This window comes from Janibacter sp. UYMM211 (assembly GCF_040547045.1).
Taxonomy (GTDB): Bacteria; Actinomycetota; Actinomycetes; order Actinomycetales; family Dermatophilaceae; genus Marihabitans; species Marihabitans melonis.
The window spans coordinates 222,253-278,215 of the sequence record NZ_JBEPOY010000004.1 but is presented as its reverse complement, the minus strand read 5'-3'; the positions used below and the strand labels follow the sequence as shown (position 1 = coordinate 278,215).

The window sequence follows — 55,963 nt, the reverse complement described above, 5'->3', positions numbered from 1 at the left end:
GCGAGCTCATCAGCCCGATCAAGCCCTTCGAGTCGATGGCGATGGGCAAGGCGATGATCTCGAGCTCGGTCGCGGCGCTCGCCGAGATCGTCAAGGCCGACGAGCGCGGTCTCGTCTTCGACAAGGGCGACGCCGGCTCGCTGGCCACCCAGATCCGCCGCTACCTCGACGACCCCGAGCTGCGCGAGCGGATGGGCCGCCAGGCCCGCGAGTGGGTCCTCGCCGAGCGCGACTGGAGCGACGTCACCCAGATCGTCGACCGCGAGTACCACCGCTTGCTGGGCTGATCTCGCCGCTGGCTGGAAGAAGGACCGTCACCTCGAGGTGACGATCCTTCGTCGATCCCGGGGATCTTGGCGCCGGTGGTCGCCGAGGCGCACCCCGCACCCCTCGGACATGACGAAGGGGGAGCCTCTCGGCTCCCCCTTCGCCCTGCTCGACCCCCGCTCAGCCCTTGGCGGAGCCGGTGGGGGCGGGGATGTCGTCGACGGTGATGTCGGCGACGGGGGTGGAGGTGACCTTCGCCGCGGAGAGCTGACGCCAGATGATCGGCGTCATCGTCCGGGCGTAGGTCGCGGTGACGTGCGAGCCCTGGCGGTAGACGAGCGTGCCGGCGACGGCCGGCGGGCACTGCGTGACGCCCTCGGGGCAGATCCACTCGTCGACGGGCACGAAGGTCGCGCCGAGCTCGTCGGCGGCCTGGCCCAGGCTCGCGTCGGTGTCCTCGCGCGGGAAGCCGCACGACGCGTAGTCGCCGTCACCGGCCTCGGCCACGCAGTTGTAGACCTCGGAGCCGGGGTGGATGTTGTCCGAGAGGACGACGACCTTCGCACCGCCGTCCTGGAGCGTCTTCAGCGGGGCGGCCAGGTCGGCGGCCTTCGCGTCGTCCGTGCCGGCCGAGCTGACGACGACGTCCGGCGTGCGGTCGCCCTCGCCCATCGCCGTCACGGCGTTGTCGGTGAACTCCGCGCACTCGTCCTTGATGCTCGCGCCCTCGCCGAAGGCGCACGCGGACTTGAGGTACAGGTCCAGACGCATGCCCTCGCGCTTGGCGATCTCGTCGAAGACCGGGAACCACTGGCCCATCTTCGAGTCGCCGACGAGCGCCATGACCTTGTCCGAGCCCGTGTCGCCGTACGTGCACGAGGTCTTGACGGCGGTGTCGCCGGCGAGCACCTGGCAGTCGTCGTCGTAGTACGACGGGACGTCCTTCGTCGCGACGGCGGGGTTGGGCGTGAGCTCGCCCGAGGTGGTGAAGACCGACTCCGGGTCGGAGCGGACCTCCCACGTCGAGGCGGAGGTGTCGGCGACGAGCGCGGTCGCGCCCTCGACGTCCTTCGTCGTCCCGAGGTCGGGCACCGTGCGCATGACGGCGAAGCCCGCGAGCACGCAGACCGTCATGAGCACGCCGCCCATGGTCAGCGCCTTGCGCGGCTGGGCCGAGATGCCCTTGTTGAAGCGGATCGGGTCCTCGACGAGCTTCTTCGTGACCCACGCGAGGACGACGGAGAGCAGGCCGAGCGCGATCTTGTGCCGGATGCGGATGTCGGGCCACCGGGCCGCCGCGATGGTGATGAGCGGCCAGTGCCACAGGTACACCGAGTACGACAGGCCGCCGAGCCAGGTCATCGGCTTAAGGCTGAGCAGCCGCGCCGGGATCGTCGTCTGGCTGGCGCAGCCGGCCGCGATGATCAGCGCGGTGCCCACGGTCGGCACCAGCGCCGCCGAGCCGGGCCACGGGGTGCCCTTGGAGAAGACGAGCGCCGCGTAGGCGATCATCAGCAGCCCGACGGTGGCCATGACCGTCGCGACCGTGTGCGACAGCGTGCGCCGCAGGCGGTCGACGGCGAAGGCGGTGAGGGCGCCGATGGCGAGCTCCCACACGCGGGTCGTCGTGTAGAAGTACGCCGTCGCGGGGTCGGCCGCGGTGTGCACGACCGAGTACGCGAGCGACGCGGCGGCGACGACGGCGAGGACGCCGAAGAGCATCCGCATCGGGCGCACGCCGAGACGCCGGGCCACGACGAGCCCGACGAGGATGATGAGCGGCCAGAAGACGTAGTACTGCTCCTCGACCGACAGCGACCAGTAGTGCTGCAGCGGCGAGACGTCGGCGCCCTCGTTGAGGTAGTCGACCGCCCGGAAGGCCAGCCCCCAGTTGATGACGTAGAGGGTCGCCGTGATGACGTCGGTGCCGAGGTCGCCCCGGCCGGCCGGCGGCATGAGCAGGTACCCGGCGACCGCGGTGAAGAGGAGCACCACGCTCGCGGCCGGCAGCAGCCGCCGCGCCCGGCGGGCGTAGAAGTCGACGATCGAGATGCTCCCGCTGCGCCCCGCCTCGCGCAGCAGCAGCGAGGTGATGAGGAAGCCGGAGATGACGAAGAAGATGTCGACCCCGGCGAAGCCGCCGTCGACCCACGGCACGCCCATGTGGAAGAGCAGCACCGTGCCGACCGCGACGGCCCGCAGGCCCTCGATGTCTCCGCGCAGGTGGGGCTTCTTCGCCGGCTTGGCCTCCGAGGGGCCCTCGCTCGCGGCAGCGGGGGCGGCGACGCCGGGGGCCCCGCTCACGACCGGGTCACTCCGAGGGACCCGGCGAGCACGTCGGCGATGCGCTCGCCGGCGTGGCCGTCCCACAGCGGCGGCGTCGGCCACTGCGTGAGCTTGCCGGCCGCGAGGATCTCGCGGACGCGCTCGGCGAGGGTGTCGCGGGTGACGAGCTGGTTGGTGCCGTGGGTGATCGTCACCGGGCGCTCGGTGTTGGGGCGAAGGGTGAGGCACGGGACGCCGAGGATGGTCGTCTCCTCCTGCACACCGCCCGAGTCGGTGACGACGCCGACCGAGCCGCGCACGAGCCCCATGAACTCGAGGTAACCGAGCGGGTCGACGACGCGCATGCCCGGGTGGTCGAGGAAGCCGGCCTCCTCGAGGCGGGCGCGGCCGCGCGGGTGCAGCGGGATGACGACCTGGGCCTGGTCGGCCACGGCGTGCATCGCGGCGACGAGCGCGCGCACGTCGTCCGGGTCGTCGACGTTGCCCGGGCGGTGGAGGGTCGCGACGAGGTAGTCGCCCTCGATGCCCAGATCGGCGCGCACCGCCTCGGCGTCGAAGCGGTCGCGGTGCGTGAGCAGCGTGTCGATCATCGGGTTGCCGACGAAGTGGATCTTCTCCGGCGCCGTGCCCTCGTTGCCGAGGTGCGCGATCGCGTCGGTGCTCGTCGTGAGCAGCAGGTCGGAGAGCTTGTCGGTGACGAGGCGGTTGATCTCCTCGGGCATCGTCATGTCGAAGGAGCGCAGCCCGGCCTCGACGTGGGCGAAGGTGATGCCCATCTTCGAGGCGACGAGCGCGGCTGCCACCGTGGAGTTGACGTCGCCGTAGACGACGACGAGGTCGGGGCGGCGCTGCGTGAAGAGCTCCTCGAGGGCCTCCATGACCTTGGCCGTCTGCGCGCCGTGCGCACCGGAGCCGACGCCGAGGTTGACGTCCGGCTTCGGGATGCCGAGCTGACGGAAGAAGACGTCGGACATCTTGTCGTCGTAGTGCTGACCCGTGTGGACCAGGAGCTGCTCGACGGGGTAGGCGGAGAGCGCCTTGAGGACCGGAGCGGCCTTGGGGAAGTTGGGGCGCGCGCCGGTGACGTGCACGACAAGCGGAGCCATGAGAGCCCTTCTGCCTCGGTGATGATGACGCTCCAGTTTGTCACGGCGCCCACCGTGGGCCGTTCAGGTCGCGGTCGTGCCCAGCTCCGGGCGACGCAGCAGGCCGAGCCACTGCTCGCGCGCGCTCACGAGGAAGTGCCCGGCGTCGGCCGCCCACGTGTGCCCCTCGGCCGAGCCCTCGGGCCGGCGGTGGCGCACGTAGACGTAACCGAGGTCGTGGGGGCGGTAGACCCGCCCGCCGGCCGAGCGCACGCTGCGGATGAGGGCGCTGTCGACGGCCCGCGGCACGTCGGACCACCCGCCCACCTCGGCGAGGTCGGCCCGGGAGAGCAGGATCGTGCCCCCGGCGACGCGGTGCACGTAGGACTCCGGCGTCCCGAAGACCCGCCGGACGGTGACGTCGAGGTCCTCGAGGTGGACGATCGTCGTGCTCTTGCCGACGAGCATCGCGCCGGAGACGCGATGGGCGAGGACGAGGTCGAGGACGTGGTCGGGCCCGTAGTGGTCGTCGTCGTCGAGCTTCGTCACGAGCTCGCCCTCGGCGGCGTCGCAGCCGACCTGCAGCGCCCGCCCGAGGCTCGCCTCGGCGGGCGCGGCGACGACCCGCACCTGCCGTCCGGGCACGTCGACCAGGGGGAGGGCGTCGGGGTCGCCGCCGTGGACGACGACGACGACGTCGAGCGGCCCGTAGGTCTGGGCGGCGAGCATCGCGGCCACCCGGCCCAGCAGCTGAGGGCGCCGGGTGGCCACGACGGCGGTGACGGTCGGCAGGTCCGCGGGCAGGGCGGCGGCGAGGACGCCCCGTCGTTGCCCGACGGAGGCGAGGTCGTGGGCGAGGTCTCCGGGTGCACCGGCCACCCCGCGCAGCGCGACGGGCACGGCCCCGCCGAGCGCGTCGGGGAGGTCGGCCAGGACGAGGGTCCCGCGGGCCACGGCCCGCCGGACGAAGGGGGCGACCACCGTCTCGACGTCGGCGGCGGCCACCCGCCCCCCCGGGTCGTCGCACGCCCGGACCTCCAGACGGTGGACGTCGTCGAGGTCACCCACCCGGGACGCGAGCGCGGCGAGGCCGTCGGCCCAGCGTCCGCGGCGCGGGCGGCGAAGGGGGCGGCGCAGCACCCAGCCCTCGCGCGAGAGCCCGAGGCGGGCGCGGCGCTCCACGCCGGCCCCGGGGACCCGCCCGACGGGCGTGTCCCCGGGCTCGAGCACCGGGTCACTCATCGGCGCTCGACCGTCAGCGACTGCGTCGGCAGCTCGCTGTGCGCGACGACGGTGGGGAAGAGACGGGCGAGATCACCGGCGAGGTCCTCGACCTCGTACATGTCGGTGGGGTTCTCGACCGCCTCGACCGACAGCTCGCGGTCCTGCTGGTCGTGGAGCAGGCGCAGGTAGGCGACCTCGCGGGAGTCGACGGCCACGGGCATCTCGCGGTGCGCGCGCACGTGGCTGACGAGCGGGGGGAAGGTCGGGCTGCCGGACCGGTCGACCGTGCCGACGAAGGTCTGCCCCATCGAGGCCATCGTGCGGTTGGTCAGCCCGAAGCGGTGCAGCCGACCGTCCTCGTACTCGGCCGTCAGGCCCTTGCCGAAGGAGACCGACCACCCGTCGTGGGCGGCCGTCACGAGCGGGACCAGCCGGTCGAGGAAGGTCGTCGCGAGCAGGTCGTCGTCGTCGACGCGCAGCCAGGCCACCGGGCCGGGCCCGGCGTCGCGGGCGCGCAGGTCGTCGCGGATCGCCCCGACCCGGTCCTGCCAGCGGTGCGAGGGCACGGGCAGCAGCACGGGGTAGGTCGCCGCGGCGTCGAGCAGGGCGTCGCGCCACCGCGCCGGCATCTCGGCGCTGTACTGCACGACATGGCGGTACCCGTACGCGTCGTGGAAGCCCTGGTAGATCGGCGTCGCCCACTCGAGGAAGACCTGCTGGCGCGGGCCCATCCGCTCGGCCGACCACAGCCGCTCCCGGTAGGCCTGCTCGTCCTCGCCCGTCGAGGACAGCTGCCACTCCAGGCTCCCGGGGACGAAGACGCTGTAGCGCGTCGCACCGTAGATCGGGGGCACCCGGTCGGTCACCGGGAGCGCCGCACGGGCCTCCTCGAGCTGCTCCTCGAGCTCGGCGATGCGCGCGGCCCGGGCCTTCGAGCGCGCCGCGTGGTACTGCGCCTTCTTCTGCGTCGACGCGAGCTCGTCGCTCATCGCTGCACCCTCCCCTGCGCACCGGGACCCGCGCCCGGCTCGGCGGCAGCGAGGCTACCGTGCACGCCCCCGGCCGGTGCGGTGCCGCCGCTACCCTGCGCCGTATGAGCCGGACGAGCACGTCGTCGCTGCGCGTGGTCTCCGGGCCGCAGGACGCCGCACCCCTGAGGGCTGCCGCCACGGACCCGGACGTCGCCGCGGTGCTCGTGCACGACGGCGTCGACCTCGCCGACGGTGCGGCGCAGCGCCTGCTCGCCGAGCTCTCCCGACCGGGCCGCCGCGTCGTGCGGGTCGCGTGCGCACCGGCGCGCTGCGTCGCCCTCGACCGCGAGCTGCTCGCCGCCGCGCTCGTCGCCGTCCCCGTCGAGCAGCTCCTCGCGGCCGACGACGACCTCGACGCCCGTCTCGCGCAGGTGCTGGGCCTCGACCCCGACGCCCCGGTCACCGACGTCGCCGACCTCACGACCGGCGCCTGGCGGCACTGGGTCGACGGAGAGGCGGTCGGCGTGCGGGCCCATGGTGCGGCGACGCCGCAGTGGCAGGCGGCGGTGCGCCGGGCGCACTCCCCCGCGCGCCGGGCGAGGACCCGCGCCCGGCAGGTGCTCGGCGGCGTGCGCCGAGGTCTCTCCCGGCGCCGGGACCGGCGCTCTCAGGAGCGGTAGACCCAGCGGGCGACCCGGGCGCGCGCCCGCCGGTACTGCGGCGAGGACCCCGCGACGAGGTGCTCGACGGGCTCGTCGCCGAGCCGGTCGGGCAGGTCCTGGGTGAGGTGGAGCGTCGGCGCGTCGCGGCGCTGACGCGCCCCGTCGACGCTCACCGGGGTGCGCAGGTCGGGCAGCGCCGAGCGCCAGCGCGGCGGGCCGAGGCCCTCGCCGTCGCCGAGCCCGGCCGGGGCGGGAGCGCCGGCCGCCAGCGCGCCGAGCGCCTGCGCGGCCTCGGCCGCGCCGGTCGGGGCCGGCAGGGCGGCGCACGCCGCGGCGAGGTCCTCACGGGTGGCCGCCCGCAGGAGGCGGGTCACTCCCCCTTCGAGCGCGGTCGGGTCGTCCGTGCGGGCGACGAGGGCCGCACCGAGGTCCGCGGCCCCCTCGGCGCGACCGAGCTGGTCGTCGGCGCCGAGCGCCAGACCCGGTACGAGGAGTGTCGGCACCCGGGCGCCGAGGAGCTCGTGGACGGAGTTGTAGCCGGCCGCGCTCACCGCGGCGTCGAAGGCCGCGAGCGAGCGGGCGAGGGGGTAGGTGTCGCGCAGGAGCACGACGTCGGCCTCGTCGCCCAGGCCGTGGCGGGCCAGCGCCGGGCTCGTCACGGCGACCTGCCAGTCCGGCTGCTCGCGCCGCACGGTCGCCAGGGCCGCCCGGACCGGTGAGGCGACGTCCTCCAGCGCCCCGGTGCCGGGGGTGAGGAGCAGCGCGGGGCGGTCCGGGTCGAGCCCGAGGGCCTCGCGCGCCTGCGCGCGGTCGTGCAGGTGCAGCGCCGACGCGATCGAGATGGGGGCGATCCGCTGGGCGTCGTCGCGCTCACGGGTGAGCCCTCGGTCGCGGGCCGCCGCGACGTCACCGGGCTCGAGGACGTGGTCGAAGACCGAGGCGTGCGTCAGCCAGTCGGCGCCGACCCCGGCGCGCCACATCCCGCGCCGCATCCACACGAAGGGGGTCCCCGGCAGGGCCTCCCGCGCCTCGCGCAGCCCGCGGTACGGCACGACCCCGTCGAAGAGGACGAGGCGCGCCCCGGTCTCGGCGACGAGCGCCCGCAGCCGGTCCCGGAAGTACGGCTCCCACTGGTAGGGCGGGTAGCGTCGCCGCAGCGCAGCGGCCGGGCCCCGTCGGGGCAACCACCCGCTGCGCCGGCTCGGGCAGTACTCCGTGCGCAGGCCGGCGAGCTCGGGCAGGGCGCCCCGGGCCACGGCCGACGCGACCGTCGGCAGGGCGCCGGACAGGGACATGAGGACCGGGTCGAGGTCGGCGGGAGCGCTGGCCGCGACGGCGAGCTGCCGGGTGAGGTGCCCCATGCCCACGCCGTTGCTCGTGACGAGCAGGACGGGCAGGGGGTGCGGCATGGCGGTCATGCTAGACGCGGGGTGCGGGGCGGGAGCGGGCTGGCGGGTATGCTCGACGCGCCCCTGGCGCCGCCGGGGGCGCACCTGCACGTCCCGGCACCGGTCGGGTCCGCACTGACGAAGGAAACGACTGTGGCATTCGACGTCGCGATCATCGGGCTGGGCTATGTCGGCCTGCCCCTGGCGCAGGAGGCCTCGCGTGTCGGCCTCAAGGTCCTCGGCTTCGACGTCAACCAGGGCGTGGTCGACGCCCTGAACGCCGGGACGTCCCACGTCGACGACCTCACCGACGACCACATCTCCGAGATGATCGGCGCGGGCTTCGAGGCCACGACCGACGCGAGCAAGCTCGGCGAGGTCAAGACCCTCGTCATCTGCGTGCCCACCCCCCTCGCCGAGGACGGCGGCCCCGACCTCGGCCCCGTCAACGCCGCTGTCGCGACGATCGCCGAGCACCTCACCGCGGGCCAGACGGTCATCCTCGAGTCGACGACCTACCCGGGCACGACCGACGAGGTCGTCCGCCCCGTCCTCGAGGCCAAGGGCCTGACCGCCGGCACCGACTTCCACCTCGCCTTCTCGCCCGAGCGCATCGACCCGGGCAACGAGACCTTCGGCGCGAAGAACACCCCGAAGGTCGTCGGCGGCCACACCCCCGCCTGCGGCGACGCCGCCGAGGCCTTCTACGGCCAGTTCGTCGACACCGTCGTGCGTGCGAAGGGCACCCGCGAGGCCGAGACTGCCAAGCTGCTCGAGAACACCTACCGCCACATCAACATCGCCCTGGTCAACGAGATGGCGCGCTTCTGCCACGACCTCGGCATCGACCTGTGGGACGTCATCGACGCGGCGAAGACCAAGCCCTTCGGCTTCCAGGCCTTCTACCCCGGCCCGGGCGTCGGCGGTCACTGCATCCCGATCGACCCGAACTACCTCTCCTACAACGTCCGCGCGAAGCTGGGGTACCCCTTCCGCTTCGTCGAGCTGGCCCAGGAGATCAACTCGACGATGCCGGCCTACGTCGTGCAGCGTGCGCAGAACATCCTCAACGAGGACAGCAAGTCGCTGCGCGGCTCCTCGGTCCTGCTCCTCGGCGTGACCTACAAGCCCGACATCGCCGACCAGCGCGAGTCGCCCGCCGTGCCCCTGGCCCAGCAGCTCGTCGCGAAGGGCGCCACCGTGCGCTACCACGACGACAAGGTCGAGCAGTGGCGCGCGGTGCCGGACGCCGAGCGGGTCACCGACCTCGACGCGGCCGTCGGCGACGCCGACCTGACGATCCTCGTGCAGAACCACAAGGGCTACGACGTCGACGCCCTCGCGGCCAAGGCCAAGCGCTTCTTCGACACGCGCGGTGTCGCCACCGACGGCGAGCGGGTCGAGCGGCTGTGACGACGGGCCCGTCCCGGGCCCCCATCACCCCGGTGCCGAGCCTGAGCAGTGCCGAGGCGACGGCCCTCGCGCAGCGCCACGGGCTGACCGAGCTCGGCACCCGGCCCCCCTTCGGGCGCTACCTGCGTGACCTGTGGCGGCGCAGGGCCTTCTTGTGGACCCTGTCGTCGGCGCAGTCCTACGCGAAGAACCACGACAACCGGCTCGGCCAGCTGTGGAACCTGCTCAACCCGGCGCTGCTCATCGCGAGCTACTTCCTCATCTTCGGGGTGCTGCTCGGGACGACCGGCTCGGTGAGCAACAAGGTCGGCTTCCTCTCGATCGGCGTCGTGCTCTTCACCTTCACCTCGAGCGTCATCACCCGGGGCTCGAAGTCGGTCACGAGCAACCTCAACCTCGTGCGGGCGCTGCACTTCCCCCGCGCGGTGCTGCCGCTGTCGGTCGCGCTCACCGAGCTCATCGCCGCGCTGCCGGCCTTCGCGCTGCTCCTCGTCGTCATGGTCCTCACGGGCGAGACGCCGAGCGTGCGCTGGCTCCTGCTCGTGCCGGCGATCCTCCTGCAGGCCGGTGTCCTCGCCGGCTTCGCGCTCATCGGCTCACGGCTGGTCAACGCGAGCAAGGACATCGGCCAGCTCATCCCCGTCGTCGTGCGCCTGCTGCGCTACACCTCCGGGGTCTTCTTCCCCGTCGCGCAGTACGCCGACCGGCTGCCAGGGCTGTGGGGCGACGTGCTGGTCTACCAGCCCTTCGCACTGCCGCTCGAGGCCGCCCGCCAGGCCCTCATGCCGCCGGCCGACCACCCCTTCGACCTCACCGTGTGGTGGGCGCTCGCCGCGTGGGCGGTCGGGCTGCTCGCCGTCGGCATGGTCGTCTTCTGGATCGACGAGGCGCGCTATGGCCGAGGCTGAGCAGCGCCCGACCGTCGTCGTCGACGGGCTCGACATCGTCTACCGCGTCGTCGGCGGCAGCCGGCGCGCGTCGACGACGAGCGGGGACGGCGGCCTCGTCTCCCGGCTGCGGCGCCGCGGCGACCAGCCCGCGGTCGCCCGTGAGGTGCCCGCCGTCACCGACGTGAGCTTCGTGGCCCACCACGGCGAGTCGATCGGGATCATCGGGCGCAACGGCTCGGGCAAGTCGACCCTGCTGCGGGCCGTCGCCGGCCTCATCCCCCCGACGAAGGGGCGGATCTGGGTCGCCGGCGAGCCCTCGCTGCTCGGCGTCAACGCCGTCCTCATGAGCCAGCTGAGCGGCGAGCGCAACATCTACATCGGTGGCCAGGCGCTCGGTCTGAGCCGCGCGCAGATCCGCGAGCGCTTCGACGAGATCGTCGACTTCTCCGGCATCGGCGACGCGGTCTACCGTCCGATGCGCACGTACTCCTCCGGCATGGGTGCGCGCCTGCGCTTCGCCATCTCGACATCCGCCGCCCCCGACGTGCTGATGATCGACGAGGCGCTCGCGACCGGCGACGCCGACTTCCGCGAGCGCAGCGCCGAGCGGATCGCCTCGATCCGCGAGAGCGCCGGCACCGTCTTCCTCGTCTCGCACTCCAACGGCAGCATCCGCCAGATCTGCGACCGCGTGCTGTGGATGGACCAGGGCCGGCTCGTCATGGACGGCCCGACCGAGGAGGTCCTCGGCGCGTATGAGGAGACCCTGCCCAAGCGGCAGCGCCGTCGGGCGAAGGGGGAGGACCCCACCCCCTCCGAGCCGGACGTGCCGGGCGTCGAGCGCGTCGGCGGGCGCAACCGCGTCGAGACGGCCGCCCGCCTCAGCGCGCGCACCTACGACAGCGGCGTCGAGGGCGCCTTCGTCGTGCCGAGCCGCGGCGCCGCGATCATGCGTCAGGTCGTGCCGGCCGCCGCCCGGCTGGGCTGGCCCGTCCTCTTCTCGCACAAGGGCAACGCCCCGGGCTCGACCCGTGACGAGCTCTCGCGGCTGCAGCCCGCGCGGGTCGTCGTCGTCGGCGACGAGGACCAGCTGAGCAGCCAGGTCGTCGACCAGCTGCGCAAGATCGGGCCGACCGACCGGGTCGACGGCCGCACCTCGGCCGAGATCGGCCGCAGGGTGCTCGAGATCGCCCCGCCGCAACCGGGCGCGACGCTGCGGGTGCTGCGCGACGACCCGGGCTCGATGAGCACGTTGTACTCGGCCGAGGCGGCGCTCGACGGCCAGCCGCTGCTCGTCGTCGACGACGCCGGTCTCGACGACGAGACGCTCGCCGCGGTCGCGTCGTGGGCCCCGGCCCGCGTCGTCGTCGGCGGCGAGGAGGGCGTCCTGCCGGCGACGGACGTCGAGCGGCTGGGCGCGATCGCACCCGTCGAGCACGACGCCCGACGCGGGCCGATGCAGCAGCTCGTCGACCGCTCCGCCGCGACCGGCCGGACCGCGCCGGACGCGCTCCTCACGACCCTCGTCACCGCCACCGGCGAGGCCCTCGTCACCGTCCTCGCGGCCGCGCAGGCCGGACGCCCCGTCCTGTGGCTGCTCACCGACGAGGTGCCCCCGCCCGTGCTCGACGAGGTGCGCCGGCTGCGCCCGCGGTCGGTCGTCGTCGTCGGCGGCCCCGACCGGGTCGGCCACGGGGTGCGCCGCGAGCTCGGCGAGCTCGTCGGCGAGCAGTGAGCCCGGCCCAGACCTCCGGCGCGCCGCGACGCGCGCTCGTCGTCACCGTCGTCCACCACCCCTCGGACTCGCGGATCCGCCACCGCGAGGTCCGCGCCCTGCTCGACGCGGGCTGGCAGGTCACCTACGCCGCCCCCTTCGCCGGGTACGACGTCGCGCCGGACCCGGCCGAGGGGCTCGCCGTCGTCGACCTGCCCCGGGCGGCCGGGCGCCGGCGCCTGCGCGCCGCCGTCGCGGCCCGCCGGCTCGTGCGACGACTCGCCCCCGACCACGACGTGGTCGTCGTCCACGACCCCGAGCTCGTCCCGGCTCTCGCCGGTCTGGCCCGGGGCCGGCGCGTGTGGGACGTCCACGAGGACCCGGCGGCGGCCCTCGTCGTCAAGGAGTGGCTGCCGCGCCCCCTTCGCCCGGTCGTCGCGCGCGGATGGCGCCGCCTCGAGCGTCTCGTCGAGCGTCGGTGGCAGCTGCTGCTCGCCGAGCCGGGCTACCAGGAGCGCTTCGCGCGCACCCATCCCGTCGTGCCCAACGCCGCGAGCGTCCCCCCTCGGGTCGCCGCACCAGGTCGCGACCGGGTCGTCTACCTCGGCAACGTGACGATGGCGCGCGGTGCCGCCGAGATGGTCGAGGTCGGGCGCGCCCTGCGCGCGAGCGGCCCGCGGGCGCCGGTGCTGCACGTCATCGGCCCGGCCCGTGACGCCGCGACGCAGCACGCGCTGGACGAGGCCGCGGCGGCGGGCGACCTCGTGTGGCACGGCTTCGTACCTGCCGAGCAGGCCGGCGCCATGCTCGACGGCGCGCTCGCGGGGCTCTCGCTGCTCCACGACCTGCCGAACTACCGGCCGAGCACCCCGACGAAGGTCGTCGAGTACCTCGCGCACGGCGTGCCCGCGGTGACGACGCCGCTGCCGCTCGCCGTCGAGCTCGTCGAGGCCTGCGACGGGGGGGTCGTCGTCCCCTTCGGCGACGCGGCCGCCGCGGCGGGGGCCGTCCTCGCCCTGCACGCGGACCCCGAGCGGGCCGCGCAGATGGGCCGACGGGGCCACGCTCTCGCCCGTGAGCGCTACGACTGGGCCGTCCAGGCGCCCCTCTTCGTCGCGGCCGTCACGGCGGCGGCGCGGCCCGTGCGCGACGCGTAGGGGCGGGCCGGGCCGAGGCGCGGAATCGTCGCCGTCTCATGTAGCGTTAGGCCCACGACAGACACCACAGATCCGGGACCGCCCAGCCGCTCGTGAGCTCGCCTCATGGGAGGTCATGGCCGTCCCGCACTACGCATGAGGGGGTCACGCCATGGGGCGCGGCCGAGCGAAGGCCAAGCAGACCAAGGTCGCACGCGAGCTGAAGTACTACTCGCCTGACACCGACCTCCGGGCGCTTGAGCGGGAACTCCACACACAGACCGGTCACGACGAGCGGCGGTCCGTCGGCGACGACCGCACCTCGGATGACGACGACGGCTACGACGAGTGGGCCCCTCGCGACAGGTGATCTCAGCCGGGTGCGCCCCTAGGGGAGCATCCGGCGCCTGCGGGCCTCGGCGATCGCCGCAGCCCGGTGCCGCACCCCGAGCCTGCCGAAGGCGTGCGAGAGGTGCGACTTCACCGTCGACACGCTGACGTAGAGCCGACCGGCGATCTCCTGGTTGCTCAGCCCCTCACCGGCGAGCGCGAGGATCTCGACCTCCTTGGCGGTCAGCGGGCTGGCCTCGTGGCTCACGCGCTGCACGAGCGGTCCCGTGACGGGGACCATGCCCGTGTCGGTGTCGACCCTCGCGCCACCAGCGGCGGCGTGCACCGCGGCGACGACCTGGGTCGGCGCCGCGTCGGCGACGAGCGCTCCAGCGGCTCCCTGCTCGATGGCCTGCGGCACGAGCTCGTCCGTCGCCGTCGCCGCGAGGACGACGACCGGGGTCTCGCTGCGGTCGGAGACGGCGGCGAGCAGCTCGGGCATCCGGGGCGCCGTGCGGTCGCCGACGACGAGCAGGACGACGTCGGCGGACTCGCACCTCTCGACGAGCTCCGCGGCGCTCACGGCAGGCCGGGCCCGCAGGTCGCGCTCGGCCTCGAGCAGAGCCACCCACCCCGATCGCGAGGTGGGGTCGGCGTCCGCGACGAGGACCCGCAGCATCAGCCGTGCTCGCCGACGACCTGGACCGCTCCCCCGTCGACGCCCTTCGCGCCCTGGACCACCTCGACGCCGTCCTCGACCGGCGCCCCCTCGCGCTCGTGCACCTCGCCGAGCACCCAGGCCGGCAGGTCGCGCTCGGCGAGCCGGGCGATCGCCGCGTCGGCGTGCTCCGGCGGGACGACCGCCACGAAGCCGACGCCGAGGTTGAGCGTGCGCTCGAGGTCGGCGCGGGGCACCTGGCCCAGCGACCCGACGAGCGAGAAGATCGGCGGCGGGGTCCACGACGCCCGGTCGACGCGGGCGAGCGTGCCGGCCGGCAGCACCCGCGCGAGGTTGGCGGCCAGCCCGCCGCCGGTGACATGGCTGAGGCCGCGGACGTCGACGTCGGAGCGGATGAGGTCGAGCAGGTCGAGGGTGTAGATGCGGGTCGGCTCGAGCAGCTCCTCGCCGAGGGCGCGGCCGAGCTCGGGCACCTGGCGGTCGTAGGACCACCCCGCCTGGGCGAGGACGGCGCGCACGAGGGAGTAGCCGTTGGAGTGCAGGCCCGAGGAGGCCAGACCGAGGACGACGTCGCCGGGGCGCACGGTCTGCGGCCCGATGATCGCGTCGCGCTCGACGACGCCGGTCGCGGCGCCCGCGACGTCGTACTCGTCGGGCTCGAGCAGCCCGGGGTGCTCGGCGGTCTCGCCGCCGACGAGGGCGACCCCCGCGAGCTCGCACCCCTTCGCGATGCCGCTGACGATCGCCGCGACGCGCTCGGGGACGACGGAGCCGGTCGCGATGTAGTCGGTCATGAAGAGGGGCTCGGCGCCGCAGACGACGATGTCGTCGACGACCATGGCGACGAGGTCCTGGCCGATGGTGTCGTGCCGGTCCATCGCCTGGGCGACGGCGACCTTCGTGCCGACGCCGTCGGTGCTCGTCGCGAGGACCGGTGATCGCATCCCGACGAGGGCGGAGGCGTCGAACATGCCGGCGAAGCCGCCGAGCCCGCCGAGGACCTCCGGGCGTTGGGCCCGCCGGACCGACTCCTTCATCAGCTCGACGGCCTTGTCGCCCGCCTCGACGTCGACACCGGCGGAGGCATAGGTGATGGGCTCGCTCACGCGGCCAGGGTAGTGCGTCGGCGGCGTCGGGCCACCGCTGGTCCGGCCGGCAGGGGGTGACGTCGTCGGTGGTCGCCCCTACCGTGAGAGATGTGCAGCGGGCACGGGGAGCGCCCGCCGGTCGACGAAGGGGACGGGCATGGCCGAGCGAGACGACATCATCGAGAGCCTGGGGCGGCATCGCGGCTTCCTGCTCCAGACCGCCGAGGGGCTGAGCGAGGAGCAGGCGCGCACCGCGAGCACGGTGAGCGCGCTGACCATCGCGTCGCTGCTCAAGCACGTCGCCGACACCGAGGAGCAGTGGGTCGACTTCGCCCGACGAGGGGCGGACGCCTTCGGCGGGTCCGGGGTGTACGAGTCCGACGTCGACTGGGAGGCGGTGGCGGCGGAGGGCGCGAGCAACGACGGCGACTGGTCGGGCAGCGAGTGGGAGGACACCCGCTTCGTCCTGCGCGAGGGCGACACCCTCGCGCACCTGCGCAGCCGGGTCGAGCAGGTCGCGGCCGGCACCGAGGACTTCCTGCGCGAGGCCGACCTCGACCGCTCGAGCCCGCTGCCGCAGGCGCCGTGGTTCGAGCCCGGGGCCAGCTGGTCGGTGCGCCGGGTCGCCCTGCACCTCCTCGCCGAGATCAGCCAGCACGCGGGCCACGCCGACATCATCCGCGAGAGCATCGACGGCCAGCGGATGATGGGCTGACGTCCATCCCGGTGGATTTACATAGGTTATCTATGTAATAGTCGAGAGGTGACGACCTCCGACACCCTGCCCGACGAGCTCCTGCGGACCTCCGCCCGGCTGTCCCGCTGGGCCACCCGCGCGGCCGACCTCGGCATGCCCTCGGCCCAGGCGCGCGTCCTCGTCCTCGTCGACGAGATCGGTCCCGCGCGGGTCACCGCGCTCGCCGACGCCGACGAGAGCTCGCAGCCGTCGATGACGACGGCCGTCCAGCGCCTCGCGGGCCTCGGTCTCGTCGCACGCACCCCTGACCCCGCCGACGCGCGCGCCACCCTCGTGACGCTGACCGCCGCCGGCGCCGAGCGCATCGCCGGCATCCGCCGGTCGCGTGGCGCGGCGCTGGCCCCGGTCGTCGAGCGGGCCGCCGTCGACGAGACGAGGCTGCGCGACGCCGTCGCGGTCCTCGGCGAGCTCCTCGAGGCGACCCGGCCGGCGTCGGACCCTTCGTAGAGAGGACTCCTCACATGTGGCGTCAGCCCCGGACCGTCTGGTCCGTCGCCTTCGCGAGCGTCGTGGCCTTCATGGGCATCGGCCTCGTCGACCCCATCCTCAAGCCCATCGGTGACCAGCTCGGCGCGACCCCGTCGCAGGTCTCGCTGCTCTTCACGAGCTACATGGCCGTCATGGGCGTGGCCATGCTCGCCACCGGCTGGGTCTCCAGCCGGATCGGGCCCAAGCGCACGCTCATGCTCGGCCTCGCGATCATCATCGTCGGCGCCGGCCTGGCCGGCGCCCAGGACTCCATCGGGGGCATCGTCGGCTTCCGCGCCGTGTGGGGACTGGGCAACGCGCTCTTCGTCGCGACCGCGCTCGCGACGATCGTCCAGGCGGCGAAGGGGTCGGTCGGCCAGGCCATCGTCCTCTACGAGGCCGCCCTCGGCCTGGGCATCGCCGCCGGCCCGCTCATGGGCGGGGCCCTGGGCTCCGTCTCGTGGCGCTGGCCGTTCTTCGGCGTGAGCGCGCTCATGCTCGTCGCCCTCGTCGTGACGTGGGTGACCCTGCCCGACACCGAGCCGGCCGGCCCGCCCACCTCGCTCGGCGCCCCGCTGCGGGCCCTGCGCCACCGCGGCCTGCTGACCGTCGGCCTCACCGCCCTGCTCTACAACGTCGGCTTCTTCACCCTGCTCGCCTTCACCCCCTTCCCGCTCGACCTCTCCGAGCGTCAGGTCGGTCTCGTCTTCTTCGGGTGGGGGCTGCTGCTCGCGGTCTTCTCCGTCGTCGTCGCGCCCGTCGTCCAGCGCCGGGTCGGAGCGCTCGCCGGGATGGCCGGGGCGCTCGTCGCCTTCGCCGCGGTGCTCGCGGTCATGGGTGTGTGGACCGAGCACAAGCCGGTGCTCGTCGTCGGCACGATCGCCAGCGGCGCCCTGCTCGGCATCAACAACACGCTCATCACCGAGACGGTCATGAAGATCGCCCCGGTCGAGCGCAGCGTGGCCTCGGCCGCCTACAGCTTCGTGCGCTTCGCCGGCGGCGCGGTCGCGCCGTGGATGGCCGGCGTCCTCGGCGAGCGCTCGGCGCACCTGCCCTTCTGGGTCGGCGCGGTCGCCGTGCTCCTCGGGGTCGCGGTCCTGCTCACCGGCCGCACCCTCGTGCGGGCGATCGACGACCAGCCCGACCACGGCGCGGAGCCGGCCGGCTCCGAGGTCGAGGCGGCCGCGGTCACCGTGGGGACCTGACTCCCCCTTCGCCCTTCGCCCCACCGAGCTACCACGCAGTACTGGTCGTCATCACGACCAGTACTGCGTGGTAGCTCGCGTCGGAGGTGGAGCGGTCGGGGCGGGAGACCGTGCCGAGGGGCGAAGGGGTCAGCCCCGGGTCGCGCGCTCGACGTCGAGCGTGCCGACCTCGGTGACGTCGGCGTGCTCGTCGATGCCGAGCTGGAGCTCGAGGACGCCCTTGCCGAGACGCTCGCTCGACGGCAGCTCGATGGGGTAGACGCCGGAGAAGCACGCGGTGCACAGCGCCTCGCGGGGCTGCTCGGTCGCGGCGATCATGCCGTCCTCGCTGATGTAGCCCAGGCTGTCGGCGCCGAGCGAGGTGCAGATCTCGGCGGTGCCGAGGCCGGTGGCGATGAGCTCGGCCCGGGTCGCGAAGTCGATGCCGAAGAAGCAGGGCCAGCGCACGGGCGGGCTCGAGATGCGCACGTGGACCTCGGCGGCCCCGGCCTCGCGCAGCATGCGCACGAGGGCGCGCTGGGTGTTGCCGCGCACGATCGAGTCGTCGACGACGACGAGACGCTTGCCCTTGATGACGTCCTTGAGCGGGTTGAGCTTGAGCCGGATGCCGAGCTGTCGGATCGTCTGGCTGGGCTGGATGAAGGTCCGGCCGACGTAGGCGTTCTTCACCAGGCCCTGGCCGTAGGGGATGCCCGACTCCTGCGCGTAGCCGATGGCCGCCGGGGTGCCGGACTCCGGCGTGGGGATGACGAGATCGGCCTCGACGGCGTGCTCGCGGGCGAGCGCCCGGCCCATCTCGACCCGCGCCTCGTGGACCGCGCGACCGTTGATCGTCGTGTCCGGGCGGGCGAGGTAGACGTACTCGAAGACGCAGCCCTTCGGCTCGGCCTTCGCGAAGCGGTGGCTGCGCAGGCCGTCCTCGTCGATGGCGATGAGCTCGCCGGGCTCGACCTCGCGGACCATCGAGGCGCCGACGATGTCCAGCGCCGCGGTCTCGGAGGCGACGACCCAGCCCCGCTCGAGGCGCCCGATGACGAGCGGGCGCAGGCCCTGCGGGTCGCGGGCGGCGTAGAGGGTGTGCTCGTCCATGAAGACGAAGCAGAAGGCGCCCTTGCAGCGCGGCAGCACGTCGAGCGCCGCGGCCTCGAGGGTGCGGTCGGGGTTGTCCGAGAGCAGCGCGGTGACGAGCGCGGTGTCGGTGGTGTTGCCGTAGCGCAGCTCACCGCTGGGCGTCGCGTCGCGCCACGTGCCGTCCTCGGCGGGACGACCACGCTCGGAGAGGCGGGCGTCGACGAGGTCGCGCAGCTCGGCGGAGTTGACGAGGTTGCCGTTGTGGGCGAGCGCCACGGTCCCGTCGTCATGACCGCCGAGGGTGGGCTGGGCGTTCTCCCACGTCGAGCCGCCGGTCGTCGAGTAGCGGCAGTGGCCGACCGCGAGGTGGCCCCGCAGGGCACCGAGGGCCCGCTCGTCGAAGACCTGGCTCACCAGGCCCATGTCCTTGTAGACGAGGATCGAGCGGCCGTCGGAGGTCGCGATGCCCGCCGACTCCTGGCCGCGGTGCTGGAGGGCGTAGAGCCCGTAGTACGTGAGCTTGGCGACCTCCTCGCCGGGTGCCCACACCCCGAAGACGCCGCAGGCGTCCTGCGGCCCCTTCTCCCCGGGCATGAGGTCGTGCGACAGCTGTCCGTCTCCGCGAGCCACGTGCCTCATTCTCCCACAGCGGGCGTGCTGCCCAGGTCTCTACCGGCGGTCGCGGCCCATGACGAGCGCGAGCACGACGGCGGCGACGAGCGCCCCGATGCACGCGCCGAGCATGCCCATGAATCCGACGGCCGTCGTCGCCGAGTACGACTGCCGGGTCGCCTCGTTGACGTTGTCGCTCGTCATCGCGTAGGCGCCGAGCAGCGCGAAGCCGATGATCGCCCCGGTGCCGATCCAGCGCCACACCATCGGGGCCCCGCGCCGCCGACGGCGGCGCACGCGCGCCGGCAGGGGCTGCTCCTCCCCCGTCACGACGGGGGTCTCACCGGTCTGGTCATCAGGTCTCACCCCTCCATGGTCTCACCGCGGGCAGTAGCGTCGCCTGCGACCACCTGAGCAGGAGTGACGATGAGCGGACGACGCACGGCCGACGTGCCCGAGATGAAGCTGCCGACCTCGACCCGGCCCGACCCGGCAGAGGTGCCGGGGCTGCGGTGGGGGGTGCTCGGCGCGGGCTGGATCGCCAGCGAGATGGTGCACGCGATCGAGGTCGGCGAGCACGGCAGCACCCAGCAGCAGGTCGTGGCCGTGGGCTCGCGCGACCTCGGGCGGGCGCAGGCCTTCGTCGACGAGCACTGCGGCGCCCACGTGAGCGAGCACGGCCCGGTGCGCGCCCACGGGTCGTACGCCGATCTCGTCACCGACCCCGACGTCGACGTCGTCTACGTGGCGACCCCGCACAGCGAGCACCTCGAGCACGCGCTGCTCGCCGTGCGCGCCGGCAAGCACGTGCTCGTCGAGAAGGCTTTCACCGCCGACGCCGCCCAGGCCCGCGAGCTCGTCGCGGCGATCCGCGAGGCCGGGGTCTTCGCGATGGAGGCGATGTGGAGCCGCTTCCTGCCGCACTACGACGTCGTCCGCCAGGTGCTCGACCTCGGGCTGCTCGGCGAGCTGTCCACCGTGCTCGCCGACCACGGCCAGCGGCTGTGGCCCGACGGGCCACGGCGTCTCGCGGACCCGGCCCTGGCCGGCGGCTCGCTGCTCGACCTCGGCATCTACCCGCTGTCCTTCGCCTCGATGGTCCTCGGCGGGATCGACCGGGTGGCCGCCGCCGGGACCCTCACCGACGAAGGGGTCGACGCCCGCGTCGCGATGTCGGTCCGCGGCCCGAGCGGCGCGGTCGGGTCGCTGTCGTGCGACATGTCGACGCGCACGCCGACGACGGCGGTCGTCGCCGGCCGGTGGGCCCGCCTCGAGCTCGACGGCGAGTTCTACGGGCCGACGACGATGCGCCTCGTCGGCAGCGACGACGTCGTGCTCGACGAGATGACCGGCGACCCGGTCGAGATGCACCGCGGGCTGCGCCACGAGACCTGCGAGGTCGCCCTTCGCGTCCACGCGGGAGAGACCGAGTCGCCGCTCATGCCCCTCGACGAGTCCGTCGCCCTCATGGAGCACATGGACTCGATCCGCTCCCAGCTCGCCTGACTCCCCCTTCGCGTAGGGGGAGGTGGGCGGAGAGGTCGGTGCGGTTGCCGCTCGTGCGCAGGGCCCCGGCCGACTGGGCGTCGGCCCAGGCCGTCTCGCCCGTGGCCAGGCGCAACCAGGTCACGGCGTCGGTCTCGACGACCGCCGGGGGCGTGCCGCGGGTGTGGACCGGGCCTTCGACGCACTGCACGGCGCCGAAGGGAGGGACCCGCACCTCGACGGAGCGGCCCGGGGCTGCCTCGGAGAGCATGGTGAGGGTCCAGCGCACCGCCGTCCCCGTCGTCGCGCGGTCGGGGCTCTCCGTCGCGGCCCACCGGGCCAGGGCGGCGCGGCCGTCCTCGTCGCTGATCCGTCGTGGCATGGCGACATCCTCGCCCACACCTAGGGTGAGGGCGTGAGCGAGGTCGAGCTGGTCCATGACGAGCACGGTGGTATGAGCGTCGTCGTCGGCGGTCAGCCGCAGTCCTACGTCTCGCTCGACGACCCCGAGGGCCTGGTCTTCGAGTACGTGCAGCACCTCGCCGCCGTGATCGACGCCCTCCTGCCCGCGTCGACCCACCCGCGGGTCGCGATCACCCACGTCGGCGGCGCCGGCCTGAGCCTGCCGCGCTGGGTCCACGCCACCCGCCCGGGCTCGCCCCAGGTCGTCCTCGAGCCGGACACCGCCCTCACCGAGCTCGTGCGCCGCGAGCTGCCGCTGCCCCGAGGGCACCGGATCCGGGTGCGCCCGCAGCGAGGACGCGAAGGGGTGGCCGCCCTCGCCGACGCGAGCGCGGACGTCGTCGTCGTCGACGCCTTCGCCGACGGGGCCGTGCCCGCCGACCTCGTCACCCAGGAGTTCTTCGCCGACGTCGCGCGAGTGCTGCGACCCGGCGGCGTCGTGCTCATGAACTGCCCGGACGACCCGGGGCTGCGCTACCTCGTGCGGGCCGCCGCCGGGATGCGCGAGGGGGTCGGCCCGGTCGCGCTCGTCGCGCTGCGTGACGTGCTCAAGGGCCGCCGCTACGGCAACGCCGTGCTCGTGGCCTCCCCCGACGGGGTCGACGCCGACGCGATCACCCGCCAGCTGCGCCGCTGGCCCTTCCCCTCGGGGGTGATGACGCCGGGCGAGCTGCTCGCCCGCGCCGGCGGGGCCCGACCGATCCACGACGGCGAGGACGTGCCGCCGCCCACCGCGCCGGACCCCGGCGCGTGGCGCGTGCGCTGACCGCCGCCCCGCCCCTCCCCCCTTCGCCCTCCCCCCTTCGCCGAGGTATGGCAATCGGCCCTGCGCGGCCATCTCAGCCGACCGATCCCCATACCTCGGCGAAGGGGTGGTGCGCGCGCCACTCCGGAGGTGCCCTAGGGTTCAGGTAAGCCTTACCTAACCGAAGGACTCACCTCATGCGCATGTCCCGCCTCGCCGCCCCCGCCGCGGTCACCCTCGCCCTCACCCTCGCCGCCTGCGGCTCCGACACCTCGAGCTCGACCGACGCGGCCTCCGGGTCCGGCTCGGCCAGCAGCGAGTGGGAGCCGGTGACCGTCGAGCACGCCTTCGGCTCGACGACGATCGAGGAGAAGCCCGAGCGCGTCGCCACGGTCGACTTCGCCAACCAGGAGGTGCCGCTCGCGCTCGGCATCGTGCCCGTCGGCATGTCGAAGATGACGTGGGGCGACGACGACGGCGACGGCGTCCAGCCGTGGACGGCGGAGAAGCTCGAGGAGCTCGGCGCCGAGACGCCCGTGCTCTTCGACGAGACCGACGGCATCGACTTCGAGGCCGTGTCCTCCACCGAGCCCGACGTCATCCTCGCGGGCTACTCGGGCCTGTCGAAGGAGGACTACGAGACGCTGTCGAAGATCGCCCCCGTCGTCGCCTACCCGGACGCCCCGTGGGCGACCCCGTGGCGCGACTCGATCGTCCAGAACGCCAAGGGCCTGGGCATGGAGGCGGAGGGCGAGGAGCTCGTCGCCGACCTCGAGGGCCAGATCGAGGAGACGCTGGCCGAGCACCCGGACCTCGAGGGCACGACGGCGATGTTCATGACCCACGTCGACACGTCCGACCTCAGCGAGATCAACTTCTACAGCGCCGCCGACACCCGCTCGCAGTACGTCGAGGACCTCGGCATGGAGATCGCGCCGAGCGTCGTCAAGGCCAGCGGGAAGAGCAAGGACTTCTCCGGCTCGATGAGCGCCGAGCGGGCCGACGAGCTCGCCGACGTCGACGTCATCATCACCTACGGCGGCGACGAGCTCATCAGCGCGCTGGAGGGCGACCCCGTGCTCTCGAAGCTCCCGGCCGTGAAGAACAAGGCGATCGTCAACCTCGACGGCACGAAGCCGATCGGCACCGCCGCCAACCCGACGGCGCTGTCGCTGCCGGCACTCATCGGCGACTACGTCACCCTGCTCGACGACGCCGCCGCGTACACGACGAAGTGACCCACGCGTGACCCAGGCCGAGACCGCGGCCGCCACGTCGCCCGCCGAGAGCGCTGCACCTCTGCAGCGCTCTCGGCGGGTCCGTGCCGCCTGGCTGGCCGTCACCGCCGTCGTCTTCCTCGCGCTGTGCGCCCTGTCGGTCGTGCTCGGCTCGCGCGGCGTCGGCTGGTCCGACGTCGTCGCCGGGGCGACCGGCTCGACCGACACGTACGCCCAGGCGGCCGTCGCCAAGCGGGTGCCGCGCACCGCGCTCGCCGCCCTCGCCGGCGCGGCCCTGGCCGTCTCGGGCCTCGTCCTGCAGGGCATCACGCGCAACCCCATCGCCGACCCGGGCATCCTCGGCGTCAACACCGGCGCCTCCCTCGCCGTCGTCACCGGCATCGCGTGGTTCGGCCTGGCGTCGGCGACGAGCTACATCTGGGTCGCGATCCTCGGGGCCGCCATCAGCTCGGCCTTCGTGTGGGGCGTCGGCTCCTCCGGGCGCGGCGGCGCCACGCCGCTCAAGCTCACCCTCGCCGGCGCGGCGACCACCGTCGCCCTCACGTCCTTCGTCACCGCCGTCGTCCTGCCCCGCCCCGACATCTCCGAGAACGTCGTCTCGTGGCAGATCGGCGGGGTCGGCGGCGCGACCGCGGACAAGCTGTGGCAGATGCTGCCCTTCCTCGCCGTCGGCGCGCTCCTGTGCGCGTGGAAGGCCCGGGGTCTGAACATGCTCGGCCTCGGCGACGACATGGCGGCCGGCCTCGGCGAGGACGTGCACCGCACCCGTCTCGTCGCCGCCCTCGGCGCCGTCGTCCTCGCCGCGGCGACGACCGCGATCGCCGGGCCCATCGCCTTCGTCGGGCTCGTCGTCCCGCACTTCTGCCGGCTACTCGTCGGCGTCGACCACCGGTGGCTGCTCCCCTTCGCCGCGCTCGGCGGTGCCTGCCTGCTCCTCGTCGCCGACGTCCTCGGCCGGGTCGTCGCGCCACCCTCGGAGGTCGACGTCGGCATCATCACCGCCCTCGTCGGCGCCCCCGTCTTCATCTCCGTCGTCCGCCAGCGCCGGGTGCGTGAGCTGTGAGCGCCCCGGCCACCGCCCCGGACCAGGTCTCGCGCCCGGCACCGAGCGAGCGCACCGTGCACCTCATGCGCACCGGGCGCCGGCAGCGACGCGTCCGCCGCGCAGCCGTCGTCACCGCGCTCGCGGTCCTCGTGCTCCTCGCCCTCGTCCTCAGCCTCTGCCTGGGCCAGACGACCTACAGCCCGGGCGAGGTCCTGCGGGTCGTCCTCGGCGAGAGCGTCCCCGGCGCGAGCTTCGTCGTCGGCGAGCTGCGGCTGCCCCGCGCCTGCCTCGCCGTGGTCGTCGGGCTGAGCTTCGGGCTGGCCGGGTCGGCCTTCCAGACCCTGCTGCGCAACCCCCTCGCCAGTCCGGACATCATCGGGGTCACCGAGGGCGCGAGCGCCGCGGCCGCCATCGCCATCGTGTCCTTCGGGCTCAGCGGGCTCACCGTCTCGGGCCTGGCCGTCGGCGCCGGTCTCGCCGTCGCGCTGACGATGTACCTCGTCGCCTACCGCCGGGGCACTGCCGCCGGCACCCGGCTCATCCTCGTCGGCATCGGGATCGCGGCGATGATGCAGAGCGTCATCGCCTGGCAGCTCGAGCGGGCCACCAACACCCAGATCCTCCAGGCGCTGCGCTGGCTCACCGGCTCGCTCAACGGCGCGCGGTGGCAGGAGGTCGTGCCGGTCACCGCGGCCCTGCTCGTCCTGGGCACCGTCGTGCTCCTCCAGGCGCGCAGGCTCGAGATCTCGCACCTCGGCGACGACGCGGCGAGCGCCCTCGGCGTGCGGGTCGAGCGGCTGCGCCTGCTCACCGTCGTCGCAGCGGTGGGGCTCGTCTGCGTCGCGACCGCTGCGGCCGGGCCGATCGCCTTCCTCGCCTTCCTCTCCGGGCCGATCGCGGCCCGCGTGGTCGGCCCGCACGGCTCGGTCCTCGTGCCGGCCGCTCTCGTCGGCGCCCTGCTGACACTCGTCGCCGACTTCGCGGGCCAGCACGCCTTCGGCACCCGCCTGCCCGTCGGCGTCGTCACCGGCATCCTCGGCGCCCCGTACCTGCTCTACCTCATCGTCCGGATCAACCGAGTCGGAGGCACGTCATGAGCCCTGCACCTCAGCCCCGCCTGGTCGTCGAGGACCTCACCGTCGGCTACCCGGGTGCGCCCGCCGTCATCACCGGGCTCGACCTCGCCGTGCCCACCGGGGCGATGACGGCGATCGTCGGGCCGAACGCCTGCGGCAAGTCGACGCTGCTGCGCTCGATGTCGCGCCTCCTCGGGCCCCGCGCGGGGCACGTGCTGCTCGACGGCCGCGAGGTGCACCGCACCCCGGCCAAGCAGCTCGCCCGCGAGCTGGGCCTGCTGCCGCAGTCGCCCATCGCCCCCGAGGGCATCACCGTCGGCGACCTCGTCTCGCGCGGTCGCCACCCGCACCAGCGCGCCCTGGCCCGCTGGAGCGCCGAGGACGAGCGGGCCGTCGGCCACGCCCTCGAGGCGACCGGCACCGTCGAGCTCGTCGACCGGGCCGTCGACGAGCTGTCGGGCGGGCAGCGCCAGCGGGTGTGGATCGCCATGGCCCTCGCGCAGGAGACCGGCGTGCTGCTCCTCGACGAGCCGACGACCTTCCTCGACGTCAGCCATCAGGTCGAGGTCCTCGACCTGCTCACCGACCTCAACCGCAGCCGCGGCACGACGGTCGTCATGGTCCTGCACGACCTCAACCTCGCCGCCCGCTACGCCGACCACCTCGTCGCGCTGCGCGAGGGCGGGCTGCACGCGTGCGGCGAGCCCGGCGAGATCCTCACCCCCGGGCTCGTCGAGGCCGTCTTCGGCATCGAGAGCTCGGTCATCGTCGACCCCGTCTCGGGCAAGCCCCTCATGATCCCCATCGGCCGTCATCACGCGGCCCGGGGCGAAGGGGGTCAGCCGGCGGCGAGCAGGTCGGCGGCCACCGCCGGTACCTGAGCCATGTCGGTGACGACGGCGTCGGCCTCGGCGAACCACACGTGCGGGGTCATGTCGGACTCGTAGCCGACCACCCGCATCCCGGCCGCCCGGCCGGCGGCGACGCCGGCGAGGCTGTCCTCGACGACGACGCACCGGGCGGGGTCGTGCCCCATGGAGCGAGCGGCGAGGAGGAAGACGTCGGGCTCGGGCTTGCCGCGCTCGACCTCCTCGCTGCTGAAGCGGGCGGACGGCGGCAGCAGCCCGGCGAGCCCGGTCGCCTCGAGCTTGTACTCGAGCGCCTGGCGCATCGACCCCGATGCGACGCACACCTCGAGACCGCCCGCGACGCAGGCCTCGAGCGCGTGCCGGGCGCCGGGGATGATCTCGAGCTCAGCGTGGCTCGCGCGGAACTCCGCCCGGAAACGGCGCTCCCAGGCGGGGTCGAGGTCACGCCCGACGAGCTCGGTGAGGCGCACCCGGTTGTCGGCGTAGGCCTTGCCGACGAAGGTGTGCACGACGTCCTCGTCGGTGAGGTCGAGACCGAGGTCGGTCGTCATCCGGCGCCAGGTGCGCACGTTGAGGCGCTCGGAGTCGACGAGCACCCCGTCGCAGTCGAAGATCACCAGACCGGCGGGCCCGTGAGGCTCAGACATCGGGTGCTCAGGCATCGCGGACTCAGGCATCGGCGGGCTCCGGGGCGGCCGGCAGGGCGTGGAGGGCCTCGACGAGCGGGGCGAGCTCGGGACGCCCCGACGCCGTGGCCAGCGTCTCGGACAGGACCCGGTCGTGGGTGGGCAGGGCCTCGCGCAGCGCGTCGCGGCCCGCCGCGGTGAGCTCGGTGTAGATGCCGCGGCGGTCGTCGGCGCACAGGACGCGGGTCAGCAGACCGCGGTCCTCGAGCCGGGTCACGAGCCGGGTGGTCGCGCTGCTCGACAGGGCGGCGGCCCGGGCGAGCTGCTGCATCCTCATGTGCCACCCGTCCTGGCGGTCGAGCGCGTCGAGGACGGTGAGCTCGACGACGGAGATGCCGTGCTCGCGCTGCAGCTCGCGCTCCATCGCGGTCTCGACGAGCCCATGGAGCGCCGCGAGCGTGCGCCACCCCCGAGCCCGGATCTCCACGGCGTCATCAGCGATACCCATGGTGCCGAGTTTATCAGCGACTTGCAGTAGTCAGCGCGTGCAACTACCTTCGTCCGCGTGGAAACTACTTGCACACGCTCACTACCTGCTCACGACACCGCGCCCGAGGTGCCGGCCCGACGCATCCCTGCGGGGCTCGTCGCCCTCGCGGTCGGCGGCTTCGGCATCGGCCTCACGGAGTTCGTCATCGCGGGCCTGCTGCCGCAGGTGGCCGCGGACTTCGCCGTCGACGAGGCGACCGCCGGCTGGCTCATCTCCGGCTACGCACTGGCCGTGGCCGTCGGGGCGCTGGGGCTCACCGCCGCGGTGACCCGGCTGCCGCGCCGCCAGGTGCTCCTCGCCCTCATGGTCCTCTTCGTCGCGGGCAACGCCCTGTCGGCGCTCGCCGACACGTACGCCGTCATGCTCGCCGGTCGCGTCCTCGCGGCGCTGTGCCACGGCGCCTTCTTCGGCATCGGCTCGGTCGTCGCCGCCTCCCTCGTGCCGCCGCAGCGTCAGGCCGGCGCGATCGCCGTGATGTTCACCGGTCTCACCGCGGCGAACGTCCTCGGCGTCCCCTTCGGCACCCTGCTCGGCCAGCAGCTCGGCTGGCGCTCGACCTTCTGGGCGATCACCGTCATCGGCGTCGTCGCCCTCGCGTCGATCGCGCTCCTCGTGCCGAAGGGGGCCGGCGAGGAGGAGGGGACGACCTCCCTTCGCCGAGAGCTCACCGCCTTCGGGTCTCCTCAGGTCTGGCTCTCCCTGCTCGTCACCGTGCTCGGCTTCGGCGGGATGTTCGGCGCCTTCACCTACATCGCGTACACGCTCACCGGCGTCACCGGCTTCGCCGCGACGACCGTGCCGTGGCTCCTCGTGCTCTTCGGCGTCGGGCTGCTCGCCGGCAACGCGCTCGGCGGGCGCGCCGCGCAGGTCTCGGTGCCGCGCACCCTCGTCGTCACCCTCGGGATGCTCGCCGTCGTCATGACCGGCTTCGCGCTCACCGCGTCGTCGCAGGTGCTCACGGTCGTCTCGCTCGTGCTCATGGGCGGCTTCGGCTTCGCCACCGTGCCGCCGCTGCAGATGCGCGTCATGAGCCACGCCGGGCAGGCGCGCACCCTCGCCTCCGGGGCGAACATCGCGGCCTTCAACGTCGGCAACGCGATCGGCGCGTGGATCGGCGGCACGACCATCGCGGCGGGGCTGGGCTACACCTCGCCGATCTGGGTCGGCGCGGGCATGGCCGCGCTCGCCCTGCTCGTCGTCGTCGTGGCTGAGCGGCTCGCGTCGTCGCGCACCCCGGGACGCACGACGGCCGCCTGACCCGTGGGTCAGACGGCCGGTCGTGCGGGTGTCAGGACGCGAAGTACGAGCGCATCGTCGCCGTGTGCGCCAGGCGCATCGCGTCGACCTCGAGCTCGAGGGCTCCCTTGACCTTGAGGGTCGACCCGCCGGTCGTGCCGATCCGCGCGACGGGCACCCCGTGCTCCGCCGCGAGGTTGACCACGGTCGCGAGCGACTGCTCGTCGGCGACGGTGACGACCGCGCGGGCGACCGACTCGGAGAGCAGCGCGGTCGTCAGGTCGACCCCGTCGCGCTCGCACACGGGGGTGAGGTCGAGGCTCGCGCCGACGCCGTGCCGCAGCGCGGACTCGGCGAGGGTGATCGCCAGACCGCCGTCGGAGACGTCGTGCGAGCTCGTGAGCACACCGGCGCGCACCGCGGCGACGAAGAAGTCGGCGAGCGCCTTCTCCGCGGCGAGGTCGACCTGCGGCGGCACGCCACCGAGGTGGCCGTGCAGGGCGTGCGCCCACTCGCCGCCGTCGAGCTCGTCGCGGGTGCGACCGAGGGCGAGGACGACCTGGCCGTCGTGCGCGAAGCCGACGCCGACCCCCTTCGCCACGTCCTCGATGACGCCGAGGACGCCGACGACGGGCGTCGGGTGGATCGCGACGTCGCCGGTCTGGTTGTAGAAGGAGACGTTGCCGCCGGTCACGGGGATGCCGAGCTCGAGGCAGGCGTCGAAGAGGCCGGCGACCGCGCGCTCGAACTGCCACATGACCGCGGGGTCCTCCGGCGAGCCGAAGTTGAGGCAGTCGGTGACGGCCAGCGGCAGCGCACCGGTCGTCGCGACGTTGCGATAGCTCTCCGAGAGCGCGAGCTGCGCGCCGGCGTACGGGTCGAGCCGGCCGAAGCGGCCGTTGCAGTCCGTCGAGACCGCGACCCCGAGCCCGGTGCGCTCGTCGATGCGCACGAGACCGGCGTCGGCGGGCATGGCCTGACGCGTGTTGCCGAGGACGTAGCGGTCGTACTGGTCGGTAACCCACGACTTGTCGCACAGGTTCGGCGAGGCGAGCAGGTCGAGGACGACCTGGCCGAGCTCGTCGGTGCCGGGGCGCGGCAGCGAGGCGCTCGTGTCGGCCTGGACGGCGTCGAGCCACTGCGGCCGGGCCATCGGACGGTCGTAGACGGGGCCGTCGTGGGCGACGGAGCGCGGCGGCACATCGACGATCGTCTCGCCGTGCCACGTGATGACGAGCCGGCCGGTGCCGGTGACCTCGCCGAGGACCGTGGCCTCGACGTCCCACCGGTCGGTGATCGCCATGAAGGCGTCGACCTGGTCGGGCGCGACGACGGCCATCATCCGCTCCTGGCTCTCGGACATGAGGATCTCCTCGGCCCGCAGCGTGGAGTCGCGAAGGGGGACCCGGTCGAGCTCGACACTCATCCCGCCGTCGCCCGCCGAGGCGAGCTCGGAGGTCGCGCAGGACAGGCCTGCCCCGCCGAGGTCCTGGATGCCCTCGACGACACCGGCCCGGTAGAGCTCGAGGCAGCACTCGATGAGGACCTTCTCGGCGAAGGGGTCGCCGACCTGGACGGCGGGGCGCTTCGTCGGTCCCCCTTCGTCGAAGGTCTCCGACGCGAGGACCGAGACGCCGCCGATGCCGTCGCCGCCGGTCTTCGCCCCGAAGAGGACGACCTTGTTGCCGGCGCCGGATGCCTTGGCGAGGTGCAGGTCCTCGTGGCGCAGCGTGCCGACGCACAGGGCGTTGACGAGAGGGTTGCCCTGGTAGCACTCGTCGAAGACGATCTCGCCGCCGACGTTGGGCAGGCCGAGGGAGTTGCCGTAGCCGCCGATGCCCTTGACGACGCCGGGCAGGACCCGGGCGGTGTCGGGGTGGTCGATGGCGCCGAAGCGCAGCGGGTCCATGACGGCGACCGGGCGGGCGCCCATCGCCATGATGTCGCGGACGATGCCGCCGACGCCGGTCGCGGCGCCCTGGTAGGGCTCGACGTAGCTCGGGTGGTTGTGCGACTCGACCTTGAAGGTCACCGCCCAGCCCTGGCCGACGTCGATGACGCCGGCGTTCTCGCCGATGCCGGCGAGGGTCTCGCCGAGCGGCGTCGTCTGCGGCAGGTCGCCGAAGCGGCGCAGGTGGACCTTGCTCGACTTGTACGAGCAGTGCTCGGACCACATGACCGAGTACATCGCGAGCTCGGCGATCGTCGGGCGGCGGCCGAGGATCTCGCGGATCCGGGCGTACTCGTCCTCCTTGAGACCGAGGTCGGCCCAGGGCTGGTCGAGGTCGGGGGTCTGCCCGGCGTGGGCGACGGTGTCGAGCGTGCTCACGCGGAGACCATCTCCTGCAGGACGGAGGTGAAGAAGCGCCGGCCGTCCAGGCTCGGGCCGTAGCCCTCCTCGACGCAGTGCTCGGGGTGGGGCATGAGGCCGACGACGTTGCCGCGCGCGTTGGAGATGCCGGCGATGTCGCGGTAGCTGCCGTTGGGGTTGGCGCCGAGGTAGCGGAAGACGACGCGGCCCTCGCCCTCGAGCCGGTCGAGGGTGTCGGCGTCGGCGACGAACTGGCCGTCCTGGTTCTTCAGGACGATGGTGATCTCCTCGCCGTCCTCGAAGTCGCCGGTCCACGCGGTGCTCGTCGACTCGACGCGCAGACGCTGGTCGCGGCACACGAAGGTGCGGTGGTCGTTCTGGATCATCGCGCCGGGCAGGAGGTGCGACTCGCACAGGATCTGGAAGCCGTTGCAGATGCCGAGAACCGGCATGCCCGCCTCGGCACCGCGCACGACCTCGGTCATGACGGGCGCGAAGCGGGAGATGGCACCGGCGCGCAGGTAGTCGCCGTAGGAGAAGCCGCCGGGGATGACGACGGCGTCGACGCCGCGCAGGTCGGCGTCACGGTGCCAGAGGGCGACGGCCTCGCCGCCGCACAGGTCGACCGCGCGCCGGGCGTCGTGGTCGTCGAGCGAGCCGGGGAAGGTGACGACGCCGATCTTCACCGGACGCCCTCGCCGGTGAGCGGGGCCTGCTCGGGCTCGTCGTGGACGAGCTCGTGGACGTCGACGACGTCCTCGATGACAGGGTTGGAGAGCAGGGTCTCGGCGGCCTCACGGGCGCGGGCGAGGTGCTCGGGCGTGACCTCGCCGTCGACGGACAGCACGAAGCGCTTGCCCTGCCGCACGTCGGTGAAGTCCGTGAGCCCCAGGCGCGGGAGCGCGCCGCGGACCGCTTGGCCCTGGGGGTCGAGGATCTCTGGCTTGAGCATGACGTCGACGACGATGCGTCCCACTGGGGCTCCTGTGGAGAGGGTTCGGGGGGCCTTCGAGCGAGTCTATCGACGGGCCGAAGGGGGGTCGACCACGGCCGAGTCGTGGTCACGGTGGCGTCGGGCCCGCCACCAGGCGACGCCGAGGGCGAGGGCGACGGCCCCCGTCACCGCGGCGACCGGCCAGGCCTGCGGCACGAGGACGAGGACGAGGACCGCGCACAGGGCGTCGAAGGCGGCGACGGCCGGGTAGACGGCACGCGCCGTGACCTCCTTCGAGCGCTGCATCACCTGCTCGACGGGCTCCTCGGGGTCCGAGCCGAGGATGGTCTTGATGTGCCGTGCGCGCGTCGCTCCGGCGACGGCGAGGTTGACCCAGAACAGCGCGTAGACGACCGGGAAGACCTGGAGACCATCTCCGTCGAGCACCAGCAGCAGCGACTTGATGAAGAAGTTCAGCGTGAAGGCGAGCCCGACCCAGGCGACGACGCGCGACCAGGTGAGCTGCTGCTCGTACACCTCACGCCGCTGCTCCGGTGTCGCACCGCGCGGGTCCCAGACCCCGCTCGTCGGGGCCGGGTCGGTCCACCGCGACGGGGACGACCCCCGCGGTGTCGAGGCCGACGACGGGCCCGACCTCGGCCGCCGCGCGCCGGCGCGCGGCTCGCCCCGACGCCCCGTCGACGCCGACGTGCGGAAGACGTCGTCGCTGTCCGAGACCCGCCGCTCCCGCGGGGCGCGGCGGGCTCCCCCTTCGTCCCCCGTCATGGCCGCAGGCTAGCCAGCGAGAGACGGTCGGGCACCGCTCGTCGGCCGACGAGATGACCTCGAGGTGACCACCTGGTGGCCGCTGCGCCTCTCGCCGTGCGGACCGGGGCCGGGACCACTACGTTGACGCGCACCGGGCGCCGCCGGCGCTCACGGCAGAGCAGGGGACAGATCATGAGAGCACCACGCACGCTGGTCGTCGGGGCGGTCGCCGCCTCGATGCTCGCCGGCACGCTCGCCACGGCGAGTGCCGCGCCCACGACGAGCAGCGCACCGAGCGCCGCTGCCGTCAGCACCGCGACGAAGCCGTCCGAGAACGCCAAGCTCGACAAGACCGCGACGCCACGGCTGCGCTGGTTCAGCTGCTACGGCGGCGCCGAGTGCGCGAAGGTCGCGCTGCCGCTGGACTACGACAACCCCAAGGGCGCGAAGACCGACGTCGCGGTCCTGCGCACCAAGGCGACCGGCAAGCGACTCGGCACGCTCTTCGTCAACCCCGGCGGCCCCGGCGGCTCGGCCACCGAGCTCGCCTACTTCGCCGACCTGTGGGCCAGCCCGACCATCCGCAAGAACTTCGACGTCGTCGGCGTCGACCCGCGCGGCATCGGCTTCAGCGACACCGTGCAGTGCCTGCCCGTCGAGGAGCAGGACACGACGTACGCGCCGCTCGCCGATGCCTTCCCCGTCGGCTACACGAAGCAGCAGCGCTACATGCGCTCGATGAAGAAGATCGCCCGTGCCTGCTCCACCAACACGCTCGCCACGGCCATGTCGACCGCCGAGGTCGCCCGCGACATGGAGATGGTCCGGCGGGCGCTGGGCGAGGGCAAGCTCAGCTACATCGGCTTCTCGTACGGCACCCAGCTCGGCACGACCTACGCGAACATGTTCCCCTCCAACTTCCGCTCGATCGTCATCGACGGCACGATCAACCCGCGCTCCTGGTCCGGCATGCCGTGGAACAAGAGCCGACCGCTCGACTTCCGGCTCGGCTCGGGCAAGGGCGCGTGGACGGCGATGCGCCAGATCCTCGCCGAGTGCCAGAAGGCCGGCGAGGCCCGGTGCGACTTCGCCGCCGTCGGCGACACGCGCAAGCGCTTCGACGAGCTCGCGGCACAGCTGGAGCGCAAGCCCCTGCGGGTCGTGGACCCCTACACGGGCGAGAAGTACTCCATCGACTACCCGACGATGGTCGGGACCCTGCTCAGCGCGATGTACTCGTCCGACGCCCCGCAGTTCGTCGACTCGCTCCTCACCGAGCTCGACTACCTCGCCACCGAGGCGCAGGGCGGCACGGCGAAGACCCCGGCCCCGACCAAGGCCTCCCGCAAGGCCCTCCTCGCCGCCGTCTCGAAGGCGACCGGGGTACCCCGCCGCGACTTCGCCTACGACAGCTCGCTCGACGCCTTCCTGTCGGTGACGTGCACGGACTCGCAGGAGACGACCCGCCTGGCCGACTACCCGCGGTACGACACGCAGTCCGAGACGACGGCGCCGCACTTCGGCAGGGTCTGGCTGTGGAGCTCCTCCGGTTGCGCCGGCGACGCCTTCACCGGTCAGGACGAGGACGCCTACGTCGGTCCCTACGACCGGTACACGCCCAAGGGTGTCCTCATCGTCGGCAACTACTGGGACCCCGCGACCGCGTACACCGGCGCCGTCGAGACCCGCAAGGTCCTCGGCCGCTCCCGCCTCGTCTCCAGCGACTCGTGGGGCCACACCGCCTACGGCGTGTCCGCCTGCGCGACGAAGGCCGTCGACACCTACCTCGTCACCGGCGCCTCGCCGCTGCGCGACCGCACCTGCCCGGCGGAGTCGCCGGCCTTCCCCACCCGTGAGGAGGAGGCCCGGGTCAGCGCGCCCCAGGTCGCCGAGACCAAGAGGCTGCCGAAGGCCCCGGCGGGCCAGTCCTTCCCGGAGCCGACCGTCGTGCGCTGAGCGACGGCCCACCCGGGCGAAGGGGGCGTGGACAGCCGTCCACGCCCCCTTCGTCGTGTGCGGACGGTCACCCTCGCCTGCGCGCCCGGGCCCGATCGCGCGGATGTGCCTGTGCCCGGCGCGCCGCCCCACTACGTTGGGCGGCGTCTGAGCGCCGTCGGCGCCCACCGAAGAAGCAGGGGAACCACCGATCATGAGAGCACCACGCACGCTGGTCGTCGGGGCGGTCGCCGCCTCGATGCTCGCCGGCACGCTCGCCACGGCGAGCGCCGCGCCCACGACGAGCAGCGCACCGAGCGCCGTCGCCGCGAGCACCGCGACGAAGCCGTCCGAGAACGCCAAGCTCAACAAGACGCCGACGCCGAAGCTGAAGTGGTTCCGGTGCTATGCGACCTCGGAGTGCGCCACCGTCAGCCTCCCCCTGGACTACGACGACCCCACGGGCCCGAAGACCAGGGTCGCCGTGCTGCGCACGAAGGCCACCGGCAAGCGCGTGGGCACGCTCTTCGTCAACCCCGGCGGGCCCGGCGGGTCCTCGACCGACCTCGCCCAGGCAGCGAGCAGGTGGGCCAGCCCGACGATCCGCAAGAGCTTCGACGTCGTCGGGGTCGACCCGCGCGGCATCGGCGCGAGCGACAACGTGCGCTGCCTGCAGCCCTGGCAGCAGCAGTCGACCTTCGCGCCGCTCGAGGACGTCTTCCCCGTCGGGTACACGAAGCAGCAGCGCTACATGGGCTCGATGAAGAAGATCGCCCGCGCCTGCTCCACCAACAAGCTCGCCACCGCGATGTCGACCGCCGAGGTCGCCCGTGACATGGAGATGGTCCGGCGCGCCCTCGGCCAGAACAAGCTCAGCTACATGGGCTTCTCGTACGGCACCCAGCTCGGCGCGACGTACGCCAACATGTTCCCCTCCAACTTCCGCTCGATCGTCATCGACGGCACGATCAACCCCCGCTCCTGGTCGGGCACGCCGTGGAACAAGAGCCGTCCGCTCGACTTCCGCCTCGGCTCGGGCAAGGGCGCGTGGAAGGCGATGAAGCAGGTCCTCGCCGAGTGCCAGGAGGCCGGCTCCCCGCGCTGCGAGTTCGCCGCCGTCGGCGACACGCGCAAGCGCTTCGACGCCCTCGTCGCCCAGGTCCAGCGCACGCCGCTCGTGCTGAGAGACCCCGACAGCGGCCAGAAGTTCACGGTCGACTACCCCACGATGATCGGCGCGCTCCTCAGCGTCATGTACGGGTCCGACGCCCCGACGCAGGTCGACGCCATCCTCACCGAGCTCGACTACGCCGCCACCGAGGCGCAGGGTGGCCGGGCGAAGACCCCGAAGCCGACCCGCGCGTCGCGGCAGGTCCTCCTCGCGGCGGTCGACGACGCGGTCGGTGCGCCGGCTCGCGCCATGTACGACAACTCCTACGACGCCTTCCTGTCGGTGACGTGCACGGACTCGCAGGAGACGACCCGCCTGGCCGACTACCCGAGGTACGACACCCAGGCTCAGACGACGGCCCCGCACTTCGGCAAGGCCTGGCTCTGGAGCTCCTCCGGCTGCGCCGGCGACGCCTTCACCGGCCAGGACGAGGACGCCTACGTCGGCCCGTACGACCGGTACACGCCCAAGGGTGTCCTCATCGTCGGCAACTACTGGGACCCCGCCACCGCGTACACCGGCGCCGTCGAGACCCGCAAGGTCCTCGGCCGCTCCCGCCTCGTCTCCAGCGACTCGTGGGGCCACACCGCCTACGGCGTCTCGAGCTGCGTCACCAAGGCCGTCGACACCTACCTCGTCAGCGGCTCCTCGCCCGCGCGCGACCGGACGTGCGCGGCCGAGACCCCGGCCTTCCCGACCCGCGAGGAGCGGGCCCGCAAGACCGCTCCGGAGATCGCGGAGATGACCGAGCTGCCGAAGGGGGCCGGGGACCAGACCTTCCCCGAGCCCGTCGTCGTGGACTGACGCCTCGACGACCCCATGACGAAGGGGGCGTGGACAGCCGTCCACGCCCCTTCGTCGTGCTCGGGCGGTCAGCGCCCCGCGGGCACGAAGGGGGTGCCGGTGAGCCGCTCGTAGGCCTCGACGTAGCGGGCGCGGGTGGCGGCCACGACCTCGTCCGGCAGAGCCGGCGGAGCCTCGCCCGAGTGCCGGTCCCAGCCGGAGGCGACGGAGGTGAGCCAGTCGCGGACGTACTGCTTGTCGTAGCTGGGCTGGGGGTGGCCGGGCTCCCACGCGTCGGCCGGCCAGAAGCGCGAGCTGTCGGGGGTGAGCACCTCGTCGGCGAGGACGATCTCGCAGGCGGCGCCGCGCGCGCGGATCGCCTCGCCGAGGTCCTCGCCGGGCGCGAGGTCGAGACCGCGCAGGCCGAACTCGACCTTCGTGTCGGCGAGCAGGATCCCGCGCTCGGCGGCGACGTCGTTGCCGCGCGCGAGGATCGCGATCGTGAGATCGCGCACGCGCTCGGCGAGCTCAGGGCCGATCTCGGCGACGACGCCCTCGAAGGGGATCGGCTCGTCGTGCTGGCCCATCGGCGCCTTCGTCGAGGGGGTGAAGACCGGCTCGGGCAGGCGCGAGCCGTCGACGAGGCCCTCGGGCAGCGCGACACCGCTCACCGAGCCCGTCGCCTCGTACTCGGAGAGCCCGCCGCCGGTGAGGTAGGCGCGGGCGACGCACTCGACGGGCAGCATGTCGAGCCGCTCGACGAGGACCGAGCGGCCGGCGACCTCGTCGGGCACGTCCGTGCTCACGACGTGGTGAGGCAGCAGATCGGCGAGCTGGTCGAACCACCACAGCGAGAGCTGCGTGAGCACCGCGCCCTTGTCGGGGATGGGGCTGTCGAGGACGAAGTCGTAGGCGCTCATCCGGTCGCTCGCGACGAGGAGCAGCCGGTCCGCGCGCGCCTCGCCCGCGTCGTCGAGCGGTGCGTAGAGGTCACGGACCTTGCCCGAGTAGACGTGCGCGAAGCCGGGCAGGGTGGGGTGCGAGCCGTCAGCCATGCGCCCATCCTGCCGTGACTCGCCCTCACCCGAGCAGTAGGTCCGCGATCACCCCACCCGCCTCGACCTCCGCCTACCCCTCCGTACGTGGGGTGATCACCCCACGTACGGAGGGGTAGGCGGAGAGCAGGACGGAGGCGAAGGGGGAGGGAGGGCGACGGGGGCGTCAGCGCAGGCGGCGGACGGCGGCGGCCGCGAGGCCGGCGGCGACGAGGGTGGTGCCCAGGACGAGGAAGGGCACGGGCGCGACGAGCACGGCGTAGGCGCGGTAGGGCAGACCGGCCTCGAGGACGCTCTGGCTGATCGCCCGGGAGACCGGCCCCGGTGCGCCGAGAGCCAGCGCGAGCACGACGGTGAGCACGCCCGCCAGGACGGTGCCGACCGAGGACCACGCGGTGACCGCCGCCCACAGCAGGGCAGCGAGCAGGAGGACGACGAGCGCGGCGAGCAGCAGGCCGAGCGACCGCTCGCCTCGGGCGTAGACGCCGCGCTGCCACTCCCCGGCGAGAGCGATCCCCACGACGGTGAGGAGCCACGGCGCGACCGCGACGAGCGGCGAGAGCGCGCGGGCGAGCCCGCGCGAGCGGGGTCTCCCCTCGAGGCGGTACGGGCTGGCGTCGTCGGTCGTGGTCGTCACGGGTCCCCCTTCGGTCGGCTGGCGCCATCCTGGCACCCGGCTACCCACCCGTAGGTGGGGTGATCACCCCGCTTACGGGTGGGTAGGCGGGGGCGAAGGGGACCCGCTCACCCCTCGCGCAGGGCGTCGGGCCAGCGTCGGGCACCCGAGCCGGTGGCGGCGAGCTCGTCGTCGGTGTTGTAGATCGGGCACCGGGTGGTCGACAGGCAGCCGCACCCGATGCAGCCGTCGGCCGTGTCGCGCAGCCGCTCGAGCGCCTCGATGCGCTCCTGGAGCACGTCGTGCCAGCGCCGCGAGAGGCGAGCCCAGTCCCCCTTCGTCGGGGCCCGGTCGGCGGGGAGCGTGTCGAGCGCCTCACGGATCTCGGCCAGGCTCAGCCCGAAGCGTTGCGCCGCGCGCACGTAGGCGATGCGGCGCAGGGTGTGGCGCGCGAAGCGGCGCTGGTTGCCTGCCGTGCGGGTCGAGCCGATGAGCCCGCGCTCCTCGTAGAAGCGCACGGTCGGCACGCTGATGCCCGCGCGGTGCGCGATCTCGCCGACGGGGAGCAGGTCGTCCTTGTGCCGCTGGTCCACGTCCCGACGATAGCGGTTGACCTCAAGCGGGCTTGAGCATCGAGCATCAGCGGCATGACCGCCGAGTCCCCCACGACACCCCCCACGACGGCGCCCGCCGACGTCCACGCGCCCTCGCGCGACCGCCTCCTGTCACCCGCCCACCTGCCGATGGTGCTCGCCGCCCTGTGCGTCGTCACCCTCGGCGCCTACGAGAACAGGGCGGTCACGACCGTCCTGCCCGTCGTCGCCCGAGAGCTCGACGGGCTGCAGTGGTACGGCCTGGCCACGGGCGTCTCGAGCCTGACCTTCCTCGTCGCGACGGCCGTCGCCGGGGTGCTCGGTGACCACCGCGGCCCGCGCACGCTCATCCTCACCGGGGTCGTGACCTTCGTCGTCGCGCAGGTGCTCACCGGGCTCGCCCCGTCGATGCCGGTGCTGCTGCTCGGCCGCGCGACCTCGGGCGTCGCCGAGGGGCTGCTCGACATCGGTCTCGTCGTGCTCGTCGCCGACGTCCTGCCCGAGCACCTGCGCGCCCGGGTCTTCGCCGGCTTCGCCGTGGCGTGGGTGCTGCCCTCGCTGCTCGGCCCCTTCGCCGCGGGGCTCGTCGCCGAGCACTGGGGGTGGAGGGCGGTCTTCGTCACCCCGCTCGTCCTCCTCGCCGTCGCGCTGCCGCCCCTGCTCACCGCGCTGCGCGACGCCCTCCCCCGCCCCGGTGGTCGGTGGCGCGCTCGGGACCGCGCGACGGTCGGGGCCGCGCTCCTCGTCGCCGCCGCCGTCGGCGCCCTCACCTGGGGCACGGCAGCGTGGGCGACGTCGACCCTCGCCGCTCCGACGGCGGCCGCCGGAGCCGTCGTGCTCGTCCTCGCCGGGCGCCGGCTGCTCCCCGCCGGCACGGCGACGCTCTCGGCCGGCATCCCCGCGGCGGTCGGACTGCGCCTGCTCGTCAGTGCGACCTTCGCCGCGATGGGCACCTACCTCCCGCTGCTCCTCGTCGAGGTCCACGGCACCGGGCCACGGCTGGCCGGGACGAGCCTGGCGGTGACCGGGGTGTGCTGGGCCCTCGGCTCGAGCGTGGCGAGCGGCGACGCCGTCCGCGAGCGCACGAGCGCGGTCCAGCGGTTGCGCGCCGGCCTGCTGCTCATGGCCGCGGGGGCGACCGGACCGCTCCTGCTCGCCCTCGGCGCGATCGGGCTCGCCCCCTCGATGATCGGGTGGTGCGTGAGCGCGCTCGGCATGGGCGTCGCGACGAACACGCTCAGCGTGCGCACCGTCGAGCTCGCACCGGCGCAGCGGCAGGGCGAGGTCAACGCCGCCGCGACGCTCGCCGCCGCCATCGGCACCGCCCTGGCGACGGCCGGCGGCGGCGCGCTCGTCGCGGCGCACGCGGACCACCTCACCGGGTCCCCCTTCGCCGTCGTCGTCGCCGGCGGCGCCCTCCTCGGCCTCGTCGGGGCCGCCGCGGCCCACCGGGTCGGCTCCCCCTGACGCCGAGCCCCGCTCGCCGTCCGCGAGACCCGGTCGTCGCGGGTCGGCGACGACCGGGGGTGACGGACGACGAGCGGGTCTCGGCGAGGGGTGCCGGGACGCCCGGGGGTGAGGGGGTGCCGGGGCGGGCAGGGCGAAGGGGGGACGAACGGTCAGCGGGGGGTGCGGATCTCCCCGCGGGCGGCGCGCAGCGCGATGTCGGTGCGGTGGTGGCTGCCCTCGAGCTCGACCTTCGCGACGCCGGCGTACGCATGCTCGCGCGCCTCGTCGAGGTCGGCGCCGAGGGAGACGACGGAGAGCACGCGGCCACCGGCGCTGACGACGGTGCCGTCCGGGCCGGCGGCTGTGCCGGCGTGCAGCACGTAGGTGTCGGTGTCGCCGACGAGCTCGAGACCGCCGATCGGGTCGCCGGTGCTCGGCGAGGCCGGGTAGCCCGCCGCCGCGACGACGACGGTCACCGACGCCTGCTCGCGCCAGCGCAGCGGCTCGACCTCGCCGAGGCGGCCCTGGGCCGCTGCGTGGAGGAGCCCGCCGAGCGGGGTCGCGAGACGCGCGAGCACGGACTGGGTCTCGGGGTCGCCGAAGCGCACGTTGAACTCGATGACCCGGGGCCCGCGCGAGGTCAGCGCGAGGCCGACGTAGAGCACCCCGACGAAGGGGGCGCCCCGCCGCCTCATCTCGTCGACGACCGGCTGCGCGACCCGGGCGACGACGTCGTCGACGAGCCCCTCGGGCGCCCAGTCGAGCGGCGAGTACGCGCCCATGCCACCGGTGTTCGGCCCCTCGTCACCGTCGAAGACACGCTTGAAGTCCTGGGCGAGGTCGAGCGGCACGACCCGCTGCCCGTCGCAGATGCAGAAGAGCGAGGCCTCCGGGCCGTCGAGGAACTCCTCGACGACGACCTGGGCGTCATCCCCCTTCGCCAGGCAGGCCAGGCCGTGGGCGAGCGCGGCACCGCGGTCGTCGGTGACGACGACCCCCTTGCCAGCCGCGAGCCCGTCGTCCTTGACGACGTACGGGGCGCCGAAGGCGTCGAGCGCCTCGGCGAGCTCGGCCTCGGTGCGTGCCACGTGGGCCAGGGCGGTCGGCACCTCGGCGGCGGCCATGACCTCCTTCGCGAAGGCCTTGCTCCCCTCGAGGGTGGCCGCGGCCCGGTCGGGGCCGAAGCACGCGATGCCGGCGGCTCGCACCGCGTCGGCGACGCCCGCGACGAGCGGGGCCTCCGGGCCGACGACGACGAGGTCGACGCCGTGCTCGCGGGCGAGGTCGGTCACCGCCTGCGGGTCCTGCGCGTCGACCGGCACGCAGAGCGCGACGACGTCGATGCCGGGGTTGCCGGGCGCCGCGACGACGGCGTCGACGGCGGGGTCGACGAGCAGCGCGCGGACGAGGGCGTGCTCACGGGCACCTGATCCGATGACGAGTACCTTCACGCCCCGCAGCCTAGGACGCGAACGGCGGGGGCGACCTCAGGGTCGCCCCCGCCGAGACGTGCGAGGGGGGCGCGAGGGAGCCAGCGTGCAGGGGGGTCTCGCTGGCTCGACCTCGCGCCCCGATCGCTCGCGCGGGACCAGGGGGGGACGTCCCGCGCAGCGAGCCGACCCGAAGGCCAGCAGATGCGAGTGTGACCAAATCCGAGGGCGAAATCAACCTGACGCTGTCGGTCTTCCGACGATGTCGGCTAGTCGCCATACTTCTCGTCATGTCCGCGCCCGACCTCCCGGTCCACCTCGACGTCGCGATGCCCGAGGAGGAGATCACCCGGCTCTACCTCGCGCTCATCCATGACCCGGCCGCGACGCGAGAGTCCTTGGTGGCCGCGGGGATCAGCGCCGCGCAGGTCGACCTCGGGCTGCAGATCCTCACCCACCGGGGCCTGGCCGAGGTCGACGTCGACGGGGTGATCTCGATCCCTCCTCCCGAGGGTGCCCTCGCGGCCTACACCGCCGAGGTCGAGCGTCAGCTGCGCCGGGTGCGGGCCTCGGCACCCCAGCTCGGGCTCATCCACCGCAGGGTCCGCGCGCTCGAGGACGCGCGCACGAACCCGCTGCGCGCCAGCACCTTGGACTCCCTCGCCGAGATCCGCTCGGCGAGCATCGCCGTCGTCGCGGGCGCCGAGCGCTCGATCCTCGCGATGCGCGCGTACGGCGAGCGCAGCATCCAGCTGCTCACCTCGCCGCTCGTCGACCACGACAGCCCCACCCTCGACAGCGCGGGCCAGCCGCTGCGCTACCTCGCCGTCTACGACTCTCGCCTGCTCGAGCTCGACGACGCCCTGCAGACCCTGCGGCGTCGGCAGGCGTCCGGCGAGGACGTGCGGATCGCCGAGGACGTGCCCTTCTCGGCGATCGTCGTCGACGGGCTCCAGGCGGTCGTCGACCTGACGAACATCGAGCCCTCGGGCGCCGGGTCGGTCTCCCTGTGGGACAGCCCGCTCATCACCGGCATCGGCAACCTCGTCGAGCGCCTGCACGCCCGCAGCCTCCCGCTGCCCGCCGTCGACCTCGACGTCGACGGCGAGCTGTACTCGCAGCGCGACCAGACGATCCTCACCCTGCTCGCCGCCGGCGCATCGGACGCCAACGTCGCCCGCCAGCTCGGGGTGAGCGTGCGCACCGTCGAGCGGCGGGTCCGGGTCGTCATGGAGCGGCTCGGCGCCCAGTCCCGGCTCCAGGCCGGTGTCGAGGCCGTGCGGCGCGGCCTGGTCTGAGCGACGTCGGTGCCGGCGTCTAGACTTGATGGCTGCCCAGGTCGCCGCCGCGCGACACACGTGAGACAGGTAGAGCAGCAGACGTGACCGACGGCTCCCTTCGCCCCTCCACCACCGACGTCCCGCCGCACGTCGCGACCGAGATCGCGACCGAGCAGGCCCACCTCGACCGGGTCCGCGACGAGCTCGTCAAGGCCGAGACCCGCGCCGGTCTCGTCGCCACCGACGGCATGTCGCGCGGTCGCACCGATCGCACGGGCGACGTGCGCGACGAGGAGATGTCGGGCCTCTTCGAGCGCGACGCGCTCGTCTACCAGGCGGCCCGGCGCCTGGCCACGCTCGAGCACCAGCACGAGGGCCTCGTCTTCGGCCGGCTCGACATCGACCACGGCGACGCCATGGCCCCGGCCGACCGCGAGATCCGCTACGTCGGCCGCCTCGGCGTGCGCGACGACGAGTACGAGCCGCTCGTCATCGACTGGCGCGCCCCGGCCGCCTCCCCCTTCTACCGCGCGACCCCCGTCGCCAACCACGGGGTCATCCGCCGCCGGGTGCTGCGCTCGAAGGACGACACGGTCGTCGGCGTCGAGGACGACCTCATGGTCCCCGAGGCGCCCGAGGACATCGTCGTCGTCGGTGACGGCGCGCTGCTCGCGGCCCTGACCCGGGCCCGCGGCACGCGGATGCGCGACATCGTCGCGACAATCCAGGCCCACCAGGACGAGGCGATCCGCGCCAGCGACCGGGGCGTCACCGAGATCACCGGCGGTCCCGGCACCGGCAAGACCGTCGTCGCCCTGCACCGCGCGGCCTACCTGCTCTACAACGACCGCCGGCGCTACGAGAGCGGTGGCATCCTCGTCGTCGGCCCGTCGGCCGCCTACACGGCGTACATCGAGCGGGTGCTGCCCTCGCTCGGCGAGGACTCCGTGGCCCTGCGGGCCCTCGGCGACCTCGTCGACGCCATCGGCACCGAGCGCCTCGACACCCCCGAGGTCGCCGCGATCAAGGGCTCGCTGCGGATGCGCACCGTCGTCGCCCGCCTGCTCCAAGAGCCGGTCCCCGACGCCCCCACCGAGCTGCGCACCTTCGTCGGCGGCATCGCCATCCGCATCGGCGCCGACGCCCTCGCGTCGATCCGCCGTCGCGTCCTGCGCGACCGGACCCGCAACCAGGGCACGAAGGCCGCCCGAGAGATGCTCGCCGAGGCCGCGTGGGCCAGCCACCGCGAGGGCGAGCGCGACGAGTTCCTCGACGCCTTCGACGAGTCCATCGCCGTCGACTCCTTCATGGAGGCGTGGTGGCCCCAGGTCGACCCGCGCCAGGCCCTGCTGTGGCTCGCCGACACGGAGCGGGCCTACCGGATCACCCAGGGCGTGCTCTCCCAGGGCGACGCCGCGGCGCTGGCCCACTCGATGCGCGAGGCGCTCGAGCTCGGCACGTGGTCGGTGGCCGACGTCGCCGTCGTCGATGAGCTCGCCGTGCGCCTCGGCCAGGTCGAGGAGGCCGCCGACGAGGAGCGCGGCTTCTACGAGATCGACGAGCTCGACGGCCGTGCGGCCGAGCGCGAGCTGACGACGATGGGCTCGGCGGTCCGCGTCCGCGACGTCGAGAGCCACGTGACCCCGACGTTGGCCCGCGAGCGCCTCCTCACCGGACGGGTGGGCCGCCCCGGCTCCTACGCCCACGTCCTCGTCGACGAGGCGCAGGACCTCTCGCCGATGCAGTGGCGCATGGTCGGGCGTCGTGGTCGACGCGCGTCGTGGACCGTCGTCGGCGACGCCGCCCAGGCCTCGTGGGCCGACGCCCGCGAGGCCGAGGCGGCGCGCGAGGACGCCTTCGGCAGCAACGAGCGGCGTCGCTTCCACATGAGCACGAACTACCGCAACGCCCGCGAGATCTTCGACTACGCGCGCGACGTCATCCTGCCCGTCGTCCCCGACGCGGACATCCCCGACGCCGTCCGCGAGACCGGGGTCGAGCCGGTCGAGACCCGCTTCGGCGACGCCCTCGACACCTCCGCCCCCTCGGTCGACGCGGCCGCCCGCGCCGCCGTCGACGCGCTCGTCGACGAGGTCGACGGCTCGGTCGCGGTCATCGCCCCCGCCCGTCACCTCGAGCGGGTCGCACCGCTCGTCGCGCACGAGAGCGGCCGGGTCGTCGTCCTCGACCCGATGTCGACGAAGGGCCTCGAGTGGGACGCCACGGTCGTCGTCGACCCCGACGCGATCGTCGCGGAGTCCCCCGGCGGCGCGCGCGTGCTCTACGTGGCGCTCACTCGCGCCGCCCACCGGATGAGCGTGCTGCGCCCGACCGCCTGACCTGGGGGTCCCCCTCCGCCCGGGCGCGACGAAGGGGGCGACCCGGTGCGTGACGACGGGCCGCCCCCTCCGGGTGCGCTCAGCCGGACTTGCGGCGGAACATCTGCTGGGAGCCGGAGGTCTCCGGGCCGTGGGAGGACTCGACCTTGCCGTGCCCTCCCTCTGCCGAGACGTCCCGGCCCGCATGGGCCTGCTTGCGCTCCAGCGCCTGCCGGAACTTCTCCTTGACGTCCTCGGGGGCGCTCTCGTGCTTGCTCATGCGCACCACCTCCTCGTGTCGGGGTTGCCGCGACGGCGCGTGCCGCCCGGAGCGACCACGCTCCCAGCCACGGCCGCCGGGCGCAACGCAGTATCGGGCCCGCCGGTACAGTGACGGGGTCGCGCGGCCGACGGCCGCGACGGGCACCCACCACCGACGAGGGCCGCAGGGCCACGAGGAGTACACATGCCGGCGATCGTGCTGGTCGGAGCCCAGTGGGGCGACGAGGGCAAGGGCAAGGCCACCGATCTCATGGGCCGCGACGTCGATTACGTCGTGAAGTTCAACGGCGGCAACAACGCCGGCCACACCGTGGTCATCGACGGCGAGAAGTACGCCCTGCACCTGCTGCCCTCGGGCATCCTGTCGCCGAACTGCACGCCGGTCATCGGCAACGGCGTCGTCGTCGACCTCGCCGTCCTCTTCGAGGAGCTCGAGGGCCTCACCGCCCGTGGCGTCGACGTGAGCAAGCTGCGGATCAGCGCCAACGCGCACGTCATCGCGCCGTACAACCGCACCCTCGACAAGGTGACCGAGCGCTTCCTCGGGTCCCGCAAGATCGGCACGACCGGCCGCGGCATCGGCCCGACCTACGCCGACAAGATGAACCGCACCGGCATCCGCGTGCAGGACATCTTCGACGAGTCGATCCTGCGCCAGAAGGTCGAGGCCGCGCTCGCGCTGAAGAACCAGGTGCTCGTCAAGGTCTACAACACCCGTGGCGCCGAGGTGGACCGCGTCGTCGAGGAGCTGCGCTCCTACGCCGACCGCCTCGCGCCGATGGTCGGCGACACGACCCTCGAGCTCGAGAAGGCGCTCGACGCCGGCCAGAACGTCCTGCTCGAGGCCGGGCAGGCGACCCTGCTCGACATCGACCACGGCACCTACCCCTTCGTCACCTCCTCCTCGGCGACGGCTGGCGGCGCGTGCACCGGGTCGGGCATCCCCCCGACCCGCGTCAGCCGCGTCATCGCGATCCTCAAGGCGTACACGACCCGCGTCGGCGAGGGCCCCTTCCCCACCGAGCTCTTCGACGACGACGGCGAGTTCCTGCGCAAGACCGGGCACGAGTACGGCACGACGACCGGGCGCCCGCGCCGCTGCGGCTGGGTCGACACCGTCATCGGGCGGTACGCGACGCGGATCAACGGCGTCACCGACTTCGTCGTCACCAAGCTCGACGTCCTCACGGGCCTGGAGCAGGTGCCGATCTGCGTGGCCTACGACGTCGACGGCGTGCGGCACGACGAGATGCCGGTGAGCCAGAGCGACTTCCACCACGCGACGCCCATCTACGAGACGATGCCGGGCTGGTGGGAGGACATCAGCGGGTGCCGCACCTTCGAGGAGCTGCCCCAGGCGGCGCAGGACTACGTGCTGCGCGTCGAGGAGCTCATCGGTGCCCGCGTCTCGGCGATCGGCGTCGGGCCGGCCCGCGACGAGATCATCCAGCGCCACCCCCTGCTCGACAGCTGACCGCCGGGCGCCCGCCCCACGACGCGGCGGGCGTCAGGCGCGGTCGTCGTGCGCCAGGGCCGCCCCGAGCTGGAAGCGGGTGTGCACCTGGTAGTCGTCCATGAGGCCGGCCACCCGCCGACGCACGGTGCGCAGCGCGACCCCCAGGTGGCGGGCGATGGCCTCGTCCTTGTAGCCGAGCGCGAGCAGCTCGACGATGCGCTGGTCGACCGGTGCGCCGTGGTCGCGCGCCGGTGTCGCGCTCCACACGTGGTCGAACCAGCCCTGGAAGGCCCCGATGAGCACGGGGTTGCGGATGACGAGGTAGGCCGAGCCGGGGTCGCCCCACGTCGAGGGGGTCACCACGACCTCGTCGCCGAAGATCGCGAACTCGTGCTCGAAGGTCTCGACGACGTGCTGCTCCTGCCCGGCGTTGCGCAGGGCGTCGAGCCGGCGGGTGCTGTCGGCCACGTCGATGACGGCCCGCGTGTAGATCGTGCGCTGACGCTGGCCGTCCCGGGCCCGGTCGAGCGCGTGGCTCGCGTGCTCGACGTCGGTCACCGCACCCACCTCGCCGTCGAGGAAGACGCTGTCGACCTGCCCGACCGACATCGCGATCCGTCCGAGGACCGGCGCGGCGACGGGCTGCTCGAGCACCTCGACGCCCAGGCGCACAGGAGAGTCCTCCGTCGCGACCTGGCTGCGCAGCGCGAGGAGCGCGTCACCGAGGTCGGCCAGCTCGTCACGTCGTCGGCCGAGCCGCTCGAGCTCGGAGGCGAGCATGGACTCCAGGCGCTGCAACGGGGAACGGGGGCCGATGCCGGGCACATCTGTCATCATAGTGCCAGTGTCATCTCGATGCCGAAAAGCGGGGTGCGTCAGGCGAGAAGTCGTGCACAATACAACTCATCGGGAGCACATCACCGGTTGCGGATCAGGGGACTTCTGCAGACGGTGTGGCTCCGGTACATGTCCACAGGGGGTGGCGTGTACCAGCAGGACCCGTGTCCACAGGGGGTGGCGCGGGCCCCGGGGCCCGGCTCCGGTCGTCATCGACCGGGCCGGGCCCCTTGCTGCGTCCCGGGGCTGTACTGAGCCCCCGGCACGACGAAGGGGGACCCCACCGGGGTCCCCCTTCGCGCTGCTCTCCGGTCGGCTCAGCCGAGCAGCTCGCGGGCTGCCTCGGGGGAGCTGTCGGAGAGGAAGGTGCGGCAGCGCTCCTCCTCGTCGACCTCGCCGATGGCGTCGGCGGCCCGGGTGAGCGCGGCCAGCGCGCGCAGGAAGCCGCGGTTGGGCTCGTGGCTCCACGGGACGGGTCCCTGACCGCGCCAGCCGCTGCGCCGCAGCGAGTCGAGGGCGCGGTGGTACCCGGTGCGGGCGTAGGCGTAGGCCTCGACCCGGTGGCCGTCGTCGAGGGCCTCCTCGGCGAGGACGGCCCAGGCCAGCGAGGACGTCGGGTGCGCCGCGGCGACGTCGGCCGCGGGCGCGCCGTCGGCGAGCAGCCCGGCGGCAGGGTCCTCGGGCAGGTAGGTCTCCGGGATGCCCAGGAGGTTCTCGCCCGCCACGTCAGGCCTTGACGGAGGTGCCGGCGGAGCGAAGGTTCTCGCACGCGGTGACGATGCGCGCGGCCATCGCGGCCTCGGCCTCCTTGCCCCAGGCACGGGGGTCGTACTGCTTCTTGTTGCCGACCTCGCCGTCGACCTTGAGCACGCCTTCGTAGTTCTTCATCATGTAGCCGACGACCGGCCGGGTGAAGGCGTACTGGGTGTCGGTGTCGACGTTCATCTTCACGACGCCGAAGTCGACGGCGTCGGAGATCTCCTGGGCCGTCGAGCCGGAGCCGCCGTGGAAGACGAGGTCGAGCGGGCGCTCGCCCTTGTCGGACCCGTACTTCGCGACGATCGCGTCCTGGCACTGCTTGAGGATCTCGGGGCGCAGCTTGACGTTGCCCGGCTTGTACACGCCGTGGACGTTGCCGAAGGTCAGCGCGGCCATGTACCGGCCCTGCTCGCCGAGACCGAGCGCCTCGACGGTCGCGAGGGCGTCCTCGGGGGTCGTGTAGAGCTGGTCGTTGATCTCGTTGGCGACGCCGTCCTCCTCGCCGCCGACGACACCGATCTCGACCTCGAGGATGATGTCGGCCGCTGCGGCGAGCGCGAGCAGCTCCTGGGCGATCTCGAGGTTCTCCTCGAGCGGCACGGCCGAGCCGTCCCACATGTGCGACTGGAAGATCGGGGTGCCGAAGGTGTCCTTGTGCTCCTGGCTCGCGGCGAGCAGCGGGCGCACGAAGCCGTCGAGCTTGTCCTTCGGGCAGTGGTCGGTGTGCAGGGCGATGTTGACGTCGTAGTTCTTCGCGACCTCACGGGCGTAGGCGGCGAGCGCGAGCGAGCCGGTGACCATGTCCTTGACCGTCGGGCCGGAGAGGTACTCCGCGCCGCCGGTGGAGACCTGGACGATGCCGTCCGAGCCGGCCTCGGCGAAGCCGCGGATCGCGGCGTTGAGGGTCTGGCTGGACGTGACGTTGATGGCCGGGTACGCGAAGGAGCCTGCCTTCGCGCGGTCGAGCATGTCCCGGTAGACCTCAGGGGTGGCGATGGGCATGGCGTCGTGCTCCTTGTCAGCGATGTGTGGTCCTGCCCACGATCCTTCCACGTCGCCCTGCCACGCCGCTCCCCTGCCCGTCAGCTGCCCGAAGGGGGGACCCGGCGGGCCCGGGTCAGGCCGGCTCGAGCTCGAGCGAGCCCAGCACCTGGTAGAGCTCGTCGACCCGCGTGGAGGGCAGGTCGGAGACCGGCGCCTCGGTGAGCATGACGACGGCGAAGGTGTCGGGCGAGCCCTCGGGCTGGTGGAGGAAGGTCATGATCCCCGTGTCGCCCTCGTCGCCGCCGCCGTCGTCGACGAGCACGGTGAAGGTGCGACCGGCGACGTCGACCGTCGTCTGCTGGACGGTCGAGTCCTCCTCGGCGAGCTCGCGGTAGTCCAGCTCGCTCTCGACGAGGTCCATGCCGGGCTTGCCGCCGACGACGAGCTGGAAGGCGGTGCCGTCGTCGTCGCACCGCGCGCTCGAGGGCTTCGTCGCCTCGTAGCAGTCCGCGGGCAGGCGCCAGCTGATGCTCGAGGCCGCACCCTCGAGCGTGACGCCGGAGCGGGCCTCGCCGAGCAGGTCGTCGCCCGGGGCGTCGAGCGGCACGGTCGGGCTGCCCGGCGCGGCGGTCGCCGACGAGGACGACGACGCGGGGGGCCGGGAGGACCCGGCGTCCTGCGCGTCGCCCCCGCCGCAGCCGGCAAGGAGAGCGACGGCGGCGAGGGCGGTCGCCGCACGGGTCGAGGACGTGGTGATCACGAAGGGGCTCCTGGTGACGTCGGGGGTGGCCGGGTCACCGTAGACGAGCCGGGGCGCGAGCTCTCGACCTGCCCGGCGGGCGCTCGTCACGGCGCGACCAGAAGCGCCTCAGAGACCGGCCTGCCAGGCCACGATGCGCTCGAGAGCCTCGGCGACCGCCTCAGGGCCCGCCGCGAGGCTGAGCCGCACGTGCCGGTCGCCGGCGCGCTCGTCGAAGTCACCGCCCGGGGTGACGGCGACCCCGGTCGCCTCGAGCAGCGCCGCGGCGTAGGCGGCGGAGTCGGGCCAGCGCTCCAGCTGCGGTCCGAGGTCGGCGTAGTAGTAGAAGGCGCCGTCGGCCGGGGCCGCCTCGCCCCAGCCCAGCCGCGGCGCCAGCTCGAGCAGCACCTCGCGGGTGCGGGCGAAGCCGGCCACCGCCTCCTCGCACTCCAGCAGCGCCTCGTCGGTGAGCGCGCTGAGCGCGGCCATCTGCGCCGGTGCGGGCGGGCACAGGGCGATGTTGCCGGCGAGCGCGTCGACCGGACCGACGAGGTCGTGCGGCATGACGGCCCAGCCCAGCCGCCACCCGGTCATCCCCCAGTACTTGCTGAAGGAGCTGATGACGACCGCGTCGTCGTCGACCTCGAGCGCGCACACGCCGCGGGGGTCGGGCGCACCCGGCTCGGGGTAGGTGATGCCGTGGTAGATCTCGTCGCTGACGAGCCGCACCCCGTGCTCGGTGCACCACCGGGCGATCGCGGTGAGCTCGGCGCGGCCGATCATCGTGCCCGTCGGGTTCGCCGGCGAGGCGAGGACGAGCCCGGCGAGCGGCTGACGGGCGTGCACCTCGGCGAGCTGCTCGACGGTCGGCTGGTAGCGCACCTCCGGACCGCAGTCGAGGTCGACGACCTCGCAGCCGAGCCCGCTGAGGATGTTGCGGTAGGCCGGGTAGCCCGGTCGGGCGAGCGCGACCCGGTCGCCCTGGTCGAAGGCGGCGAGGAAGGTCAGCACGAAGGCCCCCGAGCTCCCTGTCGTCACCGCGACCCGCTCGGCCGGCAGGTCCAGCCCGTACCAGTCGCGGTAGTGCTGGGCGATGGCGCTGCGCAGCTCTGTCAGGCCGAGCGCCGGTGTGTACGTGAGGGGCTCGCGCGACTCGTGGATCGCGGCGGCGGCCCGCGACACGGCGGTCGGCGCACCCCCGGCCGGCTCACCGGCGCACAGCGAGATGACGTCACGCCCCTCCTCGCGCATCCGGGCGACCCGGGCGAGGACCTCCATGACCTCGAAGGGGGTGACCTGGCTGCGGCGCGACGGTGACGGCCTCGACATGGGGCCATCCTCCCCCGTCGCGCAGGTCCGGCGGCCGCGGCATCCACCCGGATCGAGGTGCCGTGCGTCTGACCCGGTGAGAGGGTGACCGGGTCAGGGGCGAAGGGGTGTCGATGGAGCAGGACCAGGAGGCGTTCACCGCCTTCGTCCGCGAGCGGTCGACGGCGCTGCTGCGCACGGCCTACCTGCTGACGGGCGACCGCGCCGACGCCGAGGACCTGCTGCAGGAGGCGCTCGTCGCCCTTGCCCGGCACTGGCGACGCGTGGCCCGCGAGGGCAACCCCGAGGCCTACGTCCGCACGGCCCTGCACACCCGCGCGATCGACGGCTGGCGACGGCGCGCGGTGCGCCCGCGCGTCGTCGGCGAGCCGAGCGAGCACACCCCGCTCGAGGGCGACGCGTACTCCGAGGCCGCTGCCCGGCTCACCCTCGCTGACGCGCTCGCCCGGCTAACCCCGCGGCAGCGGGCCGTGCTCGTGCTGCGCTTCTACGAGCAGCACACCGAGGTCGAGACCGCGCGGGTGCTCGGCTGCTCGACGAGCACCGTGAAGTCGCAGACCCGGCACGCCCTCGCCCGGCTGCGCACGCTCGCGCCCGAGCTGGCGCAGACCTTCGACCGTGAGGAGGTGCGGCGATGAGCACCTCGCTGCACGACGCGCTCGCCGAGCTCGCCGACGACATCGCGCCCGAGGACGTGCCGGGCGGGCTCGCCGAGAGCGCCTGGTCCACGGCGCGGGTGGAGCGTCGTCGCTCGCTCAGCCGCCGCTCGGTCGCGCTGCTCGCCGCGGCCGCGGTCACCGTGCTCCTCGCGTGGGTCTCCTTCGGCGGGGTGTCGCGGGTCGACACCCTGCCGGCGACGCCGACCGGGCCGGTCGGGTACCCCGAGCGGGTCCGCTTCCAGGCCGACCCGCCCCAGCTGCCCCTGCGCTCCGGCCCGGTGGCGGGGCTCATCTCGGTGGGTGTGGACGACGAGGCCGCCGCGGCGGACGACGCCCCGATCGGCTACCCGGTGGTCAACGGCGGGAGCTCTTGGCAGGCCGTGCTGCCGAGCGGCGAGCTGCGCAGCCTCGACGACGTCATCCCCGCCGGGGACCTCCGGCCCGACCAGGCCAGCGAGATCCTCGATCCCGTCGCGCTCTCCCCCGACGGGACGAAGATCGCCGCCGTCCGTCACACCGCGACGGTGCTCACGCGCTCGTCGACGAGGGACAGCACCTACGTCCTGCACGTCCACGACCTCCGCTCAGGCCAGCACCACGTCGTCGACGGCAGGGCGATCGGCCTGAACGACGAGCCGCAGAACGTCGTGTGGAGCCCTGACGGCAAGCACGTCGCGATCCGGACGAGCGCGAAGGGAGAGGGCGTCGCCGTCGTCACCGCCGCGGGTCGTGTCGTCGCCCAGGTCGACCGGGCGACCAGCCCGAACCGACCGAGGAGCGTGGCGTCGTTGTACCTCGCCGGCTGGAGGGACGACGGCACCGTCCTGCTCGTGACCCATGCGCAGCGTAGGAGCCTGTACCCCAGCGAGCTCGACGTGCGCACCGGTCGGCTCGAGCACCTCCCCCGTCAGCCGGCGAACGACCATCTCCTGACCTACGTCGACGGCTCGTACATCGCGCCTGGCGACGTCACCGTGCACCAGGGCGCCCTTGCCGTACTCGGCCTCGTCGGGGATGACCCGACCTGGACCTTGTACACCGATGTCGACCGACCGGACCGCTCGCCCAGCGCGGTCGCCTGCTGCCCCGGCGCCGGCGGCGAGTTCACGGACCGTCGCCTCTACTCGCCCGGCGGCGGCATGCTCGCCGTCGGCGACGTCGACGGGACTCGGGTCGTCGCGGGGTCCTTCTCCTTCGAGGGCGGCACGGACGACGTGCGCACGGTCGTCGATCCGTCCCTGCGCACCTCCGACATGGTCGTCGCCGAGGAGGTCTACGCGCGGGGTCGGGCGAGCAGCTCGCTCCTCGGCACCTGGGACCTGTGGGTCATCTGGCACCCGTGGTGGACCGCGCTCGGCGTCGCCGGGGCGGCCCTGGTCCTGTGGTGGATGCTGCGCGACAGCACCTGGGCGGTCAGGCCTCCGTGGCGAGAGCGCCGGCGAAGCCGAGCATGACGACACCGGTGCCGCCGTCGACGCCGCGGCGCACCCGGGAGCGCTGCAGCGCCCCCTTCGCCCGGTCGGCGGCGAGGACGACGCCGAGCAGGACGACCGCCCCGAGCGCGACGAGGGTCATCGCGTAGATGGCGAAGGTGAGCGCCGAGGCGTGCGCGCCGACGAACTGCGGGAGCACGGCGAGGTTGAACATCAGCACCTTGGGGTTGGTGATGTTGCTGAGGAAGCCCGAGCGCAGCTCGCGCCACGGCCGGCGGGCGCGCGGGCGCAGCCCCTCGACCTGCCAGCCCTCGCCGCGGCGCAGGGCCGCGCGGATCGCGACCGAGCCGAGGTAGACGAGGTAGGCGACGCCTGCCCAGCGGATCGCCTCGAAGACCGGCTCGGCGTGCGCGATGACCGCGCCGAGACCGGCGGCGGCGAGCAGCCCCTGCACGGTGCCGGCGAGGCAGATGCCGATCGCCGTCCACGTCCCCCGACCCCGACCGCCGACGACGGTGTTGCGCAGGGTGAGGAAGGTGTCGGGCCCCGGCGCGAGGGCGACGAGAGCGGCGAAGGCGACGAAGGACAGGTACTGGCTCACCGACGGAGCGTAGGGCCGCCCGAGCCCGCCGCACCAGAGATGTCAGGTATTCGGACTCAGGCGGGGGCGGGTCCCCCTTCGCCAGGCTCGACGGCATGACCACGCACACCGTCAGCCGCCTCGTCGAGGCGACGCCGCAGACCCGCAACCGGGTCGTCGATCTCTACCGGGCCGTCGCCATCACGGTCGTCGTCCTCGGTCACTGGCTCATGGCAGCGGTCGTCGTCCGCGACGGCGACGTCAGCCTCGTCAACACCCTCGAGCGGGCGCCGGTCCTCCAAGGGCTCACCTGGGTATTCCAGGTCATGCCCCTCTTCTTCCTCGTCGGCGGCTACGCGAACGCCACGTCGTGGCGCTCCGCGCGGGCGAAGGGGGCGACCTGGGCCGGGTGGCAGCGGGCCCGGCTGCGCCGCCTCATGACCCCGGTCGTGCCCCTGCTCCTCACCTGGCTCGTCATGGTGAGCGTCGCGCACGCCGCCGGGGTGCCCGCCGACCTGCTGCGCACCGCGTCGCAGACGGCGCTCGTGCCGACGTGGTTCCTCGCGGCCTACGTCCTCGTCGTCGCCGTCACCCCGGTGACCCTGCGGCTGTGGGAGCGCCTCGGCTGGTGGAGCGTGCTCGGCGGCCTGGCCCTCGGCGGGCTCGTCGACTACGTCTCGATCAGCACCGGTCAGGTGCTCGTCGGCTTCGTCAACTACCTCGTCGTCTGGGCGACGGTGCACCAGCTCGGCTACGCCTGGCGCGACGGGCGCCTCGACGGCACCGGCCGCCGGCTCGGCCTCTCGCTCGTGGGGCTCGTCGGCGTGACGACCCTCGTCGCGCTCGGGCCCTACCCGCTGTCGATGATCGGCATCGGCGGCGAGGTCGAGAACTCCTACCCGACGCGCATCACGATGGCTCTGCTCGGCATGGCCCAGATCGGGCTCGCCCTGCTCGCCGAGGCCCCGCTGCAGCGCTGGCTGCAGCGTCGCGGGCCGTGGACGGCGACGGTCGCGGTCAACGCCCGGATCATGACGCTCTACCTGTGGCACCTCACGGCGATGGTCGTCGTCGTCGGGGTCGGCGTGCTCCTCGGCGGGCCGGGGATGGGCATCGAGCCGGGCACGGCGCAGTGGTGGCAGACCCGTCCGGTGTGGCTCGTCGTGCTCGCCGCGGTCACCTTCGCCCTCGTCGCCTGCCTCGGCCGGCTCGAGAACCCTCCCGCCGAGACCCGACCGGCGCCGCGCACGTGGCAGCCGCTGCTCGCGACGGTGGCCGTCTGCGGCGGGCTCGCCGTCATGGCGAGGTCGGGCATCGTCGGTGACGGCGGCGTCCAGTGGGTGTGGCCCTTGCTGCCCGTCGCCGGGCTCGTCGCGACGCGGGTGATCCCCCTTCGCCGGCGGGCCGGGATCTGAGCCGACCGCGACCCGGGCAGACCACGCAGAGGCGCCGGTGCCGTCGTGTGACGGCACCGGCGCGCGCGGCGGTACGGCGTCGGCCGGCCGTCGAACCCCTCCGCGGTCATGCCCTCGTCGCCTGCCCTGGCCGCACGAGTGAGCCCCCTGTGCTCGCCCACACGGTCAGGGCTCCAGGATCGGCGCCGCAGGAGGATCGGTCGAGGTGGCGAATGCGCCACCTCGGCTCCACCACGCCGCGAGCTGCGAGCGGCTCGCGCACCCGACCC

54 protein-coding genes (2 of these 54 running past the window's edge) are annotated in these 55,963 nt (G+C 73.7%); 26 read left to right on the top strand and 28 right to left on the bottom strand.

Annotated elements, in window-relative coordinates; genetic code table 11:
• Positions 1-287 carry the end of a glycosyltransferase family 4 protein gene (locus ABIB53_RS12505; protein ID WP_354588395.1) on the top strand. The gene continues 1,876 nt to the left of window position 1, outside the view, so only the last 287 of its 2,163 coding nucleotides appear in the window; its start codon lies beyond the left edge, outside the window; its stop codon occupies positions 285-287.
• A 160-nt stretch (positions 288-447) separates the two neighbouring features.
• Here ABIB53_RS12505 and ABIB53_RS12500 read toward each other — a convergent pair whose 3' ends face one another.
• The 4 genes from ABIB53_RS12500 to ABIB53_RS12485 all read right to left on the bottom strand — a co-directional run bounded on the left by ABIB53_RS12500 (position 448) and on the right by ABIB53_RS12485 (position 5,851).
• Positions 448-2,571 (bottom strand): acyltransferase family protein, encoded by a 2,124-nt coding sequence (locus ABIB53_RS12500; protein ID WP_354588394.1) that lies wholly within the window; start codon positions 2,569-2,571, stop codon positions 448-450.
• Entirely contained in the window at positions 2,568-3,659 is a 1,092-nt protein-coding gene (gene wecB, locus ABIB53_RS12495) for a non-hydrolyzing UDP-N-acetylglucosamine 2-epimerase (protein ID WP_201467838.1), read from the bottom strand. The genes ABIB53_RS12500 and wecB overlap by 4 nt, the downstream gene beginning before the upstream one ends.
• Before the next feature lie 63 nt (positions 3,660-3,722).
• Positions 3,723-4,880 carry a glycosyltransferase family 2 protein gene (locus ABIB53_RS12490; RefSeq protein ID WP_354588393.1) on the bottom strand — a complete coding sequence of 386 codons (1,158 nt, stop codon included), beginning with the start codon at positions 4,878-4,880 and terminating at the stop codon, positions 3,723-3,725.
• A complete protein-coding gene (locus ABIB53_RS12485; protein WP_201467840.1) occupies positions 4,877-5,851 on the bottom strand; it encodes a glycosyltransferase in 975 nt (324 codons plus the stop codon). Before ABIB53_RS12485 ends, ABIB53_RS12490 begins: the two co-directional genes overlap by 4 nt.
• 104 nt (positions 5,852-5,955) lie before the next feature.
• Between ABIB53_RS12485 and ABIB53_RS12480 the strand changes: the two genes are divergently transcribed.
• Entirely contained in the window at positions 5,956-6,513 is a 558-nt protein-coding gene (locus tag ABIB53_RS12480; RefSeq protein WP_354588392.1) for a hypothetical protein, read from the top strand.
• Here ABIB53_RS12480 and ABIB53_RS12475 read toward each other — a convergent pair.
• Positions 6,501-7,904 carry a UDP-N-acetylglucosamine--LPS N-acetylglucosamine transferase gene (locus ABIB53_RS12475; protein ID WP_354588391.1) on the bottom strand — a complete coding sequence of 468 codons (1,404 nt, stop codon included), beginning with the start codon at positions 7,902-7,904 and terminating at the stop codon, positions 6,501-6,503. The genes ABIB53_RS12480 and ABIB53_RS12475 overlap by 13 nt on opposite strands.
• Positions 7,905-8,036: 132 nt before the next feature.
• Here ABIB53_RS12475 and ABIB53_RS12470 point away from each other — a divergent pair, with 132 nt between their 5' ends.
• The 5 genes from ABIB53_RS12470 (at position 8,037) to ABIB53_RS12450 (ending at position 13,406) form a co-directional block, all read left to right on the top strand.
• On the top strand, positions 8,037-9,296 hold the full coding sequence (locus ABIB53_RS12470) for a nucleotide sugar dehydrogenase (protein ID WP_252976158.1): 1,260 nt from the start codon (positions 8,037-8,039) through the stop codon (positions 9,294-9,296).
• Between the two features lie 32 nt (positions 9,297-9,328).
• On the top strand, positions 9,329-10,204 hold the full coding sequence (locus ABIB53_RS12465; RefSeq protein ID WP_354588390.1) for an ABC transporter permease: 876 nt from the start codon (positions 9,329-9,331) through the stop codon (positions 10,202-10,204).
• Positions 10,191-11,921 (top strand): ATP-binding cassette domain-containing protein, encoded by a 1,731-nt coding sequence (locus ABIB53_RS12460; RefSeq protein ID WP_354588389.1) that lies wholly within the window; start codon positions 10,191-10,193, stop codon positions 11,919-11,921. Before ABIB53_RS12465 ends, ABIB53_RS12460 begins: the two co-directional genes overlap by 14 nt.
• Positions 11,918-13,057, top strand: coding sequence for a glycosyltransferase family 4 protein (locus ABIB53_RS12455; protein ID WP_354588388.1), 1,140 nt, complete (start codon positions 11,918-11,920; stop codon positions 13,055-13,057). The genes ABIB53_RS12460 and ABIB53_RS12455 overlap by 4 nt, the downstream gene beginning before the upstream one ends.
• A 151-nt stretch (positions 13,058-13,208) precedes the next feature.
• A complete protein-coding gene (locus tag ABIB53_RS12450; RefSeq protein WP_123093739.1) occupies positions 13,209-13,406 on the top strand; it encodes a DUF3073 domain-containing protein in 198 nt (65 codons plus the stop codon).
• Between the two features lie 18 nt (positions 13,407-13,424).
• On the opposite strand, the gene ABIB53_RS12445 is transcribed toward ABIB53_RS12450, so the two are convergent.
• Entirely contained in the window at positions 13,425-14,045 is a 621-nt protein-coding gene (locus tag ABIB53_RS12445) for a helix-turn-helix transcriptional regulator (protein WP_191681057.1), read from the bottom strand.
• Positions 14,045-15,151, bottom strand: coding sequence for a phosphoribosylformylglycinamidine cyclo-ligase (gene purM, locus ABIB53_RS12440; protein WP_201467846.1), 1,107 nt, complete (start codon positions 15,149-15,151; stop codon positions 14,045-14,047). Before purM ends, ABIB53_RS12445 begins: the two co-directional genes overlap by 1 nt.
• 139 nt (positions 15,152-15,290) lie before the next feature.
• Here purM and ABIB53_RS12435 point away from each other — a divergent pair, with 139 nt between their 5' ends.
• From ABIB53_RS12435 to ABIB53_RS12425, 3 genes are read left to right on the top strand one after another with little or no spacing between them, the layout of a single operon-like run.
• Positions 15,291-15,848 carry a DinB family protein gene (locus ABIB53_RS12435; RefSeq protein ID WP_354588387.1) on the top strand — a complete coding sequence of 186 codons (558 nt, stop codon included), beginning with the start codon at positions 15,291-15,293 and terminating at the stop codon, positions 15,846-15,848.
• Positions 15,849-15,896: 48 nt separating this feature from the next.
• Positions 15,897-16,337, top strand: a complete 441-nt coding sequence (locus ABIB53_RS12430) for a MarR family winged helix-turn-helix transcriptional regulator (RefSeq protein ID WP_354588386.1) — start codon at positions 15,897-15,899, stop codon at positions 16,335-16,337.
• Positions 16,338-16,351: 14 nt separating this feature from the next.
• A complete protein-coding gene (locus ABIB53_RS12425; protein ID WP_354588385.1) occupies positions 16,352-17,563 on the top strand; it encodes an MFS transporter in 1,212 nt (403 codons plus the stop codon).
• 129 nt (positions 17,564-17,692) lie between these two features.
• On the opposite strand, the gene purF is transcribed toward ABIB53_RS12425, so the two are convergent.
• Positions 17,693-19,264, bottom strand: a complete 1,572-nt coding sequence (gene purF / locus ABIB53_RS12420; RefSeq protein ID WP_123093744.1) for an amidophosphoribosyltransferase — start codon at positions 19,262-19,264, stop codon at positions 17,693-17,695.
• A gap of 39 nt (positions 19,265-19,303) precedes the next feature.
• Positions 19,304-19,612, bottom strand: coding sequence for a hypothetical protein (locus ABIB53_RS12415; RefSeq protein WP_157089958.1), 309 nt, complete (start codon positions 19,610-19,612; stop codon positions 19,304-19,306).
• Between the two features lie 60 nt (positions 19,613-19,672).
• On the opposite strand from ABIB53_RS12415, the gene ABIB53_RS12410 reads away from it, so the two are divergent.
• Positions 19,673-20,752, top strand: coding sequence for a Gfo/Idh/MocA family protein (locus tag ABIB53_RS12410; RefSeq protein WP_354588384.1), 1,080 nt, complete (start codon positions 19,673-19,675; stop codon positions 20,750-20,752).
• Here the strand turns inward: ABIB53_RS12410 and ABIB53_RS12405 are convergent.
• Positions 20,712-21,113, bottom strand: coding sequence for a sterol carrier family protein (locus tag ABIB53_RS12405; RefSeq protein WP_354588383.1), 402 nt, complete (start codon positions 21,111-21,113; stop codon positions 20,712-20,714). The two genes, ABIB53_RS12410 and ABIB53_RS12405, sit on opposite strands and share 41 nt — an antisense overlap.
• Positions 21,114-21,146: 33 nt before the next feature.
• On the opposite strand from ABIB53_RS12405, the gene ABIB53_RS12400 reads away from it, so the two are divergent.
• The 5 genes from ABIB53_RS12400 to ABIB53_RS12380 all read left to right on the top strand — a co-directional run bounded on the left by ABIB53_RS12400 (position 21,147) and on the right by ABIB53_RS12380 (position 26,178).
• The gene (locus ABIB53_RS12400) at positions 21,147-21,959 is read left to right on the top strand and encodes a spermidine synthase (protein WP_354588382.1); all 813 of its coding nucleotides are present in this window, start codon (positions 21,147-21,149) and stop codon (positions 21,957-21,959) included.
• A gap of 176 nt (positions 21,960-22,135) precedes the next feature.
• Positions 22,136-23,176: an iron-siderophore ABC transporter substrate-binding protein gene (locus ABIB53_RS12395; RefSeq protein ID WP_201467853.1), complete on the top strand. Its 1,041-nt coding sequence runs from the start codon at positions 22,136-22,138 to the stop codon at positions 23,174-23,176.
• 7 nt (positions 23,177-23,183) lie between these two features.
• Positions 23,184-24,239 (top strand): FecCD family ABC transporter permease, encoded by a 1,056-nt coding sequence (locus tag ABIB53_RS12390; protein WP_354588381.1) that lies wholly within the window; start codon positions 23,184-23,186, stop codon positions 24,237-24,239.
• On the top strand, positions 24,236-25,318 hold the full coding sequence (locus ABIB53_RS12385) for a FecCD family ABC transporter permease (protein WP_354588380.1): 1,083 nt from the start codon (positions 24,236-24,238) through the stop codon (positions 25,316-25,318). The genes ABIB53_RS12390 and ABIB53_RS12385 overlap by 4 nt, the downstream gene beginning before the upstream one ends.
• Positions 25,315-26,178: an ABC transporter ATP-binding protein gene (locus ABIB53_RS12380; protein WP_354588379.1), complete on the top strand. Its 864-nt coding sequence runs from the start codon at positions 25,315-25,317 to the stop codon at positions 26,176-26,178. Before ABIB53_RS12385 ends, ABIB53_RS12380 begins: the two co-directional genes overlap by 4 nt.
• Here ABIB53_RS12380 and ABIB53_RS12375 read toward each other — a convergent pair.
• Entirely contained in the window at positions 26,136-26,813 is a 678-nt protein-coding gene (locus ABIB53_RS12375; protein ID WP_354588378.1) for an HAD family hydrolase, read from the bottom strand. The two genes, ABIB53_RS12380 and ABIB53_RS12375, sit on opposite strands and share 43 nt — an antisense overlap.
• 22 nt (positions 26,814-26,835) lie before the next feature.
• Positions 26,836-27,300 (bottom strand): MarR family winged helix-turn-helix transcriptional regulator, encoded by a 465-nt coding sequence (locus tag ABIB53_RS12370; protein WP_123093751.1) that lies wholly within the window; start codon positions 27,298-27,300, stop codon positions 26,836-26,838.
• A 123-nt stretch (positions 27,301-27,423) separates the two neighbouring features.
• Here ABIB53_RS12370 and ABIB53_RS12365 point away from each other — a divergent pair, with 123 nt between their 5' ends.
• Positions 27,424-28,599: an MFS transporter gene (locus tag ABIB53_RS12365; RefSeq protein ID WP_354588469.1), complete on the top strand. Its 1,176-nt coding sequence runs from the start codon at positions 27,424-27,426 to the stop codon at positions 28,597-28,599.
• 31 nt (positions 28,600-28,630) lie between these two features.
• Here the strand turns inward: ABIB53_RS12365 and purL are convergent, their stop codons facing one another.
• From purL to ABIB53_RS12345, 4 genes are read right to left on the bottom strand one after another with little or no spacing between them, the layout of a single operon-like run.
• Positions 28,631-30,907 carry a phosphoribosylformylglycinamidine synthase subunit PurL gene (purL, locus tag ABIB53_RS12360; protein WP_354588377.1) on the bottom strand — a complete coding sequence of 759 codons (2,277 nt, stop codon included), beginning with the start codon at positions 30,905-30,907 and terminating at the stop codon, positions 28,631-28,633.
• Positions 30,904-31,575: a phosphoribosylformylglycinamidine synthase subunit PurQ gene (gene purQ / locus ABIB53_RS12355; protein WP_191564764.1), complete on the bottom strand. Its 672-nt coding sequence runs from the start codon at positions 31,573-31,575 to the stop codon at positions 30,904-30,906. Before purQ ends, purL begins: the two co-directional genes overlap by 4 nt.
• Positions 31,572-31,865, bottom strand: a complete 294-nt coding sequence (purS, locus tag ABIB53_RS12350) for a phosphoribosylformylglycinamidine synthase subunit PurS (protein ID WP_354588376.1) — start codon at positions 31,863-31,865, stop codon at positions 31,572-31,574. Before purS ends, purQ begins: the two co-directional genes overlap by 4 nt.
• A gap of 42 nt (positions 31,866-31,907) precedes the next feature.
• Complete coding sequence (locus ABIB53_RS12345) at positions 31,908-32,609, bottom strand: hypothetical protein (RefSeq protein ID WP_354588375.1); 702 nt, start codon at positions 32,607-32,609, stop codon at positions 31,908-31,910.
• Positions 32,610-32,783: 174 nt separating this feature from the next.
• On the opposite strand from ABIB53_RS12345, the gene ABIB53_RS12340 reads away from it, so the two are divergent.
• Both ABIB53_RS12340 and ABIB53_RS12335 read left to right on the top strand, forming a co-directional pair.
• On the top strand, positions 32,784-34,547 hold the full coding sequence (locus ABIB53_RS12340) for an alpha/beta hydrolase (protein ID WP_354588374.1): 1,764 nt from the start codon (positions 32,784-32,786) through the stop codon (positions 34,545-34,547).
• Between the two features lie 193 nt (positions 34,548-34,740).
• A complete protein-coding gene (locus ABIB53_RS12335; RefSeq protein WP_354588373.1) occupies positions 34,741-36,501 on the top strand; it encodes an alpha/beta hydrolase in 1,761 nt (586 codons plus the stop codon).
• 68 nt (positions 36,502-36,569) lie between these two features.
• On the opposite strand, the gene ABIB53_RS12330 is transcribed toward ABIB53_RS12335, so the two are convergent.
• The 3 genes from ABIB53_RS12330 to soxR all read right to left on the bottom strand — a co-directional run bounded on the left by ABIB53_RS12330 (position 36,570) and on the right by soxR (position 38,744).
• Positions 36,570-37,535, bottom strand: coding sequence for a phosphoribosylaminoimidazolesuccinocarboxamide synthase (locus tag ABIB53_RS12330; protein WP_229299867.1), 966 nt, complete (start codon positions 37,533-37,535; stop codon positions 36,570-36,572).
• 166 nt (positions 37,536-37,701) lie between these two features.
• Positions 37,702-38,172 (bottom strand): hypothetical protein, encoded by a 471-nt coding sequence (locus tag ABIB53_RS12325; protein WP_354588372.1) that lies wholly within the window; start codon positions 38,170-38,172, stop codon positions 37,702-37,704.
• A gap of 107 nt (positions 38,173-38,279) precedes the next feature.
• Entirely contained in the window at positions 38,280-38,744 is a 465-nt protein-coding gene (gene soxR, locus ABIB53_RS12320; protein WP_354588371.1) for a redox-sensitive transcriptional activator SoxR, read from the bottom strand.
• Positions 38,745-38,798: 54 nt separating this feature from the next.
• Between soxR and ABIB53_RS12315 the strand changes: the two genes are divergently transcribed.
• Entirely contained in the window at positions 38,799-40,211 is a 1,413-nt protein-coding gene (locus ABIB53_RS12315) for an MFS transporter (protein WP_354588370.1), read from the top strand.
• 152 nt (positions 40,212-40,363) lie between these two features.
• Here the strand turns inward: ABIB53_RS12315 and purD are convergent, their stop codons facing one another.
• A complete protein-coding gene (gene purD / locus ABIB53_RS12310; RefSeq protein ID WP_354588369.1) occupies positions 40,364-41,644 on the bottom strand; it encodes a phosphoribosylamine--glycine ligase in 1,281 nt (426 codons plus the stop codon).
• A 269-nt stretch (positions 41,645-41,913) separates the two neighbouring features.
• On the opposite strand from purD, the gene ABIB53_RS12305 reads away from it, so the two are divergent.
• Positions 41,914-42,921: a LuxR C-terminal-related transcriptional regulator gene (locus tag ABIB53_RS12305; RefSeq protein ID WP_354588368.1), complete on the top strand. Its 1,008-nt coding sequence runs from the start codon at positions 41,914-41,916 to the stop codon at positions 42,919-42,921.
• Positions 42,922-43,004: 83 nt separating this feature from the next.
• On the top strand, positions 43,005-45,242 hold the full coding sequence (locus ABIB53_RS12300; protein WP_229299862.1) for a HelD family protein: 2,238 nt from the start codon (positions 43,005-43,007) through the stop codon (positions 45,240-45,242).
• A gap of 79 nt (positions 45,243-45,321) precedes the next feature.
• Here ABIB53_RS12300 and ABIB53_RS12295 read toward each other — a convergent pair whose 3' ends face one another.
• A complete protein-coding gene (locus ABIB53_RS12295; RefSeq protein WP_068272198.1) occupies positions 45,322-45,501 on the bottom strand; it encodes a DUF5302 domain-containing protein in 180 nt (59 codons plus the stop codon).
• 186 nt (positions 45,502-45,687) lie between these two features.
• On the opposite strand from ABIB53_RS12295, the gene ABIB53_RS12290 reads away from it, so the two are divergent.
• Positions 45,688-46,977 (top strand): adenylosuccinate synthase, encoded by a 1,290-nt coding sequence (locus tag ABIB53_RS12290; RefSeq protein ID WP_123093111.1) that lies wholly within the window; start codon positions 45,688-45,690, stop codon positions 46,975-46,977.
• A gap of 33 nt (positions 46,978-47,010) precedes the next feature.
• Here ABIB53_RS12290 and ABIB53_RS12285 read toward each other — a convergent pair whose 3' ends face one another.
• The 5 genes from ABIB53_RS12285 to ABIB53_RS12265 all read right to left on the bottom strand — a co-directional run bounded on the left by ABIB53_RS12285 (position 47,011) and on the right by ABIB53_RS12265 (position 51,607).
• Positions 47,011-47,796, bottom strand: coding sequence for a helix-turn-helix transcriptional regulator (locus ABIB53_RS12285; protein ID WP_201467869.1), 786 nt, complete (start codon positions 47,794-47,796; stop codon positions 47,011-47,013).
• 317 nt (positions 47,797-48,113) lie between these two features.
• A complete protein-coding gene (locus ABIB53_RS12280; RefSeq protein ID WP_123093107.1) occupies positions 48,114-48,521 on the bottom strand; it encodes a DUF3151 domain-containing protein in 408 nt (135 codons plus the stop codon).
• A gap of 1 nt (position 48,522) precedes the next feature.
• A complete protein-coding gene (fbaA, locus tag ABIB53_RS12275) occupies positions 48,523-49,557 on the bottom strand; it encodes a class II fructose-bisphosphate aldolase (protein ID WP_123093105.1) in 1,035 nt (344 codons plus the stop codon).
• Between the two features lie 115 nt (positions 49,558-49,672).
• Positions 49,673-50,299: a hypothetical protein gene (locus ABIB53_RS12270; protein ID WP_354588367.1), complete on the bottom strand. Its 627-nt coding sequence runs from the start codon at positions 50,297-50,299 to the stop codon at positions 49,673-49,675.
• 108 nt (positions 50,300-50,407) lie between these two features.
• Positions 50,408-51,607, bottom strand: a complete 1,200-nt coding sequence (locus ABIB53_RS12265) for an aminotransferase class I/II-fold pyridoxal phosphate-dependent enzyme (protein ID WP_354588366.1) — start codon at positions 51,605-51,607, stop codon at positions 50,408-50,410.
• A 113-nt stretch (positions 51,608-51,720) separates the two neighbouring features.
• Here ABIB53_RS12265 and ABIB53_RS12260 point away from each other — a divergent pair, with 113 nt between their 5' ends.
• Positions 51,721-52,245, top strand: coding sequence for a SigE family RNA polymerase sigma factor (locus ABIB53_RS12260; protein ID WP_201467874.1), 525 nt, complete (start codon positions 51,721-51,723; stop codon positions 52,243-52,245).
• A complete protein-coding gene (locus tag ABIB53_RS12255) occupies positions 52,242-53,720 on the top strand; it encodes a hypothetical protein (RefSeq protein WP_354588365.1) in 1,479 nt (492 codons plus the stop codon). Before ABIB53_RS12260 ends, ABIB53_RS12255 begins: the two co-directional genes overlap by 4 nt.
• Here ABIB53_RS12255 and ABIB53_RS12250 read toward each other — a convergent pair.
• Positions 53,680-54,300: a LysE family translocator gene (locus tag ABIB53_RS12250; RefSeq protein ID WP_191563555.1), complete on the bottom strand. Its 621-nt coding sequence runs from the start codon at positions 54,298-54,300 to the stop codon at positions 53,680-53,682. The two genes, ABIB53_RS12255 and ABIB53_RS12250, sit on opposite strands and share 41 nt — an antisense overlap.
• A 95-nt stretch (positions 54,301-54,395) precedes the next feature.
• Here ABIB53_RS12250 and ABIB53_RS12245 point away from each other — a divergent pair, with 95 nt between their 5' ends.
• Positions 54,396-55,694, top strand: a complete 1,299-nt coding sequence (locus ABIB53_RS12245) for an acyltransferase family protein (protein WP_354588364.1) — start codon at positions 54,396-54,398, stop codon at positions 55,692-55,694.
• A 165-nt stretch (positions 55,695-55,859) separates the two neighbouring features.
• Here ABIB53_RS12245 and ABIB53_RS12240 read toward each other — a convergent pair whose 3' ends face one another.
• Positions 55,860-55,963: the end of a response regulator transcription factor gene (locus ABIB53_RS12240; RefSeq protein WP_252975429.1), read on the bottom strand. The gene runs 718 nt beyond the window's last position; only the last 104 of its 822 coding nucleotides appear in the window; its start codon lies off the right edge, out of view; it ends in the stop codon at positions 55,860-55,862.

What these genes read in the sequence shown, in the direction of transcription:
- ABIB53_RS12370 (WP_123093751.1), bottom strand. Translation starts at nt 27,300, where the DNA reads ATGGGTATCGCTGATGACGCCGTGGAGATCCGGGCTCGGGGGTGGCGC.
- ABIB53_RS12305 (WP_354588368.1), top strand. Translation starts at nt 41,914, where the DNA reads ATGTCCGCGCCCGACCTCCCGGTCCACCTCGACGTCGCGATGCCCGAG.
- ABIB53_RS12405 (WP_354588383.1), bottom strand. Translation starts at nt 21,113, where the DNA reads ATGCCACGACGGATCAGCGACGAGGACGGCCGCGCCGCCCTGGCCCGG.
- ABIB53_RS12285 (WP_201467869.1), bottom strand. Translation starts at nt 47,796, where the DNA reads ATGATGACAGATGTGCCCGGCATCGGCCCCCGTTCCCCGTTGCAGCGC.
- ABIB53_RS12425 (WP_354588385.1), top strand. Translation starts at nt 16,352, where the DNA reads ATGTGGCGTCAGCCCCGGACCGTCTGGTCCGTCGCCTTCGCGAGCGTC.
- ABIB53_RS12475 (WP_354588391.1), bottom strand. Translation starts at nt 7,904, where the DNA reads ATGCCGCACCCCCTGCCCGTCCTGCTCGTCACGAGCAACGGCGTGGGC.
- ABIB53_RS12335 (WP_354588373.1), top strand. Translation starts at nt 34,741, where the DNA reads ATGAGAGCACCACGCACGCTGGTCGTCGGGGCGGTCGCCGCCTCGATG.
- ABIB53_RS12490 (WP_354588393.1), bottom strand. Translation starts at nt 4,880, where the DNA reads ATGAGTGACCCGGTGCTCGAGCCCGGGGACACGCCCGTCGGGCGGGTC.
- wecB (WP_201467838.1), bottom strand. Translation starts at nt 3,659, where the DNA reads ATGGCTCCGCTTGTCGTGCACGTCACCGGCGCGCGCCCCAACTTCCCC.
- ABIB53_RS12260 (WP_201467874.1), top strand. Translation starts at nt 51,721, where the DNA reads ATGGAGCAGGACCAGGAGGCGTTCACCGCCTTCGTCCGCGAGCGGTCG.
- ABIB53_RS12265 (WP_354588366.1), bottom strand. Translation starts at nt 51,607, where the DNA reads ATGTCGAGGCCGTCACCGTCGCGCCGCAGCCAGGTCACCCCCTTCGAG.
- ABIB53_RS12295 (WP_068272198.1), bottom strand. Translation starts at nt 45,501, where the DNA reads ATGAGCAAGCACGAGAGCGCCCCCGAGGACGTCAAGGAGAAGTTCCGG.
- ABIB53_RS12410 (WP_354588384.1), top strand. Translation starts at nt 19,673, where the DNA reads ATGAGCGGACGACGCACGGCCGACGTGCCCGAGATGAAGCTGCCGACC.
- ABIB53_RS12340 (WP_354588374.1), top strand. Translation starts at nt 32,784, where the DNA reads ATGAGAGCACCACGCACGCTGGTCGTCGGGGCGGTCGCCGCCTCGATG.
- ABIB53_RS12480 (WP_354588392.1), top strand. Translation starts at nt 5,956, where the DNA reads ATGAGCCGGACGAGCACGTCGTCGCTGCGCGTGGTCTCCGGGCCGCAG.
- ABIB53_RS12485 (WP_201467840.1), bottom strand. Translation starts at nt 5,851, where the DNA reads ATGAGCGACGAGCTCGCGTCGACGCAGAAGAAGGCGCAGTACCACGCG.
- ABIB53_RS12245 (WP_354588364.1), top strand. Translation starts at nt 54,396, where the DNA reads ATGACCACGCACACCGTCAGCCGCCTCGTCGAGGCGACGCCGCAGACC.
- ABIB53_RS12375 (WP_354588378.1), bottom strand. Translation starts at nt 26,813, where the DNA reads ATGTCTGAGCCTCACGGGCCCGCCGGTCTGGTGATCTTCGACTGCGAC.
- fbaA (WP_123093105.1), bottom strand. Translation starts at nt 49,557, where the DNA reads ATGCCCATCGCCACCCCTGAGGTCTACCGGGACATGCTCGACCGCGCG.
- ABIB53_RS12460 (WP_354588389.1), top strand. Translation starts at nt 10,191, where the DNA reads ATGGCCGAGGCTGAGCAGCGCCCGACCGTCGTCGTCGACGGGCTCGAC.
- ABIB53_RS12445 (WP_191681057.1), bottom strand. Translation starts at nt 14,045, where the DNA reads ATGCTGCGGGTCCTCGTCGCGGACGCCGACCCCACCTCGCGATCGGGG.
- ABIB53_RS12435 (WP_354588387.1), top strand. Translation starts at nt 15,291, where the DNA reads ATGGCCGAGCGAGACGACATCATCGAGAGCCTGGGGCGGCATCGCGGC.
- ABIB53_RS12450 (WP_123093739.1), top strand. Translation starts at nt 13,209, where the DNA reads ATGGGGCGCGGCCGAGCGAAGGCCAAGCAGACCAAGGTCGCACGCGAG.
- ABIB53_RS12255 (WP_354588365.1), top strand. Translation starts at nt 52,242, where the DNA reads ATGAGCACCTCGCTGCACGACGCGCTCGCCGAGCTCGCCGACGACATC.
- ABIB53_RS12290 (WP_123093111.1), top strand. Translation starts at nt 45,688, where the DNA reads ATGCCGGCGATCGTGCTGGTCGGAGCCCAGTGGGGCGACGAGGGCAAG.
- ABIB53_RS12345 (WP_354588375.1), bottom strand. Translation starts at nt 32,609, where the DNA reads ATGACGGGGGACGAAGGGGGAGCCCGCCGCGCCCCGCGGGAGCGGCGG.
- ABIB53_RS12315 (WP_354588370.1), top strand. Translation starts at nt 38,799, where the DNA reads ATGACCGCCGAGTCCCCCACGACACCCCCCACGACGGCGCCCGCCGAC.
- ABIB53_RS12380 (WP_354588379.1), top strand. Translation starts at nt 25,315, where the DNA reads ATGAGCCCTGCACCTCAGCCCCGCCTGGTCGTCGAGGACCTCACCGTC.
- ABIB53_RS12395 (WP_201467853.1), top strand. Translation starts at nt 22,136, where the DNA reads ATGCGCATGTCCCGCCTCGCCGCCCCCGCCGCGGTCACCCTCGCCCTC.
- ABIB53_RS12330 (WP_229299867.1), bottom strand. Translation starts at nt 37,535, where the DNA reads ATGGCTGACGGCTCGCACCCCACCCTGCCCGGCTTCGCGCACGTCTAC.